The 53,748-nt window shown below is 64.7% G+C and carries 61 protein-coding genes, 2 tRNA genes, 1 other RNA gene and 2 pseudogenes (1 of these 66 only partly in view); 23 read left to right on the forward strand and 43 right to left on the reverse strand.

Annotation, left to right across the window (positions count from 1 at the left end; all coding sequences use genetic code 11):
* Nucleotides 1–94: 94 nt before the first annotated feature.
* Nucleotides 95–1,159: a D-2-hydroxyacid dehydrogenase gene (locus ACVWY0_RS15605; protein ID WP_485837485.1), complete on the reverse strand. Its 1,065-nt coding sequence runs from the start codon at nt 1,157–1,159 to the stop codon at nt 95–97.
* 73 nt (nt 1,160–1,232) lie between these two features.
* Here ACVWY0_RS15605 and ACVWY0_RS15610 point away from each other — a divergent pair, with 73 nt between their 5' ends.
* From ACVWY0_RS15610 to ACVWY0_RS15620, 3 genes are read left to right on the forward strand one after another with little or no spacing between them, the layout of a single operon-like run.
* Nucleotides 1,233–2,177: an NAD(P)-dependent oxidoreductase gene (locus ACVWY0_RS15610; protein ID WP_485837486.1), complete on the forward strand. Its 945-nt coding sequence runs from the start codon at nt 1,233–1,235 to the stop codon at nt 2,175–2,177.
* On the forward strand, nt 2,174–2,944 hold the full coding sequence (locus ACVWY0_RS15615) for an SDR family oxidoreductase (RefSeq protein ID WP_485837487.1): 771 nt from the start codon (nt 2,174–2,176) through the stop codon (nt 2,942–2,944). The genes ACVWY0_RS15610 and ACVWY0_RS15615 overlap by 4 nt, the downstream gene beginning before the upstream one ends.
* Nucleotides 2,944–4,032 carry an L-idonate 5-dehydrogenase gene (locus tag ACVWY0_RS15620; RefSeq protein ID WP_485837488.1) on the forward strand — a complete coding sequence of 363 codons (1,089 nt, stop codon included), beginning with the start codon at nt 2,944–2,946 and terminating at the stop codon, nt 4,030–4,032. The genes ACVWY0_RS15615 and ACVWY0_RS15620 overlap by 1 nt, the downstream gene beginning before the upstream one ends.
* A gap of 42 nt (nt 4,033–4,074) precedes the next feature.
* Here ACVWY0_RS15620 and ACVWY0_RS15625 read toward each other — a convergent pair whose 3' ends face one another.
* The gene (locus tag ACVWY0_RS15625) at nt 4,075–4,803 is read right to left on the reverse strand and encodes a FadR/GntR family transcriptional regulator (RefSeq protein WP_111909578.1); all 729 of its coding nucleotides are present in this window, start codon (nt 4,801–4,803) and stop codon (nt 4,075–4,077) included.
* 172 nt (nt 4,804–4,975) lie between these two features.
* Here ACVWY0_RS15625 and gndA point away from each other — a divergent pair, with 172 nt between their 5' ends.
* Both gndA and ACVWY0_RS15635 read left to right on the forward strand, forming a co-directional pair.
* Nucleotides 4,976–6,412 carry an NADP-dependent phosphogluconate dehydrogenase gene (gene gndA, locus ACVWY0_RS15630; RefSeq protein ID WP_485837489.1) on the forward strand — a complete coding sequence of 479 codons (1,437 nt, stop codon included), beginning with the start codon at nt 4,976–4,978 and terminating at the stop codon, nt 6,410–6,412.
* Nucleotides 6,413–6,533: 121 nt separating this feature from the next.
* A complete protein-coding gene (locus tag ACVWY0_RS15635; protein WP_485837490.1) occupies nt 6,534–7,367 on the forward strand; it encodes an oxidoreductase in 834 nt (277 codons plus the stop codon).
* Between the two features lie 16 nt (nt 7,368–7,383).
* Here the strand turns inward: ACVWY0_RS15635 and epsC are convergent, their stop codons facing one another.
* The 3 genes from epsC to msrA form a co-directional block, all read right to left on the reverse strand.
* Nucleotides 7,384–7,968 carry a serine O-acetyltransferase EpsC gene (gene epsC / locus ACVWY0_RS15640; protein ID WP_485837491.1) on the reverse strand — a complete coding sequence of 195 codons (585 nt, stop codon included), beginning with the start codon at nt 7,966–7,968 and terminating at the stop codon, nt 7,384–7,386.
* 39 nt (nt 7,969–8,007) lie between these two features.
* The gene (gene cysK / locus ACVWY0_RS15645; protein ID WP_485837570.1) at nt 8,008–8,943 is read right to left on the reverse strand and encodes a cysteine synthase A; all 936 of its coding nucleotides are present in this window, start codon (nt 8,941–8,943) and stop codon (nt 8,008–8,010) included.
* 65 nt (nt 8,944–9,008) lie between these two features.
* Nucleotides 9,009–9,533, reverse strand: coding sequence for a peptide-methionine (S)-S-oxide reductase MsrA (msrA, locus tag ACVWY0_RS15650; RefSeq protein WP_252601537.1), 525 nt, complete (start codon nt 9,531–9,533; stop codon nt 9,009–9,011).
* A gap of 99 nt (nt 9,534–9,632) precedes the next feature.
* On the opposite strand from msrA, the gene ACVWY0_RS15655 reads away from it, so the two are divergent.
* Together ACVWY0_RS15655 and ACVWY0_RS15660 are read left to right on the forward strand one after the other, a co-directional pair.
* Nucleotides 9,633–10,556, forward strand: a complete 924-nt coding sequence (locus tag ACVWY0_RS15655; RefSeq protein ID WP_485837492.1) for a Nif3-like dinuclear metal center hexameric protein — start codon at nt 9,633–9,635, stop codon at nt 10,554–10,556.
* A gap of 178 nt (nt 10,557–10,734) precedes the next feature.
* Nucleotides 10,735–11,490, forward strand: a complete 756-nt coding sequence (locus ACVWY0_RS15660; RefSeq protein ID WP_485837493.1) for a zinc ribbon domain-containing protein — start codon at nt 10,735–10,737, stop codon at nt 11,488–11,490.
* Nucleotides 11,491–11,550: 60 nt separating this feature from the next.
* Here ACVWY0_RS15660 and ACVWY0_RS15665 read toward each other — a convergent pair whose 3' ends face one another.
* Entirely contained in the window at nt 11,551–12,315 is a 765-nt protein-coding gene (locus tag ACVWY0_RS15665; RefSeq protein WP_485837494.1) for a YaaA family protein, read from the reverse strand.
* A gap of 56 nt (nt 12,316–12,371) precedes the next feature.
* On the opposite strand from ACVWY0_RS15665, the gene rnpB reads away from it, so the two are divergent.
* The 4 genes from rnpB (at nt 12,372) to ACVWY0_RS15685 (ending at nt 15,708) form a co-directional block, all read left to right on the forward strand.
* An RNA gene (rnpB, locus tag ACVWY0_RS15670) (RNase P RNA component class A) lies at nt 12,372–12,758 on the forward strand.
* 267 nt (nt 12,759–13,025) lie between these two features.
* The gene (locus ACVWY0_RS15675) at nt 13,026–14,504 is read left to right on the forward strand and encodes a glyceraldehyde-3-phosphate dehydrogenase (RefSeq protein ID WP_485837495.1); all 1,479 of its coding nucleotides are present in this window, start codon (nt 13,026–13,028) and stop codon (nt 14,502–14,504) included.
* A 77-nt stretch (nt 14,505–14,581) separates the two neighbouring features.
* Entirely contained in the window at nt 14,582–14,785 is a 204-nt protein-coding gene (locus ACVWY0_RS15680) for a hypothetical protein (RefSeq protein ID WP_056340655.1), read from the forward strand.
* Nucleotides 14,786–14,910: 125 nt separating this feature from the next.
* The gene (locus ACVWY0_RS15685) at nt 14,911–15,708 is read left to right on the forward strand and encodes an HNH endonuclease family protein (protein ID WP_485837496.1); all 798 of its coding nucleotides are present in this window, start codon (nt 14,911–14,913) and stop codon (nt 15,706–15,708) included.
* Between the two features lie 9 nt (nt 15,709–15,717).
* On the opposite strand, the gene def is transcribed toward ACVWY0_RS15685, so the two are convergent.
* The 3 genes from def to orn form a co-directional block, all read right to left on the reverse strand.
* Nucleotides 15,718–16,290, reverse strand: coding sequence for a peptide deformylase (def, locus tag ACVWY0_RS15690; RefSeq protein ID WP_485837497.1), 573 nt, complete (start codon nt 16,288–16,290; stop codon nt 15,718–15,720).
* A gap of 116 nt (nt 16,291–16,406) precedes the next feature.
* Nucleotides 16,407–16,479: transfer RNA gene (locus tag ACVWY0_RS15695), tRNA-His, on the reverse strand.
* Between the two features lie 129 nt (nt 16,480–16,608).
* Nucleotides 16,609–17,241, reverse strand: coding sequence for an oligoribonuclease (gene orn, locus ACVWY0_RS15700; protein ID WP_082575783.1), 633 nt, complete (start codon nt 17,239–17,241; stop codon nt 16,609–16,611).
* Nucleotides 17,242–17,403: 162 nt separating this feature from the next.
* On the opposite strand from orn, the gene mptB reads away from it, so the two are divergent.
* Nucleotides 17,404–18,960: a polyprenol phosphomannose-dependent alpha 1,6 mannosyltransferase MptB gene (gene mptB / locus ACVWY0_RS15705; protein WP_485837498.1), complete on the forward strand. Its 1,557-nt coding sequence runs from the start codon at nt 17,404–17,406 to the stop codon at nt 18,958–18,960.
* A 15-nt stretch (nt 18,961–18,975) separates the two neighbouring features.
* Here mptB and ACVWY0_RS15710 read toward each other — a convergent pair whose 3' ends face one another.
* On the reverse strand, nt 18,976–19,752 hold the full coding sequence (locus ACVWY0_RS15710) for a DNA alkylation repair protein (protein WP_485837571.1): 777 nt from the start codon (nt 19,750–19,752) through the stop codon (nt 18,976–18,978).
* Between the two features lie 139 nt (nt 19,753–19,891).
* On the opposite strand from ACVWY0_RS15710, the gene map reads away from it, so the two are divergent.
* Nucleotides 19,892–20,659: a type I methionyl aminopeptidase gene (map, locus tag ACVWY0_RS15715; RefSeq protein ID WP_485837499.1), complete on the forward strand. Its 768-nt coding sequence runs from the start codon at nt 19,892–19,894 to the stop codon at nt 20,657–20,659.
* Here the strand turns inward: map and ACVWY0_RS15720 are convergent.
* Together ACVWY0_RS15720 and ACVWY0_RS15725 are read right to left on the reverse strand one after the other, a co-directional pair.
* Nucleotides 20,646–21,281: a GNAT family N-acetyltransferase gene (locus ACVWY0_RS15720; RefSeq protein WP_485837500.1), complete on the reverse strand. Its 636-nt coding sequence runs from the start codon at nt 21,279–21,281 to the stop codon at nt 20,646–20,648. The genes map and ACVWY0_RS15720 overlap by 14 nt on opposite strands.
* A gap of 4 nt (nt 21,282–21,285) precedes the next feature.
* Complete coding sequence (locus ACVWY0_RS15725; protein ID WP_485837501.1) at nt 21,286–22,374, reverse strand: LacI family DNA-binding transcriptional regulator; 1,089 nt, start codon at nt 22,372–22,374, stop codon at nt 21,286–21,288.
* 178 nt (nt 22,375–22,552) lie between these two features.
* Here ACVWY0_RS15725 and ACVWY0_RS15730 point away from each other — a divergent pair, with 178 nt between their 5' ends.
* The 5 genes from ACVWY0_RS15730 to ACVWY0_RS15750 all read left to right on the forward strand — a co-directional run bounded on the left by ACVWY0_RS15730 (nt 22,553) and on the right by ACVWY0_RS15750 (nt 27,879).
* Nucleotides 22,553–23,722, forward strand: coding sequence for a Gfo/Idh/MocA family protein (locus ACVWY0_RS15730; protein ID WP_485837502.1), 1,170 nt, complete (start codon nt 22,553–22,555; stop codon nt 23,720–23,722).
* A complete protein-coding gene (locus ACVWY0_RS15735; RefSeq protein ID WP_485837503.1) occupies nt 23,722–24,936 on the forward strand; it encodes a dihydrodipicolinate synthase family protein in 1,215 nt (404 codons plus the stop codon). Before ACVWY0_RS15730 ends, ACVWY0_RS15735 begins: the two co-directional genes overlap by 1 nt.
* Nucleotides 24,933–25,772, forward strand: a complete 840-nt coding sequence (locus tag ACVWY0_RS15740; protein ID WP_485837504.1) for a sugar phosphate isomerase/epimerase family protein — start codon at nt 24,933–24,935, stop codon at nt 25,770–25,772. Before ACVWY0_RS15735 ends, ACVWY0_RS15740 begins: the two co-directional genes overlap by 4 nt.
* A 236-nt stretch (nt 25,773–26,008) precedes the next feature.
* The gene (locus tag ACVWY0_RS15745) at nt 26,009–26,281 is read left to right on the forward strand and encodes a hypothetical protein (protein ID WP_485837505.1); all 273 of its coding nucleotides are present in this window, start codon (nt 26,009–26,011) and stop codon (nt 26,279–26,281) included.
* A 698-nt stretch (nt 26,282–26,979) separates the two neighbouring features.
* On the forward strand, nt 26,980–27,879 hold the full coding sequence (locus ACVWY0_RS15750) for a tyrosine-type recombinase/integrase (protein ID WP_485837506.1): 900 nt from the start codon (nt 26,980–26,982) through the stop codon (nt 27,877–27,879).
* Nucleotides 27,880–28,063: 184 nt separating this feature from the next.
* On the opposite strand, the gene ACVWY0_RS15755 is transcribed toward ACVWY0_RS15750, so the two are convergent.
* Nucleotides 28,064–28,136 (reverse strand) — tRNA-Arg (locus ACVWY0_RS15755).
* Between the two features lie 14 nt (nt 28,137–28,150).
* On the reverse strand, nt 28,151–28,888 hold the full coding sequence (locus ACVWY0_RS15760) for a potassium channel family protein (RefSeq protein WP_485837507.1): 738 nt from the start codon (nt 28,886–28,888) through the stop codon (nt 28,151–28,153).
* A gap of 439 nt (nt 28,889–29,327) precedes the next feature.
* On the opposite strand from ACVWY0_RS15760, the gene ACVWY0_RS15765 reads away from it, so the two are divergent.
* The 5 genes and pseudogenes from ACVWY0_RS15765 to ACVWY0_RS15785 form a co-directional block, all read left to right on the forward strand.
* On the forward strand, nt 29,328–29,465 hold the full coding sequence (locus ACVWY0_RS15765) for a hypothetical protein (RefSeq protein WP_485837508.1): 138 nt from the start codon (nt 29,328–29,330) through the stop codon (nt 29,463–29,465).
* A gap of 108 nt (nt 29,466–29,573) precedes the next feature.
* The gene (locus ACVWY0_RS15770; protein WP_485837509.1) at nt 29,574–29,711 is read left to right on the forward strand and encodes a hypothetical protein; all 138 of its coding nucleotides are present in this window, start codon (nt 29,574–29,576) and stop codon (nt 29,709–29,711) included.
* 155 nt (nt 29,712–29,866) lie between these two features.
* On the forward strand, nt 29,867–30,139 hold the full coding sequence (locus ACVWY0_RS15775; RefSeq protein WP_485837510.1) for a hypothetical protein: 273 nt from the start codon (nt 29,867–29,869) through the stop codon (nt 30,137–30,139).
* Complete coding sequence (locus tag ACVWY0_RS15780; RefSeq protein WP_485837511.1) at nt 30,136–30,300, forward strand: hypothetical protein; 165 nt, start codon at nt 30,136–30,138, stop codon at nt 30,298–30,300. Before ACVWY0_RS15775 ends, ACVWY0_RS15780 begins: the two co-directional genes overlap by 4 nt.
* Before the next feature lie 365 nt (nt 30,301–30,665).
* Nucleotides 30,666–30,884, forward strand: a pseudogene (locus tag ACVWY0_RS15785) (DapH/DapD/GlmU-related protein); the annotation flags it as partial.
* Here ACVWY0_RS15785 and ACVWY0_RS15790 read toward each other — a convergent pair.
* The 29 genes and pseudogenes from ACVWY0_RS15790 to ACVWY0_RS15930 all read right to left on the reverse strand — a co-directional run.
* Entirely contained in the window at nt 30,881–32,152 is a 1,272-nt protein-coding gene (locus ACVWY0_RS15790; protein WP_485837512.1) for a GDSL-type esterase/lipase family protein, read from the reverse strand. The pseudogene ACVWY0_RS15785 and the gene ACVWY0_RS15790 overlap by 4 nt on opposite strands.
* A 183-nt stretch (nt 32,153–32,335) precedes the next feature.
* On the reverse strand, nt 32,336–32,860 hold the full coding sequence (locus ACVWY0_RS15795; RefSeq protein WP_485837513.1) for a hypothetical protein: 525 nt from the start codon (nt 32,858–32,860) through the stop codon (nt 32,336–32,338).
* Nucleotides 32,844–33,149: a hypothetical protein gene (locus tag ACVWY0_RS15800; RefSeq protein ID WP_485837514.1), complete on the reverse strand. Its 306-nt coding sequence runs from the start codon at nt 33,147–33,149 to the stop codon at nt 32,844–32,846. The genes ACVWY0_RS15795 and ACVWY0_RS15800 overlap by 17 nt, the downstream gene beginning before the upstream one ends.
* 34 nt (nt 33,150–33,183) lie before the next feature.
* Nucleotides 33,184–34,146: a LysM peptidoglycan-binding domain-containing protein gene (locus ACVWY0_RS15805; protein ID WP_485837515.1), complete on the reverse strand. Its 963-nt coding sequence runs from the start codon at nt 34,144–34,146 to the stop codon at nt 33,184–33,186.
* Between the two features lie 59 nt (nt 34,147–34,205).
* Nucleotides 34,206–35,078, reverse strand: coding sequence for a hypothetical protein (locus ACVWY0_RS15810; RefSeq protein WP_485837516.1), 873 nt, complete (start codon nt 35,076–35,078; stop codon nt 34,206–34,208).
* Nucleotides 35,075–35,365, reverse strand: a complete 291-nt coding sequence (locus tag ACVWY0_RS15815) for a hypothetical protein (RefSeq protein ID WP_485837517.1) — start codon at nt 35,363–35,365, stop codon at nt 35,075–35,077. Before ACVWY0_RS15815 ends, ACVWY0_RS15810 begins: the two co-directional genes overlap by 4 nt.
* A gap of 33 nt (nt 35,366–35,398) precedes the next feature.
* On the reverse strand, nt 35,399–36,325 hold the full coding sequence (locus ACVWY0_RS15820; RefSeq protein ID WP_485837518.1) for a gp53-like domain-containing protein: 927 nt from the start codon (nt 36,323–36,325) through the stop codon (nt 35,399–35,401).
* 3 nt (nt 36,326–36,328) lie between these two features.
* On the reverse strand, nt 36,329–37,447 hold the full coding sequence (locus tag ACVWY0_RS15825; protein ID WP_485837572.1) for a Gp37-like protein: 1,119 nt from the start codon (nt 37,445–37,447) through the stop codon (nt 36,329–36,331).
* A gap of 2 nt (nt 37,448–37,449) precedes the next feature.
* Nucleotides 37,450–38,370: a phage tail family protein gene (locus ACVWY0_RS15830; protein WP_485837519.1), complete on the reverse strand. Its 921-nt coding sequence runs from the start codon at nt 38,368–38,370 to the stop codon at nt 37,450–37,452.
* The gene (locus tag ACVWY0_RS15835; protein WP_485837520.1) at nt 38,367–41,603 is read right to left on the reverse strand and encodes a phage tail tape measure protein; all 3,237 of its coding nucleotides are present in this window, start codon (nt 41,601–41,603) and stop codon (nt 38,367–38,369) included. The genes ACVWY0_RS15830 and ACVWY0_RS15835 overlap by 4 nt, the downstream gene beginning before the upstream one ends.
* A 23-nt stretch (nt 41,604–41,626) precedes the next feature.
* Entirely contained in the window at nt 41,627–42,025 is a 399-nt protein-coding gene (locus ACVWY0_RS15840; protein ID WP_485837521.1) for a hypothetical protein, read from the reverse strand.
* Between the two features lie 50 nt (nt 42,026–42,075).
* Entirely contained in the window at nt 42,076–42,474 is a 399-nt protein-coding gene (locus ACVWY0_RS15845) for a hypothetical protein (protein ID WP_485837522.1), read from the reverse strand.
* A 35-nt stretch (nt 42,475–42,509) separates the two neighbouring features.
* Complete coding sequence (locus ACVWY0_RS15850; RefSeq protein ID WP_485837523.1) at nt 42,510–42,683, reverse strand: hypothetical protein; 174 nt, start codon at nt 42,681–42,683, stop codon at nt 42,510–42,512.
* A 97-nt stretch (nt 42,684–42,780) separates the two neighbouring features.
* Nucleotides 42,781–43,443: a phage tail tube protein gene (locus ACVWY0_RS15855; RefSeq protein ID WP_485837524.1), complete on the reverse strand. Its 663-nt coding sequence runs from the start codon at nt 43,441–43,443 to the stop codon at nt 42,781–42,783.
* Between the two features lie 23 nt (nt 43,444–43,466).
* Complete coding sequence (locus ACVWY0_RS15860) at nt 43,467–43,844, reverse strand: hypothetical protein (RefSeq protein WP_485837525.1); 378 nt, start codon at nt 43,842–43,844, stop codon at nt 43,467–43,469.
* Entirely contained in the window at nt 43,841–44,116 is a 276-nt protein-coding gene (locus ACVWY0_RS15865) for a hypothetical protein (RefSeq protein WP_485837526.1), read from the reverse strand. The genes ACVWY0_RS15860 and ACVWY0_RS15865 overlap by 4 nt, the downstream gene beginning before the upstream one ends.
* Complete coding sequence (locus ACVWY0_RS15870; protein ID WP_485837527.1) at nt 44,116–44,484, reverse strand: hypothetical protein; 369 nt, start codon at nt 44,482–44,484, stop codon at nt 44,116–44,118. Before ACVWY0_RS15870 ends, ACVWY0_RS15865 begins: the two co-directional genes overlap by 1 nt.
* Nucleotides 44,484–45,002, reverse strand: a complete 519-nt coding sequence (locus ACVWY0_RS15875; protein ID WP_485837528.1) for a hypothetical protein — start codon at nt 45,000–45,002, stop codon at nt 44,484–44,486. Before ACVWY0_RS15875 ends, ACVWY0_RS15870 begins: the two co-directional genes overlap by 1 nt.
* Nucleotides 45,003–45,014: 12 nt before the next feature.
* Nucleotides 45,015–45,299, reverse strand: coding sequence for a hypothetical protein (locus ACVWY0_RS15880; RefSeq protein WP_485837529.1), 285 nt, complete (start codon nt 45,297–45,299; stop codon nt 45,015–45,017).
* Nucleotides 45,300–45,381: 82 nt separating this feature from the next.
* The gene (locus ACVWY0_RS15885; protein WP_485837530.1) at nt 45,382–46,707 is read right to left on the reverse strand and encodes a phage major capsid protein; all 1,326 of its coding nucleotides are present in this window, start codon (nt 46,705–46,707) and stop codon (nt 45,382–45,384) included.
* 65 nt (nt 46,708–46,772) lie between these two features.
* Nucleotides 46,773–47,528, reverse strand: a complete 756-nt coding sequence (locus ACVWY0_RS15890; RefSeq protein WP_485837531.1) for an HK97 family phage prohead protease — start codon at nt 47,526–47,528, stop codon at nt 46,773–46,775.
* Nucleotides 47,529–47,545: 17 nt separating this feature from the next.
* Nucleotides 47,546–49,687: a phage portal protein gene (locus tag ACVWY0_RS15895; protein WP_485837532.1), complete on the reverse strand. Its 2,142-nt coding sequence runs from the start codon at nt 49,685–49,687 to the stop codon at nt 47,546–47,548.
* 14 nt (nt 49,688–49,701) lie between these two features.
* A complete protein-coding gene (locus tag ACVWY0_RS15900; protein ID WP_485837533.1) occupies nt 49,702–49,971 on the reverse strand; it encodes a hypothetical protein in 270 nt (89 codons plus the stop codon).
* Nucleotides 49,972–49,985: 14 nt separating this feature from the next.
* A complete protein-coding gene (locus ACVWY0_RS15905) occupies nt 49,986–51,581 on the reverse strand; it encodes a hypothetical protein (RefSeq protein WP_485837534.1) in 1,596 nt (531 codons plus the stop codon).
* Between the two features lie 3 nt (nt 51,582–51,584).
* Nucleotides 51,585–52,106 carry a transposase gene (locus tag ACVWY0_RS15910; protein ID WP_485837535.1) on the reverse strand — a complete coding sequence of 174 codons (522 nt, stop codon included), beginning with the start codon at nt 52,104–52,106 and terminating at the stop codon, nt 51,585–51,587.
* A 23-nt stretch (nt 52,107–52,129) separates the two neighbouring features.
* Nucleotides 52,130–52,205 (reverse strand): annotated as a pseudogene (locus tag ACVWY0_RS15915).
* Nucleotides 52,206–52,376: 171 nt separating this feature from the next.
* On the reverse strand, nt 52,377–52,712 hold the full coding sequence (locus ACVWY0_RS15920) for a hypothetical protein (protein WP_485837536.1): 336 nt from the start codon (nt 52,710–52,712) through the stop codon (nt 52,377–52,379).
* 133 nt (nt 52,713–52,845) lie between these two features.
* Nucleotides 52,846–53,127, reverse strand: a complete 282-nt coding sequence (locus tag ACVWY0_RS15925; RefSeq protein ID WP_485837537.1) for an HNH endonuclease — start codon at nt 53,125–53,127, stop codon at nt 52,846–52,848.
* 119 nt (nt 53,128–53,246) lie between these two features.
* Nucleotides 53,247–53,748, reverse strand: the 3' portion of a protein-coding gene (locus ACVWY0_RS15930; RefSeq protein ID WP_485837538.1) for a hypothetical protein. Its footprint extends 329 nt past the window's final position; 502 of the gene's 831 nt are visible here — the last part of the coding sequence; its start codon lies beyond the right edge, outside the window; the stop codon is at nt 53,247–53,249.

A 53,748-nucleotide genomic window follows, 5' to 3' on the forward strand; every position in this document is an offset into this window, starting at 1 on the left:
TTCCCCGTAAAGCCGTCTCAACCTCTGCACCAATGGCCATAGCACCACAATAGAACCAAAACGAAGAAACGCTGGCTTATTTACTGACGCGTCCTTAGTAGAAGTGGACCGGGTCCACCAGGTGGGGGAGGTCGCCGCCGTCGAGGAACGTGCGCAGGTTGCTGCTGAAGCGCTCCGCGATCAGGCGGTTCTCCGCGGCACTGAGCGCCGAGGTATGCGGCGACACCATGACCTTGGGGTGGTTCCACAGCGGGCTGTCCTGGGGGAGCGGTTCGACGGCAAAGACATCAAGGCAGGCGTAGGAGACCTGGCCGTTGTCCAGGGCCTCCAGCAGGGCGTCCTCGTCCACCACGGTGCCGCGGCCCACGTTCACAAACACCGTTCCCGGCTTCATTGCGGCAAACACCTCACGGTTGAAGAGCTTCTCCGTGTACGGCGTGCCGGGCAGCGTATTGACGACGGCGTCCGCCGAGGCGAGCAGCCCGGCCAGTCCGTCGTTGCCGGCAACCTGCTCGATTCCTTCGATCGGCTCAACATTCCGCTTGGTGCCGCTGACCGTCATGCCCAGGGCGCGGGCGATCCGGGCGGTCTCCAGACCGATTTCGCCTAGGCCGGTCACTACCAGGGTGGAACCGCTGACCAGACGGGTGGGGGTCCGAAGCTCGGGCCACACCTTGGCGGCCTGGTCCTGGGCCAGCTCGGCGCTGCGCTTGAAGCCGTTGAGGATTCCCAGCGCAGCGAATTCTGCCAGCGGCAGGGCGTGGACGCCGGCGGAGGTGGTCACCTTGAACTTGGGGAGGGTTTCCTGGTCCAGCCCGGACTCCTTGACGGCGCCGCCGGCGCCGGCGGCCATGGCGTGGACCCACTGGAGCCGTGGATTCTCCCGCGCGATGCGGGCCAGGCCCGCGGGGCTCTCATTGGGCAGGCCGTACAGCACCTGCGCCTTGTTGAGCATGGCCCAGTACTGCTCCTCCTGCGCGGGAGCGCGTTTGAAGTCCGGATCCCCGGAGTGGTCGGCCGGAAAACGCTCGGGCGGAAGCAGGTCCGGCTCATAGAGGACGGTTACGGAGGGGTCTACGGCGCGGATGCGGTCCACCAGCTCTGCTTCGAGCGGGACGGCGATCGCGACGGTGGTTAGAGTCGTCATAGTGTTCATCATACTGAATAGCGGCTAGGATATTGGACAGATTTCCCTTCATTAACCACACAACGATGTGAGTCGAGGCCTAGATATGGAAGACAGAACAGCGGGCTTTGTGGGCCTGGGGCTGATGGGGCTGCCCATGGCAGCGAATCTGGTCCGTGCCGGCTGGGCGGTCACCGCCTGGAACAGATCCGAAGGTCCCCTCCAGGAGTTCGTGGCGCAGGGTGGCCACTCCGCGCCCGACGTTGCATCCCTGCGGGACCTGCCAATCATCGCCTTTATGCTCCCGGACCTGTCCTTCATCGAGGAGGCCTCGGCGGGGTTGCTGGCGAGCTGGGATGAGAATCCGCCGCAGGCCGGCACAGCCGTGGTGGTCGCAAGCTCAGTCTCACCGGCGAAGGTCCAGGACTTCGGGCGACGGGTCCACGCGGCAAGCCACGGCCGCGCCACTGTGGTGGACGCCCCGGTCAGCGGCGGGACCAAGGGCGCGACCGACGGGACCCTGGCCATCATGGCCGGCGGTACCGCGGACGACTTCCGGCGGCTCGAGCCCTTCTTCAACGCGATGGGGACCACCGTCAGGCACATGGGCCCACTGGGCGCGGGGTCGCTCGCCAAGGCCTGCAACCAGCTCATTGTTGGAACCACGACGGCGGCGCTCGCCGAAGCGGCCGAGCTCGCCGAGCGCTCCGGGATGGATCCGGCGGCGCTTTTCGACGTCCTGGCCGGCGGCCTTGCGGGCAGCCGTGTGCTGGAGAACGTGGGACCGCGTCTGGCCCGGAAGGACTACACACCAACAGGCCCGGCGAAATTCATGCATAAGGACCTGTCGTTTGTGCTCGAATCAGCCCGGGCGGCCGGCGCTGCCGTGCCGATGGCGGCTGCCGGCGTCGAGCTCTACGCCGAACTCAAGCGCCAGGGCCTTGGCGATCAGGACCTTGCCGTGGTCCGCCAGGCCATTTCGAATCTGAGCGACAACACCAATATCGCGGAACCTCTGGATGCCGCAACGAAAGGGACAGCTGCACCATGAGTGGACTTTTTGATTTGACGGGGCGGGTTGCCCTGGTCACCGGCTCCAGCAGGGGGATTGGTAATGCGTTGGCGCGGGCGTTGGCTGAGGCCGGGGCGACGGTGGTGCTGAACGGTATTAACGCGGAGCGGTTGAAGGCGGCGGAGGCTGCGATGGCCGCGGACTTCGCCCCCGGGCAGGTCCATAGTGTCGCGTTTGATGTCACCAGTGATGCCGAGGCTGCCCGCGGTATTTCGTGGGTGGAGGAGCACGTGGGTCCGCTGCAGATCCTGGTCAACAATGCCGGGATCCAGCACCGGGTGCCGATGCTCGAGCTCGATGTCGCGGACTGGGAGCGGGTGATCAGGACGGATCTGACGAGCGCGTTCCTGGTGGGGCGGGAGGCCGCCCGGCACATGATCCCGCGGGGGCGGGGCAAGATCATCAATATCTGTTCGGTGCAGACGGACCTGGCCCGGCCCACGATCGCCCCGTATGTTGCGGCGAAGGGCGGGCTGCGGAACCTGACCCGGGCGATGACGGCGGAGTGGGCGGGGTCCGGGCTGCAGATCAACGGGATCGCCCCGGGCTACATCCATACCGAGATGACGCAGAACCTGGTGGACGATGAGCAGTTCAACACCTGGATCCTGGGCCGGACCCCGGCGCACCGGTGGGGCACGGTCCAGGATCTCGCCGGACCGGCGGTGTGGCTGGCCTCGGACGGGTCGGACTTTGTGAACGGTCAGACCATCTTTATCGACGGCGGAATGACGGTGGTGGTCTGATGGGCACCTCAGCAGTGGCTCAGGGGACCGAAGCAACTGCCCTGCCTGCGTCGGGTGCGGCGGTGGTGGCGCATGCGGCCGGGGATCTGCGGATCGAGGAGGTCCCGTTGGCGGCACCGGCCCCGGACGAGGCAGTGATCGAGGTCCGTTACGGGGGGATTTGCGGGTCGGACCTGCATTACTGGCTGCACGGCGCGGCGGGCGAATCCACCCTGAAGGCGCCGCTGGTGCTGGAGCATGAGATTTCCGGGACCGTGGTCCTGGCCGCGGCGGACGGGACCGGCCCGGCCGCGGGCACCCCGGTCGCGGTCCATCCCGCCACCCCGGGCCCCGGTGCGGGGGAGGTGCGGTGGCCGGCGGACCGGCCCAACCTCTCCCCGGGCTGCACCTATCTGGGCAGTGCGGCCCGCTTCCCGCACACCGACGGCGCGTTCGCCCGGTACGTGAACCTGCCCGCCCGGATGCTCCGGCCCCTTCCGGCGGGCCTGGATCTGCGGACCGCGGCGCTGATCGAGCCGGCCTCCGTGGCCTGGCACGCCGTCGCCCGTGCCTGGGATGTGGCCGGCAAGAGCGTGCTGGTGATCGGCTGCGGCCCGATCGGCGCCCTGGCCGTCGCGGTCCTCAAACGTGCCGGCGCGGCCCGGATCACCGCCGTCGACGTCCATGCCAAACCGTTGGAGATCGCCACCGCCGTCGGCGCGGATCACACCCTGCAGGCCGGGGACACGGACGCGATCGCCGCGGTGCAGGCCGACGTCGTCATCGAATCCTCCGGCAGCCACCACGGCCTGGCCTCAGCCATTCAGGGCGCGGGGCGCGGCGGGACCGTGGTCATGGTCGGGCTGCTGCCCACCGGGCCCCAGCCTGTCCTGATCTCCCTGGCCATCACCCGGGAACTGGACCTGCGCGGGTCCTTCCGCTTCAACGACGAGATCGACGACGTCATCACCGCCCTCGCCGACGGCACCCTGAACATCGGCCCCGTCATCACCCACGAATACCCCCTCAGCCAAGGCCTGGAAGCCTTCGAAACCGCCAGGAACTCCGCCTTATCAGGAAAAGTCCTCCTCAACTTCCAACCCGAGTAACGCGATCCGCGGACGGGCGGGTTTGGGTGGGTCTGGGCGCGGTCAGTTCCGGCGGACCGGAATGAACACCCGGGGCTGGTCCGTCCAGGTTCCGGACAGCCGGGACGTGGTGCGGCGCATGATCTGCTCGGACGCGTCCCGGGCCGTGGCGGCGTCCCCGGCGGCGACCGCTTCGGCCAGGTCGACGTGCCATTGGAGCGCTCCCTCGTGGGGGTGGTCCGGCATTAGTCCGTGGACCGTGCGCCCCGTCAGGGTCTCCGCCACCTGCCCCATCAGGTTGGCGAACATTTCGTTGCCCGATCCGGAGAGCAGGACCGAGTGAAAAGCAATGTCCAGCTCCAGGAACTTCTGCGCGTCCCCGGTGTGGCCGGCGTCGCGCAGGGCATGGGCAATGTCCACCAGCTCCCGCCGCAGCTGCGCCGGTGCATTGTTCGCGGCCAGCTCGGCCGCGGCGGGCTCGACGGCGGAACGCAGTTCGATCAATGACCGCAGCTGGGCGCCGCGGGCGTCGCTGGACAGCCGCCAGCGGATCACCTGGGGATCGAAGGGGTTCCAGCGGCTCGGCGGCAGGACTCGGATCCCCACCCGCTTGGTGGTTTCCACGAGGCCCAGGGACTGAAGGACCCGCACAGCCTCGCGGACCACGGAGCGCGAAACCTTCAGTTCTTCCTCAAGATGCTCGGCCAGCATGATGTGTCCGGTGGGCAGCTCGCCCGTGATGATCCGGGTGCCAAGGTTCTCAATGGCACGGTGGTGCAGGCTGGTCGACATGGACTCAAGCCTAAGCTGGGATTGAGTGGCACCGTTCCACAAAGTGGGCACCGCTTCCCTCAAGCCGATTGAATATATATGCTTTATTAGGATCCATCGGTTCGTGACAGCGTGCTTCGCAGCGAACGCGGAGCCATCTGCACATCCATTGCACAACGAAATTGGAGTTTTGATGTCTGCACACATCGGTGTCACCGGCCTTGCGGTGATGGGCGCCAACCTGGCCCGCAACCTGGCCCGCAACGGCTTCACCGTTGCCCTGCACAACAGGTCTGTCGAAAAGACTGACGCGCTGCTCGAAAAGCACGGCACGGACGGCGACTTCGTCCGCACCGAAACGCTGCAGGAACTTGTTGACTCCCTGGAGAAGCCCCGCCGTGTCCTGATCATGGTCAAGGCCGGCAAGCCGGTTGACTCGGTCATCGAGCAGCTTGAGCCCCTGCTGGAAGCCGGCGACATCATCATCGACGCCGGAAACTCCCACTACGAGGACACCCGCCGCCGCGAAGCCGCGCTGGCGAAGAAGGACCTGCACTTCGTCGGCATCGGCGTCTCCGGCGGTGAGGAAGGTGCCCTGAACGGCCCGTCCATCATGCCCGGTGGTTCCAAGGAGTCCTACGACGCCCTCGGCCCGCTGCTGGAAAAGATCGCCGCGCACGTCGACGGCAAGCCCTGCTGCGCCTGGATCGGCACCGACGGCGCCGGCCACTTCGTCAAGATGGTCCACAACGGCATCGAATACGCCGACATGCAGGTCATCGGCGAAGCCTTCGACCTCCTCCGCTCCGGCGCCGGCATCGAGCCGGCTGACCAGGCCAAGATCTTCGAAGAATGGAACAAGGGCGAGCTCGCCTCCTTCCTGATCGAAATCTCCGCCGAGGTCCTGGGCCACGTTGACACCCGCACCGGCAAGCCGTTCGTCGATGTTGTGGTGGATGCCGCAGGCCAGAAGGGCACCGGACGCTGGACCGTCATCTCCGCACTGGAGCTTGGCTCCCCGACGTCGGGCATCGCCGAGTCCGTCTTCGCCCGCGCCCTGTCATCACAGGCCGAGCAGCGCAAGATCGCCCAGGAGCTCCTCGCCGGCGAGGAAATCGCCGTCGACGTTCCGGACACCTTTGTGGAGGACGTCCGCCAGGCACTGTACGCGTCCAAGCTGGTTTCCTACGCCCAGGGCCTGGACATGCTGACCTCCGCAGCCAAGGAATACGGCTGGGACCTCAAGCTGGACGAGATCGCTTCGCTGTGGCGCGGCGGCTGCATCATCCGTGCCGAGCTGCTCAAGGAAATCACCAAGGCCTACGCCGCCGACGACAAGCCGGCCAACCTGCTGTTCGCCCCGGCGTTCACCAAGGCCATCGCCGAGGTCCTGCCGGCATGGCGCCGCGTGGTCTCCACCGCCGTCCAGCTCGGCATCCCCGTGCCGGTCTTCTCCTCTTCACTGGCCTACTACGACGGCCTGCGCCGCAAGCGCCTGCCGGCCGCAGTGATCCAGGGCCAGCGTGACCTCTTCGGCGCGCACACCTACGGCCGCGTCGACGCCGAGGGCACGTTCCACACCCTGTGGGGCGAGGACAAGTCCGAAATCGAAGCAGTGGACACGCACTAATCACCACGCTCTGATTGCATCAAGCTGCAAACCCTGCGGCCGGCACTTCCCGGATATTCTGGGAGCTGCCGGCCGTTGGCGTTTCCGGCAGTTGTGGTGTCCGTCCATCCAAGGAGTCAGAATGCCCAATCCAGTCGCATTAGTTACGGGAGCCTCCACGGGTATCGGCTTCGAGGCGGCGAAGAAGCTCAGCAGCCACGGCTTCATCGTCTATGCCGGCGCCCGCCGGGTGGACAGAATGGAGCCGCTGAAAGCGCTTGGCATCCAGGTCCTGGCGCTGGACGTGACGGACGACGATTCGATGCGTGCCGCCGTCGGCCGTGTCCTGGAAGAGCGCGGGCGGATAGACGTCCTGGTGAACAACGCGGGCTACGGGTCCTACGGGGCGCTGGAAGACGTGGACCTGGCCGAAGGCCGGCGCCAATTCGATGTGAACGTCTTTGGCCTTGCCAGGATGGCCCAGCTGGTCCTGCCGGCCATGCGGAGCGCTGGGCGGGGCAGGATCATCAACATCTCGTCCATCGGCGGAAAATTCTACGAGCCCCTCGGTGCCTGGTACCACGCCACGAAGTTCGCCGTTGAGGGCATGAGTGATTCACTGCGGCTGGAACTCAAGCCGCACGGCATCGAGGTAGCCATCATTGAACCGGCAGGCACGCTGAGCGAATGGGGCAGGATTTCCGCGGACGGGCTGCTTGCCAGCAGCGGTGAGGGGCCGTATGCTGCCCAGGCCCGGCAGATGGCGGACGTCCTGGCCACGACCGATAGGCCCGAAACGTCAACGCCCCCGGCGGTGATTGCGGCGGCTGTACTGCACGCGGCCACGGCTGCGCGTCCCCGGACCCGGTATCCGGTGGGCAGGGGAGCGGCAGCCATTCTGGGCCTTCGGCGGGTCCTGCCGGACCGGATCTATGATGCGGTGGTCATGGCAGTGCTCAAGCGTGTTGCCGGGTAGAGGCTGCAGCGAACGATCAGATCCGGTATTCGATGTCGTACTCGGCCGGATCCACTGCGGGCTTTGTTTCGCGCTGGGCATCCCGGTGGCGCCACTTGGCGGGCACTCCGGTCACAATCGATTCCGGCGGCGCGTCCTTGACCACCACGGCGTTGGCGCCCACGGCGCTGTCCCGGCCGATGGTAATGGGTCCCAGGATCTTGGCTCCGGCACCGATGGTGACCCGGTCCTCAATGGTGGGGTGGCGCTTGATCTTGGCCAGGGAGCGGCCGCCCAGCGTGACGCCGTGGTAGATCATCACGTCTTCGCCGATTTCGGCGGTCTCGCCGATGACCACACCCATGCCGTGGTCGATGAAGAAGCGCCGGCCGATCGTGGCGCCGGGATGGATCTCGATTCCGGTCAGGAAGCGGCCCAGCTGCGACACCAGCCGCGCCGGGAACCGCAGCCCCGGGGTTTGCCACATACGGTGCGTCAGCCGGTGGATCCAGATGGCGTGCAGCCCCGAATAGGCGAAAAAGTTCTCAAAAGAACCTCGAGCCGCCGGGTCGTGTGACCGGGCGGCGTCGAGGTCTTCCTTCAGTCTTGCGAAAAAGCCCACAAAGTTCTTTCTACAGGAAACGGGGCGACAACGGACTGATCAGCCGCGGATGTCGTCATAGAGCACGGTGGAGATGTAACGCTCACCGAAGTCGCAGACAACCGCCACGATCAGCTTGCCGGCATTCTCCGGACGCTTGGCAAGTTCCAGGGCACCCCAGACGATGGCCCCGGAAGAGATGCCGCCGAGGATGCCTTCCTTGACGCCGAGTTCACGGGCGACGCGGACGGAATCCTCCAGGGTGGCGTCCAGGACTTCGTCGTAGACGTTGGTGTCCAGGATTTCCGGGATGAAGTTCGCACCGATGCCCTGGATCTTGTGCGGCCCGGGAGCACCGCCGTTCAGGATGGCGGAGTCCTTGGGTTCGATGGCCACAATCTGTACCTCAGGATTGCGTTCCTTCAGGACCTGGCCGACGCCGGTGACGGTTCCGCCGGTGCCGATGCCGGCGACGAAGATGTCCACCTTGCCGTCGGTGTCGGACCAGATTTCCTCGGCGGTGGTGGTGCGGTGGATCTCAGGGTTGGCCTCGTTGGCGAACTGCTGGGCCCAGACGGAGTTCTCCGTGTTGGCGACGATTTCCTGGGCCTTTTCCACGGCGCCGCGCATGCCCTCGGAACCCGGGGTCAGCACAATTTCAGCACCGAACGCCCGCAGCATAACGCGGCGTTCGGTGGACATGGTCTCGGGCATGGTCAGGATGACCTTGTAGCCGCGGGCAGCGCCCACCATGGCCAGGGCGATGCCGGTGTTGCCGGAGGTGCCTTCAACGATGGTGCCGCCGGGCTTGAGGGCGCCGGACTTCTCGGCGGCGTCAACGATGGCCACGCCGATGCGGTCCTTGACGCTGTTTGCCGGGTTGTAGAACTCCAGCTTGACGGCCACAGTGGCGCCCAGGCCCTCGGTGAGCCGGTTCAGGCGGACCAGCGGAGTGCCGCCGACCAACTGCGTTACATCGTCATAGATCCGTGCCATGTAGATATGCCTATCTCTCAAGAGTGAATGCTGAGGTCAGCCTAACGATGGCTGAGCGGCCGCTGCTAAGCATTAAGCCATGCAGAGTAATATTTCCTGGCCTTGGCGAGCTTGGGATTGATGATCACCTGGCAGTAGCCCTGCTCGGGATACTTGGCGTAGTAGTCCTGATGGACCTCCTCCGCGGCATGGAACCGCGGCAGCCGGCTGACCTCGGTCACAATCGGGTGCGACCACAGCGCCTGGTTCCGTTCGATGGCTTCTTCGAAGAGAATCTTCTCCTCGGTGGTCTCATAGAACATGGACGAGCGGTACTGGGTGCCGACGTCGTACCCCTGGCGGTTGAGCGTGGTGGGGTCGTGCAGGGCAAAGAACATGTCCAGGATGACCTCGGCCGGAATGACGGCCTCGTCAAAGGTGACGGCCACAACTTCGGCATGGCCGGTGGTCCCGCCGCAGACGGAGTAGTAGTCGGGGTACGGGTCATGGCCGCCCGTATAGCCGGAAACCACCGAGCTGACGCCTTTGGTTATCTGGTAAACGGCGTCAAGGCACCAGAAGCAGCCTCCACCAAGAACAAAAGTTTTCATGACCTCTTCAATGGTTGAGTGCCCCGGATGATTCCCTGACCACCTTACGAGACTGTGACACATGCGGGCCAGATGGCTCCATGGGGTAAAAATGAGACTATGGAACCTGTGAACACCGGCGTTACAGATGCGGACAAGCACGACGACGGCACCCTTACCGGGGAGGACGCTGCAGCGGCTGGTCCGGCTGCTCCCACGCTGGGCCAGGTGCTGCTGGCGGTAGAGGAACTCTGGCCCGAGTCCTTGGCCGAAAACTGGGACGAAGTAGGGCTCGTGGCCGGCCACCCGTCAGCGCCCGTTAGCAGGGTGATGTTCGCCGTTGATCCCACGCTCACGGTGATCGAGGAAGCCGTGGAATGGGGTGCCGAGCTCCTGATCACCCACCACCCCTTGCTCCTCAAAGGCGTCACGTCGGTGGCCGCCACCACCGCCAAAGGGCAGGCCATCCACCGGCTCATCGAGTCTGGCACCGCGCTCCTGACCGTCCACACCAACGGTGATTCCGCCGTCGGGGGCGTTTCCGACGTCCTGGCTGACGCGCTGGGACTCGAAGGCGTTGTCCCGCTGACGGTGGCCGCGAACGGACTGCCCGAGGAGGGCATAGGACGCGTTGGCGACCTGGCTGATGTAATGAGCCTGGGCGATTTCGCTGCCCGGGTGTTCGGCATCCTGCCGTCGGTGGCCGGGGGAGTCCGCGTGTCCGGGGATAAGGACGGGCTGGTGCGGCGTATTGCGGTTTGCGGCGGGGCGGGGGATTCCCTGTTCAACGAGGTGCGGGCCAACAACGCCGATGTCTATGTCACTGCCGACCTCCGGCACCATCCGGCGTCCGAAGCCCGCGAAGCGGCAGTGAACGGCCGGCCGTACCTGATTGACGTTTCGCACTTCGCCAGCGAATGGCTGTGGCTGCCCGCCGCGGCGTCGGCACTGGGCAATGTGCTCGCCGATCAGGGCCACGACGTCGAGATCCAGGTAAGCACCACCAACAGCGATCCGTGGGACTTCATTCTGACTCCGGGCTAAGCCTGGCGTGCGAAGTCCGTCGCCGGGCCCACACCGGCGAGGGACCCACACCGAGCGCAGCGAGGTTTGGGAGCCGGTGGGGACGTAGCGAGGCAGGGGAGCAGGCCAGGCGCTAGAGTCTATACAGCGCCGATACGGTGCCCGGCTTCGGCCGGATTGGATTTAGCGGAGGTAAATAGTGGCCAAGGCAGCACCGGCGGAACAGTTGAAGTTGCTCGAACTGCAGGGGCTGGACGCAAAGCTCAAGTCCCTGTCCAACCGCCGCCGCGCCCTGGAAACCGATCCCCGGATCGAGGACCTGCAATCTGCCCTGTCCGTCGCCAACGGTGAACTCGGCTCCGCCAAGATGGCCGTCCATGACGCCGAATCCGAGCTGAAGCGCGCCGAGGCCGACGTCGAACAGGTCGCCTCCCGCATCGAACGCGACGAAGCCCGGCTCAACAGCGGAACGGGGCTGTCAAAGGACCTCGTGGCCCTGCAGAAGGACATCGCGTCACTGAACAGGCGCCGCTCCGACCTTGAGGACGTGGAGCTGGAAGTTCTGGAACGCCTGGATTCCCTGCGCGAACGTCAGGCTGCCCAGCAGCTGATCGTGGACAACGTCCAGGGCTCGTTCGGCGGCATCCGCGCCGAACTCGATGAAGCCCTGGCCGAAGTGGCCGCTGAAGCGACCGTTGTCCGCGGCAAGCGCGCCGAATTCGCTGCAGGACTCGACGCCGGGATGCTGGCTGTCTACGAAAAGACGCTGGCAAAGCGGGGAGTGGGCGCCGCCCGGTTGTTCCACGGAACCTCTGAAGCCTCCGGCATGAAGTTGAGCCCCGGAGACCTCGCAGAGATCAAGGCCGCCGCCGAAGACGACATTGTGTTCTGCCCGGACTCCGGCGCCATCCTGGTGCGCTCCGCCGAGTGGAACACCCCCGCCCCAACTGCCTAGCAGACCATGTAAGTAGCGCTAACTGTCGTTTTGAACGTTCAAAACGACAGTTAGCGCTACCTAGTTGGGAAGGATGATGTTCAGCGCGTGCGGTTTCCGCGCTGAACCGTCAACCAACTCCGCGTCCCATTTTTCGCGAGTGGCCTTCAGCAGCTGTACCGGGGTCTGCGGGGCGTTGCCGCGGCGGGCCAGCAGGTGCCGTGCCAGCTCGCCGCGCGTGTGTTTCGCGAAGTGGCTGACCACCTTGCGTACACCGCTGACCTCGGTGAATACGTTGACGGCCACCGTCTGAGCCGGCGGCGGTGCCCATGCCGCGGCATACGTGCTGGAGCGGCAGTCCACGAGCAGATGCCCGGACACGGACTCCGCGAGGGCTTCCGAAAGCTGCGGCTTCCAGAACGAGGCGAGCCGGCCGACGTCGGGCAGTGCCGTTCCCATCGACAGCCGGTAGGCGGGCACACTGTCGGCGAAGCGGATGGCACCCCACAGTGCCGAGATCACCAGCACCGAAACATCGGCCTTCCGGCGCTGCGCAGGCGTCAAGGTTTTGTAGCCGAGGGCGTCGTACAGAACGCCCGAATAGATCTGGTGCGCAGGAGCCGCCGGTTCGGCGTGGAGCCGGGTGTTGCGTTCGACGTCGTCCTGCAGCGAGGCGCCGACCCCCAGCAGCGCGAGGGCATCCTCATGCGCACTCACCGTCCCCAGCGCTTCCAGGACCTTGGCCCGGTAGGAGTTGAGTTCGGGAAAACTCAGTGACGGCCAGTCGACGGCGGACCCGCGGACTGCGGGGGTCTTGCCTTCGGAGGGGGGAAGCAGAATCAGCACCGTACGATCCTACCGGCGACGGAGGGGCCTCCTTCCGGCGGTAGACTGGCTGCGGATGGGTTGACCAGGCGGCCGCGCGTCACGCAAGTGGCTCGAGGAACGTCCGGGCTCCGCAGGGCAGGGTGGTGGGTAACGCCCACTCGGGGTAACCCGCAGGCCAGTGCCACAGAGAACAGACCGCCTGCGTCTTCCGGCAACGGAAGCTCAGCAGGTAAGGGTGAAACGGTGGTGTAAGAGACCACCAGCTTCCCGGGTGACCGGGAAGGCTAGGTAAACCCCACCCGGAGCAAGGCCAGACAGGACACGTTTGAGGGCTGCCCGCCCGAGTGTCCGGGTAGGCCGCTGGAGGGCGTCGGCAACGGCGTCCGTAGATGGATGGCCGCTACTCCCGCGCTGGTAACGGCACGGGAGCACAGAACCCGGCGTATCGGTCAACCCATCCAACCACCACCCCGGGCACCGACCCGCCCCGCATGTGAGTGATTTCACGCCGGTTGCGGCGGTCCGTGGTGTCGCTCCAGCCTAGAATAGAGAGCGAACGTAGAAGTTCTGCCGCCGGGTCTGCGTTCGCAGCCGGTGGCTTTTCTTTACGCTTCTCCACGGCACCCGGGATGGACCGCATCCTGCCGGTGCTAGAGCCCCTGGACAACATCAGGTGGCCGCCAACCGCGTACGACGACGTATGCGGCTGAACCGAGGAAGGTAGTTCTGTGAGCCAGACGTCAGATTCTTGTCTTGATACGTGGATGGGCCGGGAGGCTCTCGCCGAGGCCATGATTCCGGTGATTGGCCGGCTGTACCGCGAAAACAACGTGGTGACCAGCATTCACGGCCGCAGCCTGATCAACAAGTCCACCATGAACATCCTCAAGGCGCACCGTTTCGCCCGCCGCATGAGCAACACCGAGCTCCTGCTCGAAGAGACCGCACCGCTGCTGAACATCCTGGCTCAGCTGGAACTTGGTGCGGCGGCCATCGACGTCGCCCGCCTGGCAGAGAAGTTCAAGGCAGAAGGCGACGGCGCCACCCTGGAAGAGTTCCTCCGCGCCGAGCTTGCCGAGGTAGTCGGCAAGCGTGGCGGCGATGACCGCACCAGCACCGACGTCGTGCTGTACGGCTTTGGCCGGATCGGCCGGCTGCTGGCGCGCCTGCTCATCGAAAAGGCAGGCGGCGGCCACGGCCTGCGCCTGCGCGCCATCGTGGTGCGCCGCGGCTCGGACAAGGACCTCACCAAGCGCGCCAGCCTTCTGCGCCGCGACTCGGTCCACGGCTCCTTCGAGGGAACCATCCGTGTGGACGAAGCCGCCAACACCATCACCGCGAACGGTGTCCAGGTCCAGGTCATCTACTCGGAGAACCCCGCCACGATCGACTACACCGCCTACGGCATCCACAACGCCCTGGTGGTGGACAACACGGGCCGCTGGCGCGACGCTGAGGGCCTGTCGCAGCACCTGCAGAGCAAGGGCGTTGCCCGTGTCCTCCTGACAGCGCCGGGCAAGGGCGAACTGAAGAACATTGTGCACGGCATCAACCACGGCACCATCGAGGACTCGGACCAGATTGTGTCCGCAGCCTCCTGCACCACCAACGCCATCACGCCGGTCCTGAAGGCCATCAACGACAAGTTCGGTGTGATCCACGGCCACGTGGAGACGGTCCACTCCTTCACCAACGACCAGAACCTGATCGATAACTTCCACAAGGGCGACCGCCGGGGCCGCTCCGCCGCGCTGAACATGGTCATCACGGAAACCGGAGCGGCCACCGCTGTGGCGAAGGCGCTTCCCGAGCTGCTGGGCAAGCTCACGGGAAGTTCCATCCGGGTCCCCACGCCGGACGTCTCGCTGGCGATCCTGAACCTGAGCCTGGAGAACGGAACCACCAAGGATGAGGTGAACGATTACCTGCGCCAGATGTCCCTGCATTCGGACCTGCGCAAGCAGATTGATTACATCGATTCACCCGAGGTTGTTTCCACGGACTTCGTTGGCTCGCGCCGTGCCGGCATCGTGGACGGTCTCGCCACGATCTCCAATGACAAGAACGTCATCCTCTACGTCTGGTACGACAACGAGTTCGGCTACAGCTGCCAGGTAGTCCGGGTCATGGAAGAGATGGCCGGCGTCAACCCGCCGTCCTTCCCCGCCAAGGAAGCCGCTGCTGCCTTGGCCGCAATCGCCGTCTAGGCCGTTTGCGGGCTGGCTGCCCTACATTCCCGGCTGATTCGCTGGAATCAGCCGGGAATCGGGACCACACTGGTGGCATGGATAACGAAACTCTCCACGAGACCACCCTTGAACACGCCCTCGACGTCGCCAAAGCCAACCACAAAGAAGCCATCAGGCTCCTGGAGCAGGCCCGCGCGTCCCGGGCTTCCGGCGACGTCGGCGACGACCGCGTGCGCCAGCTCGAAGGGCTCCTCCAGGTTGCCGAAGAAGACCTGCGCCGCGTAGCCCGGGAGCAGTAGCCGGCCATAGCAGTAGGCGGATCACCCGGGCCACTCGTCCTCCCCATTGTGGATAACCGCATGGGTGTCAGTGGGGTGGCCTAGGCTCTTCTGGTGCATTACATTTCCGGAAGAGCCGGTTGCCCATGACCGTCAGCTGGCGTGCCTACCGCCGTGCCCGCCGCCGCTCGAGGCAGGCCTGGGCTCTGCTGGCGGTGCTGACCCTGTCTGCAGTGGGCTCCGCGGGGTGGTTTTTCACCGCGGGCCAGTTCGCTGCGGCAGAACCGGCAATCGCCGGGCCCCGCGAGGCGCCTGTTTTCGACGGGACCTGGATGAAGCCCGTGATCCCGGTGCACGCTGTACCGCAGGGGAGTGCCCTGACCGCCCTCGAGCGGCTTTCCGTCAAGGGACGGGCTCCCAAGGACAATTACCAGCGGGAGGCCTTCGGGCAGGCCTGGCTGGACGTGGACCGGAACGGCTGCGACACCCGCAATGACATCCTCCGCAGGGACCTCACCGCTGTGGGCTTCACGGAGGGTTCCAAATGCAAGGTAGTGTCAGGGTCCATCCATGAGCCGTACACGGGCAAAGCCATGGAGTTCCGGCGTGGCCCGGAAAGCAGCAAGGAAATCCAGATCGATCACGTCGTGGCGCTCAGTGACGCGTGGCAGAAAGGCGCACAGGGACTGACCCCGCAGCAGCGCCAGAGCCTGGCCAACGATCCGATAAACCTCATCGCCGCGGACGGTCCTGCAAATCAGCAGAAGAGCGCAAGCGACGCCGCCACCTGGCTGCCGAAGAACAAGAACATCCGCTGCCATTACGTGGCCCGCCAGATCTCGGTGAAGGCATCCTATGGACTGTGGGTCACGCAGCCGGAGAAGGATGCGATGAAGCGCGTCCTGGACTCCTGCCCGGACCAGCCAACCATTACCGCGAGGTAATGCGTCGGCTCAGTGGCCGAACGGGTCCGGATCCACGCCGGGCGTCCAGGTCAGGCCGGGCACACCCCAGCCGCTCTTCTTGGCCAATTTCATGGCCTTCCGTGCATAGCGGTCAATCAGCCGGTTGACGTAGAGCTTTCCGTCGAGGTGGTCGTATTCATGCTGGATGACCCGTGCGAACCATCCGGTCGCTTCGAACTCCACCGGCTGCCCATGGCCGTCAAATCCTTCCACCCGCGCCCACTCCGCACGCTTGAGCGGGTATGCGCCGCCGGGGAAGGAGAGGCAGCCCTCTTCCTCTTCCTCGGGGTCCGGCAGCGCGCCAGAGATCTTGGACAGGGTCAGTACCGGGTTTACCAGGACCCCGATGGGCGGAGCGCCGTCGTCATTGGCGTACTTGTACACAAAGATTCTTTTGCCCACACCAACCTGCGGCGCCGCCAGGCCCACGCCGTTGGCGGCGTCGTTGGTTTCAAACATGTCCGCGATCAGGGTGCGCAGTTCGTCGTCGAAAACCTCCACCTCGGCGGCGCGGCGGTGCAGCACCGGTTCACCCCAGACGGTAATTGGCAGAACTGTCATGTCAGGCGGCCCTTCGTGCGTGCGGCGTGGCGCCGGCGGTTATGCAAAAAAATGGAGGCCGTACCGGATATCCGGTACGGCCTCCAAATGGACGGCTTTTACTGCCGCCCTATGAGGGTGAGCTACGGGGGTTGAACCCGCGACCTCCTGGACCACAACCAGGCGCTCTGCCAACTGAGCTAAGCCCACCATGTGCCCCACAGATTTCCCGGTGGTCCGGTGCTCTGGAAAGGCAACTCAAATAGCTTACCTGCTGTTTGAGGGTGCTTGCGCCACTTTTGCGGTTTTTGCGAAAATTTCCGCCAAACGTGGCGCAAATTACTCTTTCGGAATACCTGCTGTGCCCGGCGAGGCAGTGATGCGCTGGGCGACTTCGCGGGCCGTGGCGCTGTCAGGCCCCGGAGCCGGAACAAAAACCGCCTCGCGGTAGTAGCGGAGCTCGTCGATGGAATCCTGGATGTCACCCAGGGCGCGGTGGCCGCCCTTCTTGGCGGGGGACTGGAAGTAAGCCCGGGCGAACCAGCGGCGGGAGAGTTCCTTAATGGTGCTCACGTCGATCACGCGGTAATGCAGGTGCTCCACAACGGCCGGCATGTCGCGGGATAGGAAGACGCGGTCGGTCCCCACGGAGTTGCCGCCCAGCGGTGCCTTGCGCGGGTCCGGCACCCACTTTTCGATGTATTCCATCACGGCGGCTTCGGCCTCGGCCATGGTCTTGCCGTGCGGCAGCTCCTTGAGCAGCCCGGACCGGGTATGCATGTCCCTGACGAAGTCGTTCATCTGGGCGAGGGCAGCATCCTCGGGCTTGATCACCACGTCCACACCGTCGCCGAGAATGTTGAGCTCTGAGTCCGTCACCAGCGCCGCCACCTCGATCAGGGCGTCGTTCTTGATGTCCAGGCCGGTCATTTCGCAGTCGATCCAGACGATGCGTTCGTTAGATATAGGCACCGGACCAGCCTACCGTTTAGCTCCGGCGCAACCGTCCGATGCTAGGATTTCGGGTACACGGGGGCGAGGATTTTGCCGCTGTGCTGTGCCTGCGCGACCCGGGCGGCCACTGCCGCCCGCGGGGTTGAAGCGCCGAGTGTAAAGAGATTGGACGATCCTGAGATGACGGCGCCTGTGCCTGCAACGGGGGAGATGGCCACCAGCGTGATCCCGGAGCCCGCTGCGGCAGACGTGGATAACGCCAGGTCCTCCATCCTTGCCGGCTTTGTCGGCTCGGTCCTGATGGTGTTCGGATCCCTCGGCGTCGGCTGGCTGGCCCCCGTTTCGGAACTCCGCAGGGTACCGATCTTTATCTGGATGCGGACGGAGGCCATCGGCGTTGCCCTGGCCATCGTGCTGGTTGCGGTGGGCGGCATGCTCCTGGTCCGCTCCTGGCTGAGGCTTGGCCAGCGGGTCCGCGTATGGGGGCCGGCGGCGCGAAAGGCAACGCTGCAGGCCATCGCAGCATGGGGCCTGCCGTTGATGTTCACCGTCCCGCTCTTCAGCCGCGACGTGTATGCCTACATTGGTCAGGGCAGGCTGATGGTGGAGGGGTTCAACCCCTACGAGAACGGCATCTCGGCGCTGTCCAACTATTTCCAGCTTGGCGCCGACAAACAGTGGACTGAAGCTCCCGTGCCGTACGGCCAGCTGTTTCTGTGGATCGAGCAGTTTGTGGTCTGGTCCACCAACGTCCAGCCCGAGGCCAGCGTGATGCTTTTCAGGCTCGTTGCGCTGTTTGGTGTGGTCCTCTGCGTCATCTACGTGCCCAAGTTGGCCGAGCTTCACGGCGTCAATCCGCACCGCGCCTTGTGGCTCACCGCGGCCAACCCCCTGTTCCTCACCAACTTCATCGCCAGCGTCCACAACGATGCCCTCATGATCGGGTTGGCCCTTGCCGGACTGTACTACGCGGCCACCAGGCGCGTGGTGCTGGGCATAGTCCTCGTTACCCTTTCCATCGCCGTCAAGCCCATCACCATCGTTTTCCTGCCGTTCATCGGCCTGATCTGGGCAGGCAAGAACGCCGGCTGGCCGCGGAAATTCCTGTTCTGGGGACTGACCGGAGGGCTGAGCCTGACCATTCTGTACGGCCTGAGCCTCGTCAACGGGTTCGGCTTCGGCTGGATCAATGGGCTGTCCGCCCCTGGCAGCCTCTTCATTTGGTACGCGCCGGTGGGCTTGGTGGGGCTGGTGGTCGCTTCCGTTTCGAACGCCTTCGGCCTCGACGGGTGGACGCTCGCCGACTGGGTGTTCGACGCCGGCAAAATACTTGCCGTAGGCATCGTCGCCTTCCAGATATTCAGGGGTGAGCATGAGCGGCTGATCCGCCGCCTCACCTTGGGCTTTGCGGCCATCGTGGTGCTGGCGCCGATGATCCAGGCCTGGTACGTGGTGTGGCTCATCCCGCTGTTCGCGGTGACAGGCATCCGCAATGACTGGCAGGTCAAGGCCCTGTATTTCATCGTGTCGTTCTTCATGATCTACGCCATTTCTGACCAGCTGGAGGTATTTCCCTACCTCCAGACCGAAGACCTGGGACTTGCCCTGGTCCTGGCCCGCATCGCGGCAGCGATTACCGGCCTGCTTTTTGCCATGTACCTGATCTTCATGGATCCAGACACCAAAAGGCTTTTCCGGAAGTCGGCCGAACCGGTGACCGAACGCCCCGTTATCTAGTCTCCGCAGGCGCGGTTATCCGGCGCCGGTGATTCCCGCCGTCGTGCCCTGTTCCAGATGCCGCAAGGCTTCCTTCCGGGACAGCGGACTCAACCGCGTGCCCTTTTCCACTACGAAATCGTGTACCCACTCCGGGTCCGTTTTGGCGTACTCACGAAGCGCCCAGCCAATGGCCTTCCGGATGAAAAACTCCGGGTCCGCCAGGTTCGGCTCAATGACAGCCCGCAGCAGGTCCTGATCCGTGCTGGCCTTGGCCTTCAACTGCGAGGTGATGGCCGACCGCCTGATCCAGAAATCCTGGTCCGTGCTCCAGGCCAGCAGGAGTTCGGTCATCATGGGCCGGTGGGCCTGAAGAAGCCCGCCGATACGATGCGACACCCCGTCCACGAAATCCCACCACGCGCCGGTGCGGATGATCTCCTCATAGACAGGGAGCATCAGCTGGTCACGGGCCACCAACCGGAGGCTTGTCAGGTCAATGGCTGCATAGCGTTCCTCGCGTACTGTGGAGCCGCGCCAGAGTACAAGCACCGTGGCCCGCAACTGGCCCGCCGACGTAACGGGATGGACGGAAGCAGCGGCCAGCGCCAGCCGCCTGACTTCCGGGACCCTGACGCCCAGTGACGGCAGAGTGGACTTCATATACGCCTGCGCGCCAGTGGCCCGCACCGGGTCCGTCCGCTCCCGCAGCGCCGCGCGCACGGCATCCAGCAACTCGCGGTTCGGAGTCTCCGTGGCCGGAGCTTCCGTGACCGGTGCGTCCGTGTCCAGCGATTCGTCATTCGGCGGCATTCGGTCCATGGTGCAACTTTAGCGAGGTGCCGGCGGCTGGATGTCGGCCGGTCCATCCTCAGCGGGACGGCTCTAGAGTGGGACCAGACAAACTGCACGTTCCCGTGAACCGTGCCACCCGACGTCGGAGGTTCCCTGCATGTCCATGATCAAGACTCCCGAGCAGATTGCCCTCATGCGCGAAGCCGGGCGGGTGGTGGCCAATACGCTGGCGGCGGTGCGTGAGGCCGCCGGAGTGGGTGTCACCCTGCGTGACCTCGATGCGCTGGCCGCCGAGACGATTGCCGCCGCGGGAGCCACACCGGCCTTCCTGGATTACCACCCGCGCTGGGCCGCAGTTCCGTTTCCCGGCGTGATCTGCACAAGTGTGAACGACGCCGTGGTCCACGGAATCCCCGACGGCTACAAACTCCAGGACGGTGACCTGCTCAGCGTGGATTGCGGGGCATTCCTGGAGGGCTGGTGCGGCGATGCGGCCGTCAGTTTCATTGTGGGAACACCCGATCCTGTGGACCAGGCCCTCATTGATGCCACGGATGCTGCCTTGGCCCGTGGGATCGAGGCAGCCCGGATCGGCAACAAAATGGGCGATCTTGCCTACGCGATCGGCGGCGCCGCGCTGCGGGCGGGCTACGGTCTGCTGGCTGACCACGGCGGCCACGGGATCGGCCGCACCATGCACGCCGAACCGCCGGTGCCCAACGACGGCAGGCCGGGACGGGGGATCAAGCTCACCGAGGGGCTGGTCATCGCCATCGAGCCCATGCTGATCCTGGGCCGCAAGGACGACTACTACCAGGACGACGACGGATGGACGCTGCGTTCCGCCAACGGCCGCCGGGCTGCCCACAGCGAACACACAGTGGCCATCACTGCCGATGGCCCGCTGATCCTTACGCTCCCTTAAGTCCGGTGAGGCTCAGGCGCACCACGGCCCGCCCTGGGACGGCGCTGCTGACCACGGTGAACCCGGCGCGCAGGAAGAGGTTCAGCGTGCCGTGGTAAAGGTCTGCGGGTCCCGCTTTGGGCCGCTGCTCGCGGTCCACCGGGTAGCCTTCCACAACGTCGGCACCATTGAGCCGGGCATGCTCGACGGCGGCGCGCAGCAGCGCGGCTGCCACACCGCTCCGGCGGTGGCCGGCGGCGACCACGAAGCAGGTCACTGACCACACCCCGCCGGACGCATCCGGTGATGCTGTTTCGGAATCGGGCGGCCCTGGTTCCTCAGCCAGCCGCAGCATGCGGGAGCGAAGCACTCGGGGATAACAGGTCCGTGGCTCCACGGCACACCAACCCACGGGCTGACCGTCGACGAAGGCGAGGACGCCGGGGGCGGGGGAGCCGCCGTCGAACTTTTCCTTCAACTGTGCCTTGCGGGCGGCCGGCTCCAGCGCGGAGTACTCCGGACCGGTGAGGGCAAAGAAGCGGCACCAGCAGCGGGACGGTTCGCCGGGGCGGCTGAACAAGCGCTCGACGCCGTTCCACTGCGCCGCGGCCGTCGTCAGGCCGGGGACGGGCCCGTCAGCCATCTGGTCAGGCCACCGACTCGGCGCTGCTCGGGTGTGCCACTTCGGTGCTGCGCCGGAGTATGACCTGGCCGGTTATCGGGGGCGATCCGGCATCGTCGGCGGACGGGCCGGCTGCCCTGCTGGCGGCTTGCCGTCCGATCTCCTCCAGGGGAAGGTGCACCGTGGAGAGGGCCGGCCGGAAATCGCGCAGAGTCTTAATATCGTCGAAACCGGCAACGGCGGCGTCGCGCGGGATCCGCAGTCCCTGGGAGCGCAGCGCGGCGGCGGCCCCGATGGCCATAACATCGTTGACGGCAAAGATGCAGAGCCGTTTTGTCTCGGTCCCGGGTTGGGACGCTGTGATCCGTGCAGCAAGGGCGAGGCCGGCCTCGAAGCCGCCCGCACGGGTGAAGTCCGTGCGGATGACGTCCGCGGCCGGCAGGCCGGTGCTGGCAAGGCCGCGCTGGAACCCACGGATCCGGTCGTCGGAGGTGAACAGCCCTTCCGGGCCGCCGACGACGACGAAGTCTTCTTCCCGCGACGCGGCCAGCTCAGTTGCGAGCTGCGCGGCCAGCTCCTCATTGGGCACACTCACCACGTGGTAGCCGTCCGCTGCCGCGGCCCCCACAATCCCGTGGCCGATCACGCCCACGTGGCCGCCGTTGCGGCAGTATCGGTCCAGTTCCGCAGCGAGTTCGGTGTTGCCTTCCAGGTCCTCGGTGCGGGAGGTCCGTGATCCTGCGATCACGATGGAATCGGCGCGGCGTGCGGCGAAGGCAGCCACGGCCTCCTTCTCACTGTCCGGAGCGCCCTCGGTGGTGGCCAGCAGCACCATCTTGTGCTGTTCCCTCGCGGCATCCTGGACGCCGCGGGCGATGGCTGCGAAGTACGGATCGGCAATGTCATGCACGATCAGCCCGATCAGCCCGGAGCTGGACTTGGCCAGCCCCTGCGCCTGGGCGTTGGGAATGTAGCCGAGGGATTCGGCGGCCTGGCGCACCCGGTCCGCAATATCCTTGCCGGGTATCCGGGCGGAGCCGTTCAGCACGCGGGAGGCGGTGGCCGGCGACACGCCCGCCAGCCGGGCCACCTCGGTGAGGGTACTTGCAGCCACAACTTCTCCCGTTCGTACAGACTCTAAGCGCCGTTAGCGCCGCTTTCAGTATGGCAGTTTGAGGATGCTTTGGGAAAGCGCTTGCCAACCTGAATGGGCGCGGTGCATGATGGATGCAGTGGGAATGCGCTTTCCCAATATTGCTTGAGTAACACTGCTCACTCACCGTGGAGGACACATGGGCTTCGAAACAAAGACGATCCGTATCGCCATGAACGGCATTACCGGCCGGATGGGTTACCGCCAGCACCTGCTGCGTTCCATCCTTCCCATCCGCGACGCCGGGGGCTTCACGCTGGAGGACGGCACCAAGGTTCAGGTGGAGCCGATCCTGGTGGGCCGCAACGAGGCTAAGATCCGTGAGCTGGCAGAGCTCCACAAGGTGGCCGAATGGACCACGGACCTGGATTCCGTGATCAACGATCCTTCGGTTGATATCATCTTTGATGCCTCCATGACCAGCCTCCGTGCCGCCACCCTGAAGAAGGCCATGCTTGCCGGCAAGCACATCTTCACCGAGAAGCCCACGGCGGAATCCCTCGAAGAAGCCATCGAGCTGGCCCGCATCGGCAAGGAAGCCGGCGTCACCGCCGGTGTTGTTCACGACAAGCTCTACCTTCCAGGCCTGGTCAAGCTCCGCCGCCTGGTGGACGAAGGCTTCTTCGGCCGCATCCACTCCATCCGCGGCGAATTCGGCTACTGGGTTTTCGAAGGCGACGTCCAGGCAGCGCAGCGCCCGTCCTGGAACTACCGCAAGGAAGACGGCGGCGGCATGACCACGGACATGTTCTGCCACTGGAACTACGTCCTCGAAGGCATCATCGGCAAGGTCAAGAGCGTCAACGCCAAGACCGCCACGCACATCCCGGCCCGCTGGGACGAAGCAGGCAAGGAGTACAAGGCCACGGCCGACGACGCTTCCTACGGCATCTTTGAACTCGAAACGCCGGCGGGCGAGCCGGTCATCGGCCAGATCAACTCCTCCTGGGCTGTCCGCGTCTACCGCGACGAGCTTGTGGAATTCCAGATCGACGGCACGCACGGTTCGGCCGTTGCCGGACTCAACAAGTGCGTAGCCCAGCAGCGTGCCCACACCCCCAAGCCCATCTGGAACCCGGACCTGCCCGTCACGGAATCCTTCCGCAGCCAGTGGCAGGAAGTCCCTGCCACCGCCGAGCTGGATAACGGCTTCAAGCTGCAGTGGGAAGAGTTCCTGCGCGATGTCGTGGCCGGCCGCGAGCACCGCTTCGGCCTGCTGTCCGCCGCCCGCGGCGTCCAGCTCGCCGAGCTTGGCCTGCAGTCCAACGACGAACGCCGCACCATCGACATCCCGGAGATCACGCTCTGATGACTTCCCTGATCCTTCCCACCCACGACGGCGGCACCCGCGAGTACCGCCTCCAAGGCGGCGTGTCGTGGGCCCGCCCCGCCGCCCCGCTCACGTCGCGCCGCGCGTACGCTGCAGCGCACGTCATTCCCGAGGTCCTGGCGGACAACAGGCCCGGTGCCCCGGCCAGCCTCGACTGGGACGCCACCATGGCGTACCGGCACGAACTCTGGTCCTACGGCCTGGGTGTTGCGGACGCCATGGACACGGCCCAGCGCGGCATGGGCCTGGACTGGGCCGCAACCCAGCAGCTCATCAAGCGCACCGGTGTGGAGGCCGCTTCGGTGGTCGCTGCCGGTGGCCCCGCTACCGCCGGGAAGACTGTGCGCGACCTCGTCTCGTGCGGCGCCGGCACCGACCAGTTGGACCTCGCCGCATTGCCCACCGGCAACGCGGGTCTTACCGCCGTCCTTGACGCCTACCGCGAGCAGATCGCCGTCGTCAGTGAAGCCGGACCCAAGATCATCCTGATGGCTTCCAGGGCGCTGGCCCGCGTGGCCAACGGTCCGGACGACTACCTGCACGTCTACTCGACGCTGCTGCAGGAAGTGGACCAGCCCGTCATCCTGCACTGGCTCGGGACCATGTTCGATCCCGCGCTGGCCGGATACTGGGGTTCGGACGACGTCGCTGCCGCGACCGAGACGTTCCTCTCCCTCATCCGTGACAACGCGGACAAGGTGGACGGCGTCAAGGTATCGCTACTGGACGCTTCGCATGAGGTAGCCCTGCGCGCTGCCCTTCCGGAAGGCGTCCGCCTCTACACCGGCGACGACTTCAACTACCCGGAACTGATCGACGGCGACGGCAGCCACCACTCGGACGCGCTGCTGGGCATCTTCGCTGCGATCTACCCTGCGGCATCGGTTGCGCTGCAGAAGTACGACGCCGGCAAGGCTGAGGAAGCGCGCGCCATCCTGGACTCCACCCGCGAGCTCGGCAAGCACATCTTCAGCGCCCCCACGTTCTACTACAAGACCGGGATCGCCTTTATGTCCTGGCTCAACGGCAGGCAGCCCGGCTTCCAGATGGTGGGCGGCCTGCACTCCGGCCGCTCCGTCTGCCACCTGGCCAAGACCTTCGAACTGGCCGACCAGGCAGGGCTGCTGAAGGACCCGGCGCTCGCCGCGTTCCGAATGTCCGACTACCTGCGCATCAACGGAGTGGGAGTATGAGGGACTTTTCACGGCTTTCCCGGAACAGTGCCACCACGAAGAATCTGACGCTTGCCGAAGTGGTCGATGGCTGTGTCCGCGCCGGGATCCCCGCGATCGCCCCGTGGCGCGACCGGGTTGAGGAAGCGGGGCTGGACAAGGCCGCGAAGCTGATCAAGGACGAGGGCCTCCGGGTCTCCTCCCTGTGCCGCGGCGGGTTCCTGACTGCGGCTGACGCTGAGGGCCAGGCCGCCGCACTGGCGGACAACCGGGCGGCCGTCGTCGAAGCCGCTGCGTTGGACACCAGGGAACTCTTCCTGGTGGTCGGCGGACTGGCGCCGGGGGAGAAGGACGTGGTGGCAGCCCGCCAGCGCGTTGCCGACCGCCTCGCCGATCTTGTCCCGTTCGCTTCGGAGAACGGCATCCGGCTGGTGCTGGAGCCGCTGCACCCCATGTACGCAGCGGACCGTGCCGTCGTTTCGACCCTGGGCCAGGCCCTGGATCTTGCAACCCCGTTTGATGCTCAGGCGGTGGGCGTCGCCGTCGACACCTTCCATGTCTGGTGGGACCCGGAACTGAAGGCACAGATCGAACGCGCCGGCTGGGAAGGGCGCATCGCCTCCTACCAGGTGTGTGACTTCAACATGCCCATCGCAGCCGATCCGCTGCTGTCCCGGGGCTTTATGGGCGACGGCGTGATCGACTTCGCCACCATCAGCACCTGGGTCAGGGACGCCGGGTACACCGGGGACATCGAGGTTGAAATCTTCAACCAGGAGATCTGGGACGCCGACGGAGATGCTGTCATGGAGACCGTCAAGGCGCGTTACGCGGAACTCGTCCTGCCATACGCCTGATTCATACCGCAGGTTCGTAACACTCACACAACAAAGAACACCCCCGGTCCGAAGACCGGGGGTGTTCTTCGCTGACCGGCTCATCCGTCAAGGACGTGCCGACTCGTCACGTTGTGCCCCAGGAGGGAATCGAACCCCCGACCGGCGGATTACAAGGTTGGCGTTTCGGCAGATGTTTTGCAGTTCACCCCCCGTCATAAGCAGTACACCGAAGAGATCCCGCTGGAGATCGCCGCGTGAGCCCGCTCCGCGCCGTCCAGCCACCAATCCCAGAACCAGACAGCGAAGCCCTCAGCAGCTTCCGTGAGTGGCGCGTGGCCGTCGATGCCGCCGCCGCCCTCCGGGACGCCATGAAGGGCCGCCGCGTCCGATTCGTTGGCATGTTCCGCAACGCCTCCGTCCAACCGGAAGGGCGTATCAAAGACGTTACGTCCGCCGGCTTCAAGATCGAGTGGGACGGCGGAACTCAATCCCAGTGGATCGACCCCGACAGCGTGGTCTTCATCTAACCGCGAACTTAAAAATGAATGCCGGCCGGATGCGTCAACATCCGGGCCGGCAGGCAATCAGTCCCCGGCTACGGACCCTGATCGCGGAACCAGTCTAACCACTGCACCCTGCACCAGTCCATAGCTTGTGACGCCTTCATACCGAGGCGGTACGGCTACCCCGCCTGGTGCTTTTGTCGCGCCGCAAAACACGCTAAGCCTTCAATCACGGGCTGCTTACTGGGTTAGAGCCAGTTCCAATGTCGCGTGTGCAGGCAGGGTGTTCACCCGGAGGAGCAATCCCGTGGAATCGAAGAAGTGCCAGCGCCTACAGTGGGCCCAGCCGGGCCGCCAGATCTGCACACATACCGCCCTCCAGCCCCCAGGCAGGAGGATGCCGCCACTGCCCAGGAGTAATGCCCCGGGCCAGATGCGAAACGACCGACGACCGACGTGACCGACGCGGTGTCCAAGTAACAGCTTCTGTCCTTCAGTCCGTAATCCCACCAGCACACCTCGTGTTTTTGGACCGGACCAGAAGGGCAGAAGTCTCTCCTCCCAAGCTTCCCTCTGTTCCCTCTGCGGTGGTGGCAGAACAAAAGAAAAGGACCTGCAACGCAGGTCCTTGAAGCTAAAACCTTCCAGAATATCGGCCAGTAATCAAGCCCAATTCGGTGTACAAAAGTACCGGAATCACACACTAAAGCAGGGGGCAACCAATGGAGACAACCGACACGCTGAACTACTGGACGGCCTGCATGAAAGCAGCAGACCTCACGGAAAAGACCATCCGCGAGCGCCTCATCTTCATCCGCCAGCTGGCCCGCGATATCGACAGCCTGGAGACCGTGACCAGGAAGGAGCTCATCATGTGGACCGCCAAACGGAACTGGTCCAACTCCACCCGGGTCCATCGCCGGTCGGGCCTGCATACGTTCTTCGCCTGGATGCAGGACGAAGGCCTTCGCCTGGACAATCCCGCGTACCGGCTGCCGAGAGTGGCCACCAGGAAACGCGAGCCGAACCCCTTCAGCATCGACGAGATCAACGCGCTGCTTCAGTCCGGGATCTACCGGCGGACCAGGGTCATGGTCGCCCTGCATTATTACCTCGGGTTACGGGTCTCCGAGATTGCGGCCGTGAACGGCGATGACATCGACTGGGAAGCCCGCACCCTCAAGACCATAGGCAAGGGCCGCAAGGAAGCCACGCTGCCCGTCCCAGCCGCCGTCTGGCCACTGTTCCACCAGATGCCCCGGACCGGATATTGGTTCCCGAACCGGACAGCCAACAAACTGCACGCTGCGGGGGAAGGGCACATCATGGGCAACTCTGTCTCCGGCCTGATCGGCGAAGCGATCAAACGCATCGGCCTCAAGCACCGGCCCCACGACCTCCGCGCTTCCCTGGCCACCGAGATGCACGAAGCCGGCGTCAGTGACTTCATCGTCCAGCGCAGCATGCGGCACTCCAACATGGACACCACCACAAAGTACCTGCTGCTCCGCCCCGAAGGCATCCGTCACGGTTTCGACGCACTGCCATCCATCACCATGCCCGAACGCTCCGGCCGGCGACGTGTCCAGCCCCTGGCCGACGGCGGGCGCATGGCCGCCTAACCAGCAAACCGTCACAATCAAACCCCAGCACGTAATCTGCTAGGCCTAGCACGCCTGTCAATATCTATACTGCAACCTAGCAAAAGCCGAAACCGGGGACGCCGCGGATAAGCCCCACCGCCACACCGATTCCAGGGCCAACGACAAAAGGCCGGACACCATGGGGGATGGTGTCCGGCCTGCGTGCCCCAGAAGGGAATCGAACCCCCGACCCGAGGATTAGAAAGCCTCTGCTCTATCCACTGAGCTACTGGGGCGGGCGCAATCCAGTCTAGCGCCGCTCTGACTCGCCCGACAAAAACCCCGGCTGCGCCTCCAACAGTTGTTTCAGCTCGGCTATGTCGCTGCGTAGTTCGTTGATGTGCTCTTCTGTCGCGGATGCTGCTTCCTGATCGTCGGCGCTGATCTTTTGGATCAACCATGACGCCAGTGTGGCGGTGATAATGCCCAGCAGGGCTATGCCGCACGTCATGAGGCCGATTGCGATGAACCGGCCCGTCGTGGTGGTCGGGTAAAGATCTCCGTAACCGACTGTGGTGATAGTCGTGACAGCCCACCACAGCCCGTCGCCGATGTCGGTGATGTTCGCTTCCGGGTTCTCCCGCTCCGCGTCCAGGGCGGCCAGACCAGCGATCAGGACAAGCATGCCAGCCGCTCCAACGACGTAGGCAACAACTTTCCCGCGCAGCCTTGCGCCGGCGAACCTTTGAAGAACGCTGATTAGGGTGATGAGCCGGAGGAGACGCAGGGGCCGGAGGGCGGGGAGCACGACGACAAAGAGGTCGGGTAGGTGGTGCAGGAACCAATGGGGCTTGTTGGTGGCCAAGACGAGGCTGACGACGTAATCGACGGCGAAGAGCGCCCAGGTGATGGTGATGATGTTCTGGGTGATCTCGTCTTCGGGATGTTGGAGATTGCCTATGACTTGCCACCCGTAGGCGACGAGGAAGAGCAGGGCTGCTGCAGTGAGGGGCCATTCCGTGAGGCGCCGCCATCGTTCCAGCTTCATGCCCGCAAACCAACGATGGTGAGAACGGCTCCCCCAAGTTGGAGGGTTGTCCCGATGACCACCAAGGCAGCGACACCTCGCTGGTCCTTTAGCAGTTGCGGAAGGACCTGGGACCGCTGCACGCCCGGATAGAGCATCCCGTCATCCACGTATTTTGGATTGTTCGGGCTGAATCCAACGAGTAGCCACACAGCCCCCACTGCGCTTACCGCACATCCTGCCACGGCCAACCATAACCCGATGATTTCCACTGCTACCCCCATCACCAAAGGTGAGGGGCTAATCCCCTCACCACGAGACCAAACCTTACATGCGGACTACCGGGGTAACGACGAAATGTCCCGCCCTCCGGAGAGAGCGGGACATAGTTGGGTTACTCGCTAGGATTCGAGGTGTCCAAACCAGCGCAAAACGGGCGCATGAAATAGGGGGTAACCAAATGACTCAAGAGTCGACGGAATCACTGCAGGCCCAGATTAAAGTCCTTGAGGACCGGGTCAAGGTGCTGGAGGAAGCGGTCAAGCCAGCGAACCTCTTGGCTGCAATCCAGAAGCGGCAGCAGAGCCTGGCAGTCTGATTTACGGAGGGGCGGTCCTGAGCGGTGCAGCGGATCCGCGGCACTGATCAGGACGGCCTTTTCCGGAGGGGCACTTAACCGGATTTATCTGGCCCCTATACTTGGCGCATGGGGATCATTAGAGACTTCTTTGCCAGCTTCCGTCAGACCAACTGCGACGGGTGCGGCAAGCCGCTGACCGAGTGCGCCCGGTCGTGCCGAGCCGCTGCTGCCGTTGATGCCGAATGGCAGGCATCCATCAAGTAGCAGCGGCCCACGGTCATGCCTTGCGGTACGCGAGTGCGGACCCAAGCAACCGAACATCCCCGGCGCTGGTATCCGTGCCGTGCTGTGCTGTGCGTGTCACGGTTATCTGCACGATCCGCGCTTCCGGTATTTATCCGACCCCTAAGATAAGGGTCATGACTATTGACGTAGCGCGCCACGAGAGCAAGCCGCAGCCTCCAGCTGCATCGAAGCGGCTCACATGGAAGCACCTCACCGCGCTGGCCGGGTTCGGCTTCGTCACATGCATTTTTGTCATCACCCAAACGGTGGGCAGCGGTATGGGCAGGGAGTTCTGGGCCGTCATGGCCGTACTGGGCGTTAACTGGCTGGTGTTCGGGGCAACGTTTTGGCTGTCCCGGAGCAAGCCGCGCCGCCGTAAGGAATCGTCCCCTAAACTGACGGCATGAATATCACCGCGCTTGCCGCCGTCGCATTGTCCCTCGGAGCCACCATTGAAGACGCCTGGTCCATGGCCGAAGCAGCCGCGACTCAGCCTGACGAGAAGTCCGCCTACCTGCATGTCGCAAAAGCGGCTGGCGGCAGCACAGTTAAGAGCATGGGCCTGTGAGCCTGAAGGACCTCGTCAAGGCTTCCCCTTACGCGCCCAAGATGCGCCAGGCGCTGTCGGGCGCCCAGTTCCTTTTCTCTGACACCCTCGGCAGCCTGCCAATCCGGGCTGTGCGGAATGCGCTGGCCAAGAAGGTCCTTGGCATTACGTTGGCGGACTCGGCGCAGCTCTACCGCTGGCGTGAAATCCGGGCGGGCCGGAATATCAGCATCGGAGACAATACTGTTGTCGGCCTCTGGTCCTCTCTCGATGGCCGCAGCGGCATCACTATCGGTGACCATGTGAACATTTCCAGCGAGGTCGCTATCTGGACTTTGCAGCATGATCACCGCGACCCGGAGTTCGGTAACGTCGGCGCGCCTGTGGTTGTTGGCGACCGTGCATGGCTCAGCTTCCGTTCCACGATCCTGCCCGGCGTGACCATCGGTGAAGGAGCGGTCGTTGCCGCCGGTTCGGTCGTCACCAAGGACGTTGCTCCGTACATGATCGTCGGCGGCATCCCCGCCAAGGTCATCGGCCAGCGCAACCAGGAACTGACCTATGACTGGAGCGCCGCTAAGAGCGGCGCCCCCTGGTTCATCTAGAGCGTCACGCCGAGTGGTGCGGCCAATGTTCCCATGCGCTGGTAGCCGGATCGGAGCGGATGCACGCCGTCACCTGACATGGTGCGCGGGTCCGGCTTGGATGAGCCGATGCCGAACGCCATGGCAAGGTCGAAGTCCAGGCATCCGAGCACGTCACCGGGGACCTGGCGCAACCAGTCATTGATACCCTGCCGGCTCATCTCCAGACCGCTGATGACCTGATCCCCGGACTTGTGCGCGATGGCCGTGGCGGGGAGCGGGATGGTGTACGGTCCGGCGCCAGTTGGCACGCCGTTGGTGGTGAGCCTTTCCAGTGTCCGGCCCCAACCCATCTGGATTGGCGTTCCGCTGGGGATGCTGATGCTTGATGTGATTGACGTTGCACCGACGTTGGCGTCGGCAGTCAGCGTCCCTGCCAGCGCGGCACCGTCCGTGCGTGGTATCAACGTAGACACGAATATCCGCTTGATGCCCATGCTCTTGATGAGTTGGAAAAGCGCCACATAGGCGGCGATGTTGCCGGTGTACGGTCCACCCGTGTTGTTAGTGCCCAGGGCGATAACGGCGAAGTCGGGGACGGTGGTGGCTAGGTCTGCCCGCGCCCATGGCCGTTTAGCCGCAGAATCGAACGACGCGAGGTTCGCGGAAGCGGTGCCCAGGTTGATGGTGGCATAATTCCCCTGCATCCCCGCCGCGCCCGGCCACGCCTCATGCATGAGGGAGGCCTTATGGGTTCCGCCATAGTCCCCGTCGCTGGTGCCTTCAGTGACGGAGTCGCCAGCGAACACGCCGATGGGGGTGGTGCCGACAAACTCATACTCAACGCGCACATCAAAGTACGCCCCACCCTTCGGGGCGAAGTATCCCGCCACGCCGCTAATGGCTGTATCGCCAGCATGGGATGACCCTGACGTTGCCACGCCTGCGACCTGGCAACCTGACCCGGTTGCAACGCCGGTACCCGTAGCGGGAGTGGTGAACCCCCACGAGAGGACCAAGGGGGTCTTGGCTGCGAGCGGTGTACTCACCCAGGGGCTGACGTAGTCGGTGCCGTCAGTGGGCACCGAGAACGCGCCGACAACCTGTGTGGGTGCTGCGGCGAAGTCGCCGTTCCAGCGGTTCGTTGTGCCGGTCGTAGGGATGGCGGCGGGGGCGCCGTAGTAGATGCCTGTACCGCTGACCGGGGTTGTCAGAGCGGTGTTGGTGAGGACGTTCCAGTTGGCGATCTTGACCCTCCAACGGGTGACCGGCACGGGGAGCATGATCATTGTCCGCTGGCACCAGTCAAGTGCGGACGCGGCCGCCGTTGTGGTCGTTGAGCCTAATGGAGCAGTTACCCGGCGCGTCAGAGGGTTGGCAGCGCCCGCAACAAAGCTCATGCCCTGAGGCACAGGTGCGACAGCGAAGCTATCGAGCCTGTGGCCCATCGAATCTTTCATGTACACCATTGTTTAGACCTCCGCAATAATGTCGGCGATTTCCCACGTAGACGTGTCCACCTTGATGGTCACTCGGCGGGCTGAAATAGGGGCTCCGGCTAAGTCAACGAACCGGACATAAGTGGCAGTAAGTGCCACCTGCGTGGCGGTTCCGGGCGTCTTGATCAGAGTCTCGACAGCGGTGTCCGCGGGTGCACCGACGAGGGCTGCAGATGCCGCTGCTTCCGACGCTGATGCTTCCGCTGCGGCGCGGGCCGCGAGCGCTTCGTTCTTCATCCCGTCATAGGAGGTGAAGAATCCGGAGAACCCGCCACCGGACCAGGCGACCCGGTCAAGGGTCGCGTGCATGAACGCGCTGCCGAACCCGTTCCCGTTCACCGGAACAGGGTTCGCGAGCGCTAGGCCGGCCGGGGTGGTCAGCGTCAACGGGGTATTGGCGGCGTCGCCGGGGGCGAAAATGAGTACCGTCGCGTTCCTTGCGACGTTGGACGGGTTGGCCTCGTCAACGGCGAAGATCTGGTCAAATGTGTAGCTCACGTGCTTCTCCCTCTTTCTGGATGTTCTTCGGTGTCACCTTGAGGCGGAGGAGGTAGGAGCCCAGCGCCGTCAGGAGCGACTTGGTGACCAGGATCAGGAACGCGATCCAGAACGCCTCAGTCGTCACCTCGTGGGTGCTGAGCAGGTTGGCGATTCCTCCGCCGATCAGGACGAGGGCGTCGAGGATGAATCCGGTGTACAGGGTGCGCCATGCCCTGGTGAGCGCGTCGATATGCAGCGCCCACCACGGCGTCTCGTTGGCAGCTGGCAGGGCTTCGTGGTCGCCCATGGTAGTGGTCCTCTCTCTGCTGGTGAACTGGGTGCTAGACGAGGTTGAGGACCTGGCCGGGGTGGATGAGGTCCGGGTCGATGCCGGGGTTGGCGCGGATGATCTGGACCAGCGGCACGCCGAACTGTGCCGCGATCCCGGAGAGGGTGTCACCGGGATCGACGATGCACTGGGTGACCGGCGGTGCGACGTCGGGCGCGGACGGGAGGTTCAGGACCTGCCCGACTTCGATGGCATCCGGGTTGGCCAGCTGCGGGTTGACCGCGATCAGCGCGCCCAGGTCCACCCCGAACTGTGCCGCGATCCCGGAGAGGGTGTCGCCCGGGTCAACGATGCACTCTGCATAGCCCGAGGGGCGCTCCACGGCGGCCGGTGCGGACGCCGGCGCGGACTGCGGTGTGACCGTTTCAGCCGGGGCTTCCCCGCCGGTGAGGACGGCGTTGATGGAAGCGCGGAGGCCGTCCATGTCGCCGGGCCAGCCTGCGGGGTCGATCTTGCCTTCAGAGGAGTATTCCTTGTGGCTGATCTGCAGGCGGGCGCCTTCCGGGAGATGGGAGAGATAGGCGCGTTCAAGGGCGGCGCCGAGGTGGGGTGCGATACGGATCTGGTCTTCGGTCCAGTCCCACGGCGCGACGCCGGAGGATTCCATCTCGATGCCAATGAGGTAGTAGTTGCCCATGTCTACTGGCACGCCAGCAGCGGACCCGGCTCCGGCGTGGTTTGAGAGGCCGGCGGCGGTGAGGTAGACGGTTCCGGAGCGGCCGAACACGATCTGGCAGAGGGGACCTGCGACGTCGGCGCGCCCGTAGGTGCAGATGTTCAGCGATGGCGCGTCCATGGTGGCGAGGGAGTTTCGGCTGGCCACGGTGTGGTGCCAGACGATGCCTCGGATTTCGGCGAGGTCCCGGCCGAGGTAGCCGCGGTTCTGCCATCCGTCAACTTCCACGACGGTTAGGCCTGCGTCGCGGAGGACGTTTGCGAGATTGGAGAGGATCATGACGGGCCCCTTTCGGGCATAAAAAAGGCCCCAACATGGGGGCCTATCGATGGATTTGTTTAGAGGGTCAGGCTCGGAGGTAATGCAGGTGGTCCGGGGATCGCGTCAGCGCGGCAGCGTCCGGCGTCAGTGTCCACCGCCCCATCGGTGTAGGTGATCTGCCACAGACCGTTGTCCTGGCAGTAGGAATCAGCAATGCCGCGGCCCGGTTGTCCCGGCTTTCCCTCGGGCCCAGGGACGGTTGAGTCCGCGCCGGCCGGTCCGCGGCATGCATCGTTTGCGCAGACCTGCTGCACCGCGGCGAGGACCATCTCTGTGGACGGGCCGGGGCCCGGTGAGCCGATGCAGGCGCCGGTGGAGCAGTAGTCGGTCACAGCGGCCAGAACAGTCTCGTATTCGGGCGCCAGCGGCTTTGCGTCTTTGCCGTTTTCCCCGGCTGGTCCGACGCAGCGTCCGTCCGAGCAGAAGCGAACGAACGCTGCGGCGATGTCATCGGCTGTAGGCTCGGCGCCGTCGGCGCCCCGGCAGTTGTTTCCTTCCTCGCAGTAGGCGCGGAATGCCTGCACAAGATCGGCGCGGGACGGTCCAAGGATGACCGGTGGCTCTGCGGGCTGGGCGATGGGTTCCTGCGCTGCCGTGGCCAGCTTCTCGCAGAGCTGCGCGTCAAAGATCTCCGTCTCATTGGTTCCGCACAAGGCCCGCTGCGCTTCCTTGGCGATCTCTTTCTTTTCTGCCTGCTCGGTGACGACCTGCGCGCCGGAAACATCCGCCTGGTGAAGGGCGATGTTCAGCAGCGGAACGATGACGGCGACGGCCACGAGCAGCAACATGGCAAGGACGAAGAGTCCCCACTTCTGGCGCCGGTCGTTCCGGCGCCTGCGGTTGACCTCGTCCTCCAAGATCCCCATCTGGTTCTCAAGTTCAGTACTCACTGATCATCTCTCTCATCCGGTAACGGTGACCACTCTGCGGGTTCAGGCTCAATGTCATTGCGTAGCAACTGATCCCGCCAGGCGTTGCCGTCACGCGTGCGAATGGCGAGCGCCCGGTGCGCTTTGCGGAGCTCGGCCTTCAGGTGCTCAAGCATGATGGCCTCCCCGGTTTCGCGCTTCTTGTCTGCCCGCCGGATGAGGAATGCCAGACCCCCGCCGAGTGCGCCGAGCAGCGCCACAACCGAACCGATAAATCCCGTTGTGGCGGTGATGAATCCAGCATCCACACGTCTAGTCCTCCCTCATGGGCTGGCCGGCGGTTACCACCCAATTGCTATCCAGTCGACACGGTGCCGCTGACTTGCAAGCTGCCCAGTGGGGACCGCTACCGTGTAAACCACATCGTCCTTCGTCCCGGTGTTCCACGGCAGCCCGGTGACGCTCAATGTGATGGTGCCCCTGTTGACTGCCCGGTCCACGGATTGGTCACCGTTGGTCAGTACGACCGACAGGAGACCATTTGGGAAGGGCTTGGGAAAGGTAAGCCGCGCATACCCCGAGCCGTCGCTATCGTTGACCTGGCTCCCTGCCTGAACCAAGAACTGTGTGCCGGCGTCCGGGGTACTCGCCAGAGCCCCCCCATAACCGAATAACGGGATCTTGCCGATCTCGGATGCCTTTACCCACTCCTGGATCCCGTTCGCACCCACCTGCGAACGCCAGACGGTCCCGTTGACGCAAACCTCAGTGCCAGCCCTGTCCAGATAGGTCCTGGCCAGTTCATCCTTGGCGAACAACCCTCCGTTGGAAGCCCAACAGCGCAGATCAACCCGCTGCCCCAACAGTGTCCCGTTGACCTCCTGCAGGTAGAGCGGCTGGTCATCCAGGATCCCCGGCCGGCGGTTCCAGTTCGTCGCCGCGGTCCCGACCGGCGGGTAACCCTTCGCTGGACCTCCCTGCACAATGGTGATGGAGCTGGCGCCGCCCGGGGGCTGCCAGTCTCGCTGGAGCACCACCAGGTCCCAGCGTGTACCCGAGGCCGCGGCGAACTGGATATTCGGGATGGCCGTGGCGACGTCCCTGGTTCCCGGGCCAAGCGCGACGCCGTCGCTGATGGCGACGATACGGTCACCCGCCTGGGTAGTCGCCTTGAAATCATCAGGGCCCACCACGGAATAGCGGTGCAGAATCTCGGCGAACTGCACCTCGTCGACGGTGCCGTCATATCCTGCGGTAATGAAGCCCATGGGTTATCTCACTTTCAGGTTGGTTAATCCCCGCCACAGGGTTTTGATGGCGCCCGCGATCTTCGCGTCCGAGGAATTCTCGGTCTTCCCGACGACAGGCTGCACTTTAAGGCCGCCGGCGCGGGTCCATGTGATCGTTGCCGTACGGATCATGTCGGCGATTTCCAGGGCGCCGGCACGGATGGTGACCTGGTCACCGACGATGACGGTCCCGTACCGGAAATAGGGTGTCTCTGACAGTTCCAACTCGAGGCCGCTCTTGGGTTTCCCCTCGAACAGGGTCTCGCTGTTGGACTGGTCCAGTTCCGCATCGGTATCGCCGTTGCGGGCGTCCGTGAACACTTCGATCTGCCGCCCGTATGCGGCGGCGAGCGCGGCGTCTGAGGCTGTGCGGAAGTTCCGCAGCGTCCCCTCTCCTGACCCGCCTCCCACGACGTGCGTGGCGGCTGGGTTGGACCGGTTCCACTTCCAGGACCGCAACGTGCCGGCTGCTTCGCTGATGACCTTGGAGTAGACGCGCGGTTCGTAGACGTCCAGGACCAGACCCGCTCCGGATTGATAGACCCGGACACCAAGGCCCGCTTGCTCCACGGCTGGGTAGAGGCGTTCGGCGAGCGCGTGCATCCTGATCTTCACGCCGCCTGGGATGACGGCGCCACGGTTCAGGTTCGGCGTGACGGTCAGGGGGTGGCCGAAGCGGGTGATTGCCTGCTCCTGGACCATGGTCTTGACGATGGTTTCCGCGTTTCCGGTGTAGGTGCGGTATTCGGCGGTGCCCTGGGCGCTGATCGCCGCTGTTGGCACTTGCCAACCGAGGGTCTCCCAGAGGAGACTCAGGTCGTCGGTGACCGTCACGGTGACGGTGCTTTGACCCTCCGGACCCTGCCCCTGCACGTCGGTGACAGGGCCGGTGATAAGGGGCAGGTCAAGGCCCGGATATTCGATGACGAGACGGGCGCCCTCGGTGAGGATGTCCGACGCCCGATTATGGTCCGAGGGGAAGGTCACGTCAGCCTTGCCGACGATGTTGTAGCCGACCGTGACCGTGACTGACTCTGGGTTGCCGAGCCAGCCCTTCCGAAGGAAGTTCTTGTCGTAGACGGTGATCCGCAGGCCGTCCATGGTCACCACGCCCGGTAGTAGCGCGGCGTGATGGTGGCCTCAACGGATCCGGTACCCGCCATAGTCAGGGACAGCGGCAGCTCCACGCCGGCGGGGATCGGCGCGAAATCCGCGACGCCCAACTGGTCGGTTACGTCCACGCCGTTCAGCCAGGCTGACTGGACGGTCGGGTCCGTGTCGATCACCAGGATGTCCCCGCCGGCGAGCGCGACGTTCCACTGGATGGTTGATCCGTCCACGCCCACGGTGACGGATGTCAGAGGTCCCCTGACCGTCCACACCGGCCATGCCTCAAGGTCGCCCTCGTTGGTCATTTTCGCGGTGGACAGTTGCGATCCGCTGCTGATGTGGAACACCGGAGCCTTGGAGGCGCCGCCGTAGAAATCAGTGGCGGTGGACTGTGCCCAGGTTCGTCGTACCGGCTCACCCGTCCAGAACGGGTTATCGGCGATAAGACTCACGCCGTAGACGGCCCAGCCCCTGAACAAAGGGTCGCGGTCGAACGAATGGCGGCCGTCATCGACGAACCTGCAGGACAACGAGCGGGTCCCGCCCCGGGGTGTGGTGACAGACCAGGTACCGTGCTTGCCCGGCTGCAAGGACCGCCAGAACGCCCGGTCCAGGTCCAGCCACTCATCCGTTCCCGCGTCGGAATAGAGGTAGACAGGCCAGAACACGGGCCGTGGGTCCACGACGTGGCCCCGGTAAGACTGGCCATGCACGGCCGGCGACTCGCCTATCCATACCTGATGGGTGGGCATGCCCAGCCCCTCGATGCCCTTGCCGGTGAGGAAGACGCCGGCATCGGGTTTTGACAGTTCCCACCCGCTGCCGTCCCACCCGGTCCAGACCATCACCCCTCTGGCCCACGGCGAGGCGGGCGCCTGCGGCGCGGTGAGTGTGGTGCCATAAGCAAAGTTCACTGAAACACCACCCCTCCCATGCCGGCCATTGTCTGCGTCCTTCGCTTCTGCGCTTCAATCTCCTGGGCTACCTGGTGCGGGTCCCACCCGACGTTGCCCTTGAAGATCACGTCGCCGCCCGTCTGCTGTCCGCCGTCTGTGGCGAGCCGGTGGATATCGGCCCACTGCTGCGGGTTCAGGATCGCTTCGGGCTTGCGGGTCCGGTTGATGACCTGGGACAGGCCCGGGGGTAGGACGCCGCCCTGATCATGCAGGTAGGGCAGCCCGGTGGAACCGAGACCGGAGTCCTTCCCTCCGTTGCCGGTGATGAAGCCCACGGCCCCGTCCAGGAGCTTCTTGCCCACGCCGATGGCCAGGTCAGCCATGAACCCGGCGCCCGGGAACGCTTCCTTGAACTTGCCCATCAGCCCGTCGATGATCCCGGCAATGGGGTTCCAACCCTTGCCCGCCTCGCCCCCGCCATCAAGGTACGGGGCCGGGTTGACGTAGTTCGGCCAGCCACCGTTCATCACCATGTAGTGCAGGTGCGGCCCGGTGCTGTTGCCGGTTGACCCGACTTGGCCGATCGTTGTCCCTGCCCGGACCATGTCGCCCAGCTTCACCGCGAAGGATGAGAGGTGCGCGTACCAGGTCTGGAGCCCGTTGGGGTGGTCGATGTGGATCTCGTTGCCGCCGCCGTAGGAGGACCGGCCAGCGGAGGACACACGGCCCGGCCCTGCGGCTCCGATCGGCGTACCGGTCGGTGCCGCGAAGTCGATGCCGTTGTGGCTTCCGCTGAACGGCTGGGACACCGTACTGGCCCGCAGCGGGTGCACGAGCCCGCCCCTCGCGTAGCCGGCGAGCGCCCGTGCCATCGCGTAGAGGTTCCCGACACCGGCACGGCGGGTCTGTTCCTTCGTGAACACGAACTCGCCCGCGTGCACGACACCTGCCGGCTGGTACTTCCCGCCGTCGCCGGTGTACCCGCCGCCGGCGAACCCGGCAGGCAGCGCCAGCCGCGGGATCTTGCCCAGACCAAGGAACCCGCCGATGTTGTTCAGCCCGTTGATCAGCCCGTCATTGATGACCGTGTCGACAACGAACCGGACCGGTGCCTTGGCGATGTCCTGGAGCTTCTCCCACGCCGTCTTGATGAAGCCGACGCCCTTCTCGAACGCCGCCGGAACATCCTTAGTGATGAAGTTCCCGAGCGCATCGAATACCGGCTTGACGTTCTTCTCCCACATCTGGCGGGTGAAGGAGCTGATCGTGTCCCAGTTGGCGATTACGATCGCGACCAGACCGATCACCGCAGCGATCACCCAGCCGATCGGGCCCAGCGCGATGAACCACGCCGCGGCCATCCGGCCAGCCTGAAGGAGCGACTGGACACCCATCATCACCCAGCCGCCGACAACCTGGCCGGCGCTGATCAGGAAGCTGACCGTGCCGGACGCGGCCGACGCGACGACACTGCCCGTCCATACTGCCGCCGTCTTGATGCCAGAGGCGACAGCAGCAGCGGACATGACACCCCACGCCACGGCAACGCGCGCGGACTGAACACCATAAGCGATAGCGCCCTTGATGGCCTCCAGCGTGTAGAGGCCCCATACGTAGACAGTCTGAGCGCCCGAAACGAGCGCCGCGGCGCCCATCGCAACCCAGCTGCCGATAATCATGAAGGACTGCGCAAGGTAGACGATGCCCGTCTTGATCGCCCCGCCCTGGGCCATGGTCCACGCGATCACTTGCTGGGCGCCCGAGATGAGCGCGGTCACGCCCAGGCGGACAAGCGCGGGCAGGAGCAGCACAGTGATGCCGGTAGCTACGTTGATCAGCATGTCTTTGTTGTCCAGCAGCCATGTCGACAAGTTCCCAAGCGCCGGAATCAGGTCGGTCACGAGGAAGCTGCCAGCGTTCTGCATGGCTGTGAGGGAGCCTCCGCCGAGCTCGCCACCGAAGCCTTTGAGCCCCGGCACGAGGGTGTCGCGCACAAAGTTGCCGACGCGTTCGATGGACGGGCCGAAGGTCTCAGCGAGGAGCCCACCAAAGTCCCGCACGGCAGGGATCGCCGTGTTCTGGACGTAGTCGAACGCCTGCCGGCCCCAGTACGCGAGCTGCTCCATCATTCCCGGGATACCCGATGACGTAATGTCGCCGTCGTTCGCCGCCCAAGCCGCACCAAATGCGGTGACGCCTGCCGTGACTTCGCCCATGATGGTCCCGAGGGCGCCAAACACGCGGGCGCCCATGGGTTCCAGCCAGACCAGGACTTTGTTCTTGAACATCATCCACTGCTCGGCGAAGTCCATGGTCTCGGACCCGACACCTAGAATGCTGTCCTCGGTCTGGCCTGCGACCTTGGACATGTCTTCAAGGTTCAGGGCGCCAGACTTCAACGCACCGATGAACTGCGTCGCTCCCCTGGTGCCGAATACTTTCGATGCCAGGTTCAGCGCGCCGGCCTCGTCCCCTTTGGCAACAAAGCCGGAGATCTCGCCCTGCACCCGCTTGAACGCTTCTGCAGGCTTCTCGCCCTCTTTAGCCAGGGTCACGAGGCCCTTGGACATGGACGCCATGATCGCGGAGCTGTTCAGCCCGGCCTTGTCGAAGGACCCCACCATCGCCGTTGTCTCCTCGAACGAGAAGCCGAGGGTCTGCATGGCCGGGGCGTTCCGGGCCGCCGCGTCCGCGAGTTCATTCATGCCCAGACCGGTGGCCTGGGACACCTGGAAGAGGTGGTCCAAAGCCCCCGACACGTCCTCGCCCTCAATTTTGAAGGCATTGAACGCGGCCGAGGTCTTGTTGACGTCCACTTCTTCGCCGAGGACCCGGCCGGCTTCGAGGTACTGGCTCGCTACCTTCTCCAGAGTTTCCCCCGAGAGGCCCATACGGGTGTTTACGTCGGCGACGACGGTGCCGATTTTGGCGAAGTCGGCGGGGACTTTCGTGCCTACGTTCTTCGCCGCGCTCACCAGGCCATCAAGTGCTTCACCTGTGGCGCCAGTCCCGGTCCGGATGGTGTCCGCTACTTCATCGAACACTTCCCCGACTTTGTACAGGGCCATCCCTGCCGCTGCAGCGCCGGCCCCGACGACGGCGACGCCGCCGACCAGGGCTGTCCCGAAGCGCTGACCGATGCCCTTGCCGGCCTTGTCAGCTTCGGAGCCCGCCCCCTTGACGAGGGCGGGCCCGAAGCCCTTCATGGACGGGAGTACCGGGAGCCAAACAGCGTCCTGTGCCTGTGCCAAAATGGGCCTCCCGTTTTCAATTTTTAGGTAGTTGAAGCCCTTTGCTGGGCGGCTTCAACCTCTGCGATAAGTGAACCGATGCGCTGCTCGCTGCGGCGCTTCTGAGCCCGGGAGAACGCCGTCTCCGGCCGCTTGACCGGGCGCACACGCGGGGCCTTGCCGCCCGCAACCTGGATGGACACTGCAATCAATTCGCTGATCCGGTCCACGAGGACATCCAGGCGGGCAGCCTCGGGACTGTACTCGGACACCCGCGGGCCGCTGTCACCCTTAGTGGGCTGGTCCACGAGCATCTCCGCGAGCTCGTCATCGTTGGCCATCGCCTCCGTGGTCCGGGACGACGACGGAAGCTGCCGAACCAGGTTCGCCAGCTTCCGCCATGAATGCCGGCCACGGAAGAAATCAAGCAGATCAAGCCCCATCTGGTGCAGGTCGTACTCAATCTCGTCCCCGTACCTGTCAACGACCCTGACTAGGTACGGGAAACGGCTTCCCCCTCCGGGCGGTATCCCTGCTTCAGCATGATCCGGATCTTGCGGGGATCCCGTTCGGTGACCTTCCCCCCGCCCGGGCCGACCAGGGTGATGTCTTCGGAGAGGTCGAAGAACAGCATCATGTCCGTGATGAGGTTCTCCATCGCGGAGTGCCCGGCCTTGGCGAGCAGCTGCTCCACCCTGGACCACTGATCACCGCAGAGGGTGATCAGCATGGCCTCGATGTCGTTGGACCGGTACGCGCGCGCCCACTGGATCAGTGACGCGCCCGTGGGCGCTTCGATGACGAGGGTCTCATCGTCAGATACCGGGAGCTGGAAAGCCTCATGCCGGGCTTCCTCGACGTACTGATCCCAGCGCTTGAACTGCTGTGTCATGGTGGTGGGCCTTTCGGTTGTTATGTGGATTCGTGCTACTTGGTGGTGGTCTTGGGCGCGGCCGCGTCGGCCTTGTCGGCCTCCGGGTCCTCTTCGACTTTCGGGGTCCAGCCACGGGCGCGGAGGTTGGTCGCCTGGGCAGCGTCCTCCGGAGTCCATTCGCGGTTGCCTTCGGGGGACACAAGGACATCGAGCTTCTGCTTAGCCATGGCTGGCACCTTTCAAAAGGGGTTGAGTGGTTCGGTGGTGGGCCTACGGTGAAGGTGGCCCCGGCTGGCCCACCAAGGAGCCGGGGCCACCAGTTAGTTAGACCGGTACGGGGAAGCCCATATCGGCGTGCTTCAGACCCGGGCCGCCCCAGATCTCACGGAAGCTGGTACCGAACGCGCTGTCGGTGTAGGCCGTGAACGTGGCGGGGTACTTGACCTCGTCCCCTTCGGACCATGCCTGCTCGCCGTTCTCGGTGATCTGGGCGTTCGGCAGCCATCGGGCCACATAGATGGCGTCGGGTCCGTCGCCGTCCTTGCCAAGGGCGAGCACACGGTACTTCCGCTGGGCCGGGCGGGATGCCTTGTCGAAGTAGAAGCTGCCGCCGTTGAGGGCGGTGTCCGTCGTGACGGCGGAAAGGTCCAGACCGTGGAAGAGTTCCATGGTGGTTTTCTTGGATTCCTGCATGGTGAACGACAGGCCGGTCACGTCCGAGAGGATGTCGCGGCGGACAGGCTCGGCGTAACCGTAGGACGTGACGTCGCTGGACTCCTGATCGCGGGTCCAGGTCGCGCCGTCATCCTTGGTTGTCATGCCGACCGGCAGGTAGCCGGCGGGGATTGTCAGGCCTGCGGTGTTCCCGCCCCAGACCTTGGTGATCGCGGTGTCCGCGTCGGCCACCGGCTTGATGAAGATCGCCATTTCGAGGATCTTCCGGATGTTTGAGCCTTTGTGGCCCTTGGCTTCGGTGAAAGTTGCCACGTCGGCAACCCCCTTTCAGATAGTCAGTACAGTTGGCGAAATTCGAGCCGGTAAGAGGCCACGAATCGGTTCGTTGCAGGGTTGCGGTAGTCAACCCAGGAAGGGGCGACTACGGTGCGGACCTTGTCCACGAGCACGCCCTCGACCTTGCGGCCGGCGAGTGCGTGGAACCATTGGCGAACGTCCTCGGCGAGGTCGGCCGCAGTGCCGTAGACGTTGGAGAAGCACTCCACGTCGACGGCGGGGGAATCGGTAATCATGTCGTCGCTGCCCGGGCCGCGGGCCATACGAACGAACTTCGCGAGGGTCTCGACGTCGTCCGGGACTTTCGTTCCGGTCTGGACCCCGCTCTCGGCCCGGTGGGCAGCGGTCAAGACCTTTTCGATGTTGGGCCAACTCATCCGCCCTCACCGGCCCGCCCGAGGATCCGGTGCCGCTTGTGCAGTGCGGTGCCGAACTCCTGCCCCGGGTTATCGGTGATGACGTTCACGAACGGGCGCCCACCGGGGCGGAGGCCCGACGTCGTGCTGACGGTCATCTCCACCTCTTCCTGCTTCGCCAGACCCTCAGCCCGGGCTCTCACCCGGTCCGCCACAACCTGAAGCTGCTCGATCACGCCGGGCTGTTGCGCTGCCTGCTGGATCAACTCGTAGCTGATTTCGACCTCAGCCATTACCCGGTCACCCGTTCGACCGCTGCTTTGATGAAGCCGGGCACCAAGAACCCTGCCGGCTGCCGGCCGGGCTGGCCAACGACCTGGTAATCCTCGCCGCCGACCAGCTGGCCGGCGGCGTCCACCGTGCCGAACAGCACGACCGCGTCAGCACCGGACAGTGGCGCGTCCAAGGGCAGGCTCACCCAATAGCCATAAACCTGCTGTTCCCGGGCTGCAGTGTCCTCCCCGGAAGACCGGGGCTCGTACCAGCCGTAGTGCACAGCCACGGTGGCCGGCCCGGTCTTCTGGTTGCCGTATTCATCGAACTGTCCCGGCAGTGGGGCGCCGCGCAAGCGCAGACCCACCGGCTCAGTCATGAGATTCATCAGGCACCACCGCTCAACCGGTAGGCATTCAGAACCCTCGACGTCACGGGGTCCTCGCCGCCTTCAAGGGAAACCGACCGCCCCGCCAGAGCCTCGGATTTGATGCGGCCGGCCGAGCGTGCCGCGGCCCGTTCCGCCACAACAGCGAACAAGGACCGCGGGCAAACCCGGTAACCGTGGACGAAGGTCACTTCCACGTACGGAGGGAACCCTGCGGCGCGCTCCAGGATGCCGCTCTCCAGCCAGTCCACGCCGTCAACCGGGCGTCCTTCACGGTCAGTGATGGACGTGACGGTGATCAGCCGCAGCGTGGGCAGAAGGATCACGGAACCGGTCCCGCGGAACTTCATCGTGGTAGCGACCTCAGGTGCGATGTGCCACCCGCATTCGTCCCGGATGGAGTCCCCAGCCGAAGCAACAACGGGGTCCGTGAACGGACCGCCGTTGAACCCGGCAAGATCGCTCACGGTCGCCAACTGCTGCAGCGGGTAGGACGGAGTGGCGTAAGCGACCATCATGGGAAGGCTCCTCTACTTGTTGCCTGCGGGTCGGGCCTGCTTGTTCTGCGGGGTCTGTGCTTCCTTCGCGGCAGCATCAGCAGCAGCCTTATCCGCTGCTTCCTTCGCGGCAGCATCAGCAGCAGCCTTATCCGCTGCTTCCTTCGCGGCAGCCTCGGCAGCTTGGGCTGCCTGCTGGGCGACGGCTTCGGTGTCCTCGCCGAGTAGTCCGCGGGTCTTCGCGTCTTCGTCGGACAGCAGCAGCGTTGTGGTGTAGCCGGTTTCGGTGGTGATGTCGTACTTCTTCAGTTCAGACATGGAACTACCTTCCTCAAGGTGTTGCGGGCGTCGGCCCCGATATGGGGGTCAGGGGCCGACGCCCGTGTTGGTTGTCCGTTGGTTAGGCGACGGCGGTCGAAACGAACGCGGTCGGACGGGTCACGCCGAACGCGACGCGTTCCTCGGCGAGGATCGCGACCAGGTTGCGGATGAAGAAGTCCGCGTGGGAGTCCGTGATGCTGACCGTGGTCTGCTCGCGGTCCCACAGGACGGCCTTGGAGAAGTCGCCCACCAGTCCGGTGCCGGCGGCCACGCCTTCGGTTTCGAGGATCGGTGTTCCCCAGAGGGTGCGGGGGCCCATGGCGAACGGGCCGCCGCTGATGAACTTGCCCGTGGTACCTGACTCACGCGCCAGGTCCACCCTTTCGACGTCCACCGGGTTCAGGGCGATCGCGTTCGGTACCACGCGGCCCACCGTGCGGGCCTTGGTCAGCGCCTTGCGGGTGGAGACGAAGATGTCCGTGTCGAACGCCTGGGTCTGGATGCCCGACGTCGACAGGATGCCGGTCAGGTTCTCGCCCGTGCCGTTGCCGGTGAGGATCTGGTTTTCCTCGGTCTCGGCGATGTCCTTACGGAGCTCATCGTTGATGAGTCCTTCGAGCTGGGCGGCGTCGGCCAGGGCACGCTTAGTAGCGGGCACCCACTCGGCGATGGTCTTGACGTTGGCCGTTTTCTTCTCGAAAGCCCAGGAGCCTTCGGGCTTGTACCCGCCACCTGCGGCATTCGTGAACGTAACGGCGCCCGTTGTGGTGTTCGCCGTCGCGGTCGGTGCCGCCGTGCTGGTGGCTTCCGCGACGGGTGCGGCCGCGTTGGTGTGGGACACCTGGCGGACGTACTCGACGGTGTCTGATCCGGTGCGGCGGACGGAGATGAAGTCACGGATGGTCAGCGGACGCCGGCCCAGCATCTCGATGATGCCGGTCTGTTCGGGCGTGACGAACGCGCCTGCGGACGTGGTGCTGCCACCGACGAACAGGCTCTTGACGGAGACCGGGTCGGTGGAGAACTTTGCCCGCTCCGGCACGCCGGACTCACGGCCCGCGAACGGGGCCATGGCGGACTTGAACTGCTGGGAGTTCACAACCTCCAACCCGAGGTTCTTCACGCGCTGGAGGGAGCCTGCGGCGTCCTTCTGCGCGTCGACGTCGTCAGCAGCAGGGCCGCCGATTTCGTCGGCCAGTGCCTTGGCCCCGGCGAGGATCTCCTCGTCGGCCTTGGCGGTCTTGATCTGCTCCAGCAGATCCCGCCCCTTGGCCATCGCCGCGGTGTAGTCGGAACGCTCGTCGTCGGTCAGGGACCGGCCCTCGGCGTCGGCTTTGGCAGCGATGTCCGTAGCGGACTTGGCAGCCGCCCGAGCTGCGTCCTGCAGCATTTTCAGCTTGCTCATGATCAAACCTTTCGTGGCATGAAAAAAGCCCCGGACTTCCCAGGGCTTCGGTGTGTTTCGGGTGGTTAGACGCTGACTTCGATTTCGAGGTCAAGCGCTTCTGCCAGAGTCCGTGCGGACGGTACAGCTACCGGCTTCGACTTGGCCCGGCCGGGCTCCTCGTCGTTGCCCGCAGGTTTCCCGCTGGCCTTCTCCTGGTCATTGATTGCCTCGGCTGCGTCGATGACGACGCCGATGGCATCCTGCGCGGAACGCAGGGAATCTATATGCTTCTGAGCCAGCACCCGGCCGGCTTTGAACTCGCCGGCGACCGCGTCAGCCAGGGCCTTCACCGCGACGACGGACGTGTCCTGGTTCGCGCCGATCGGCACGAACGAGAACTCGTAGACCTTCAGCCGTTGCAGCTCGTTGGCTTTCCGGCCGTCCTCCAGCGTCACCGACTTTTCGTCGAGGGTGTCGTACGCGAACGAGAGCTGGTTCAGCCGGCGGCCCTTGACCAGCCGGTACACCTGCGGGCCTTTGGGGGACTCCAGGTCAAACTCGCCCTTTACCCACCAGCCGTGGTCGTCCTCGCCCATGTCCAGGGCGCCGGCGACGAAGTAGTCAGGGTCGTCCATGCGGTGCCCGTACAGGCCCGGCAGGACGTTCCCCGATTCCTTCCATTCCGCGATGTCTTCCAGGAACGCGCCCTTGGCAACGATGTCGCCGTAGGAGTCTGGCTCCTTGATGAACGTGGAGGGGTAGACGATGAACTGGCCCTCTTCGAGCCCGTCATCGGGTCCGGCCTTCACCCGGCCGATGGGCACACTTTTGACGTGCATGATGTTCCTTCCATTGGTCAGGTGATGATGACGACGGAGCATTGACAGTTGGCGACTTCGTCCACGTCGCCGTCGAAAGATCCCGGCCACTTCATGCCGTTGCTGAAATCGTCTTCGATGGGGACTTCCTCACCGTTGACAGCGGAATGGGATGACCGGGGGTTGCCGGAGTTGACCTGCCAGCGCTTCCGCGCCTGCGGTTTCGTCTGCCGTGCAGCTTCGACTAGGCCAAAGCCCACGAACGTAGCCGCAGCCGTCATGCCCGATTGCTCGGCACGTGACTCCTCGGCGATGTCGAAGACGTGCGCCATGGCGTCCGGGTCATCGTCATCCATAGCGGACTCGAGGGCGGATTCCGTGGCTGCGTTGACCTGGCCGGCGATGCGCTGGGCCACCTTCTTCAGGAAAGCCTTGGTGCGCTCCGTACTGTACTCCGAAGGGTCAACGCCCATGCCGTCCAGCGCGGACAGTGCCGCAGCCTTACTGACGCCCAGTGAGGCGGCGAGAATGTCACCGGCGAGTTCACGGTCCCACCGGCCCGCGTCCCACCATTCAGCCGCTTTCGCGCCGGCCGCCGACAGCACCACTTGGCGCTGCCTGGCGAAGAACTTGGCGAACAGTGCAGCCATCGCCTTCTGGTGTTCCTCCGGGATCTCCTCCGGAGTCGGCGCCTTGATCTCGTACTCGGTCGGGGACTTGCTCGCCTTGCGGCGGCGGACGGCCGCTAACGCCTTGAGTGCCTCCTCGATTTCCAGATCCGGGTTCTCCGGTTCAACCGGTTTCTGCACAGTGACGGGCAAGAGCCCGAGGTGCTCAACCGGGTCGAGGCCGACAGCTTGGAGTGCCGCCGCCGGCGAGAAGCCGGAGCGGATCAGGGCAGAGACCGCGTTCACGAGCACGGCGATTTCTTCGACCGTGAAGCCGGAGCCTGACGGTGTTCCCTCTTCCAGGATCTCGCCGTCGACGGTCGAGCCGATGCTCACGTTGAGCGGGATGATCAGGTCGTCGCCGCCCTCGATGCTTGGCCGGTTCAGGATGGCGCGTGCCTCGTTGCGGGTGAGGTACGGGCCGCCCGTTGCGGACTGCAGCTGGTCGGCCTGGTCCTCGAACGATCCGCGCATCTTCTCCTCAAGGTTGAACTCAAGGTACAGGCGGTCGGTTCCCTCGAAGTCGGGGAACAGTTGCAGCATGAGTTCCTGCTGGATTCGCTGAAGCCACGGGCCCAGCGTGTCCTGGTACAGGTGCTTGTGCTGTTCCTTGATGTTGGAGAACGTCGCGTGGTCCAACAGCCCGATCATGGGCGGCGGGATGAAGTACGCCGACGCGACCTCTTCGCGGGTAAGCTTCCGGGACTCGATGTACTGGAGATCGCGGGACGTCTGCGTGGCCGCCACAAACTTCATGCCGTCCTCAAGGATGGGGGTGCCGTAGGCGTCCGTTCCCCCGCCGCCGCCATACTGCGACCGCCAGCCTGCACGGAAGCGATCCCGTGCCGGCTGTGACCAGGCGGGTGCGTCCTTCGGGCGCTCCAGATAACCGTTCACCCGGGCGCCGTTCCGGAATGCCTGCGTCCGCTGCCGCGCCGCCTCGTACTCCTCAGCCAAGACAGAGCGCAGGGACTCGATCGGGGACACCCCGCCGATGTTTCCATCGGGGGAGTACCCGAGAACGTGGAACGTGTCTTCAGCCGGGATGATCTTCTTGCCCTTGGTGCCCTTGACTTCGAACGCTTCCGGGTACATCCAGTCTCCGCCGACCGGTGAGAACATCGTTGGCGGGATGCGGATCAGGCCTCGCGTCGTGCCGTCAGCGAGCTTGGCCTTCACCGCGAGGTAGCGCTCGAAGATTGCGACGTCACGAACAAGGGTGTCAAAGAACGAATACCGGGTGACCCTAGGGTGAGGCCGGGACATCATCCGGGCCAGCGGGTGGTCCGTGATCCTTTGCCGGTCGGTGTCGCCAACACGCTCGTACAGGTGGATCCCGAGGCTTCCGATATTGCGGCCCAGGAAGTTGACCACCGTCTGGACGCTCCCGTGGGATTCCCAGATTTTCGCGTATGCCGCGTTGTAGTCAGCAGTGACGGCAAGGCTGGTGCGGATGTCCACGTTCTGGCGGGACAGGTCGGCCAGTTGGCCTTGAGAGACGACGAACGCCACAGGTCACCGCCCCTCTAAAGTATCTGGATGAAGTCAACGGTTTGACGCTCAACCACGGCTTGCCCGTCAATGAGGACGGGATTCTCGGAGCCCTCATGCAGCCGGGCCTCGGCAATAAACAGCAGCGACCCTGCCTGCCTGACCAGCAGGCCTTCAATGGCCTGACCGGACCGGAGGTTCACCACGACTCTGCGGGCCTTCACAAGGCGCCACGGGCGGGTAACTGTCCACCATCCGGCTACTGCCCCCAAGGGGAAAAGCAGCGTGAGTGCAATCCACTCCATGGATGCCACCTTTCCTATACGACCATCAGGTCTTCGTCTTCGTATGCGCTTGTTTCCGGCTCTGCTGAGCCGTGGACCAGGAAGCAGCCGGCGGCGCCGGTCACTGCCACGAGCGGGCCGGCGTCGTTGGGTGACTTGGCACGGTCCCAGAAGAACGCGTCCCCGGACGGTTTGGCGACAGCGGTTGCTGCTGCGATGTTCAGGAGAGGCTGGCCTCGGTGGCGGATCAGGGGCTGGACGTCTTCGGGCGGGATGGGCTTGCCGTCGTCGTCTTCTTCGATTCCCCGGACCCTGTCGTAGAACATGCCCGTCCAGCGTGAGAGGTCAGCGCCGGCCCATGGGATGACGTTCAGTTCGTCCACGGCTTCGAGCTCGGCCAGCAGCGAGGACACCGGGGCACCGTTCGCCTGGAGGGTCACGCCGATCATCTCCGGGTTGTCCTTCGGGGCAACCGTCTGCCCCTCGGGAACGGTGAGGAACCAGTCCTTGACCCACGCCGTGCCTGCACGCGAGGCGACTACGGCGACAGTTAGGATCCCGTCAGGCCCGAAACCGGCGATGCCGATATGGGCTGTCGTCCGGTCGTGGGACACATCCACGCAGAACGCGAACCTGCCCTCGATCCGGGATGCCTTGTCCGTGCCCTTCTCCCACCGCCCTGGCGGGAAAGGCCCGTCCGCCGTTGTGTCCAGCCACTGGCAGAACACTTCCGTGCGGACGATACCTTCCGGCTCGCCCTTCACCGCGGCCGCGATCGACTTCTCAGTGATCGTGTGGCCAAGGGACGGGTTCGCCTGAGCCCACCCTTGCCGGTCCCAGACCGACATGCCCGGTGCCATCGACCACTCGAACAGTCCCAGAGAGTCGCCGTCGCTCTCGTCGTCCTCATCCAGAGCCGGCATGACGGCATCTTCCAGACCATCCGGGTTTCCCAAGGCCATGTGCGCCATGTTGCGGAGAAACCGAAGCACGATCGAGGAAGCATCCCCGGCGTTCGACACTGCCCAGACCTGGGCGAACAGGCGGGCCATGGTCGTCTTGGAGATCGCCGCCCAGGCATCCCAGCTGGAATGCTCGCGCAACTCGTCAAGGATCACGAAGTCAGCAGAGAGCCCTCGGCCGCCGCGGCGGTTTGCCGCCTGGACCTTGTACCGTTCCCCGCTGGTCAGCTCCAGCGCCTTCTTGCCGTTGGTCTTGTCTATCCGCTCGATCTCCGCGTGGAGATCCGGGACACCCTCCGCGAGTTCGACAGCGCCGCGCCATACTTCCTCCGCGATGTCCAGATTCTGGGCCGTGCCGATAGTCAGCTTCGCGGCGTCCATGTACATCCGCCAGAGAGCGAGCACCTGCATCAGTGTTGACTTGCCGTTCTGCCGGGCAACCAGCAGCACAACCGTGCGGAAGCGGAACGATCCATCCTCGTTCAACTCAAGGGCATGGATCAGCAGCCACTTCTGCCATGGGAACAACTGGATATCGAGGACGTCCTGGGCAAAGTCGATGCACTCAAAGCCCTTGGACGTCTCCCGCGTCAGCTCCCTGCGCTCGGGCGTGTAGATTCGTGGTGTCTCGCAGCCGTACAGTTTGGCCCTGCCAGCTGTCTGCACCATGGGTTACCCGGTCTCCCGTCCTCCGCGCAATAGCTCCAGCCGGCTCTTCTTCTTCTCGGCCGGCTTGCCGGCCCCGGCACGCTGCATCGGTGTCCCGCCCAGCTCCCGGAGCATGTTGAAAAGGTGAGGCCCGAGGTACATCACCGAGACCGCTTCACGGCCGCCGGCCTTCGCCACCTCGGTAATCATGTGGGCGTAGCGCTCGGCGAGCGCAATCAGGCCCTTGTCCTGGTCGAGGGTTTCCATCTTTGCGATGGCCTCGCGGACTTCCTCGAGCAGTGACGGTCCGTCGAAAGCAGCGAAGGCGATCGGGTCCGGCGGGGGAGCGGTCTTGAAGTTCACCTGCCTGGGCGCCCGGGGGTCTTCGCCCGCTTCCTCGCGTGCGTCGAATACCCAGCGTCCGAGCGTCTGCTCTGGAATGTCCAACTCACGGCCGACGTCGGCGATAGCCCTGCCGGTGTTGAGGACCAACATGGCGGCTTCCTGTTTGTATTCCGCGGAGTAGCTGCGGCGTTTGCGTGCCATGGTCACCTCCGCTTTTGTTTCATTGGTGGGCTGGCGTGGAATCGAACCACGCGGCTTCCGGGCGACTTGACCGGTACTGCTACCACTGAGTTACAGCCCTGCGGCCTCCGGACTTTCACCGGTATGCAGGCGCCCGAGGGCTCTTCTCGCTCCCACCGTTCATGTCCGGCGGGCTATTCAGTTATGGGGACTTGTGCCAGTGACCGTTGCAACGCTGGACCCCGGTACGGTGCACCATGCCGGGGCCTCCCGCCGTTGCGCGGGTAAATCTCAGTAGCCGGTCAGAACGCCCTCCGGGCTGGTGACCAGGCACGGAACAATATCCTCAAGGAACTTCCGGTCGATTCCCACCGGGACGAAGACGCGGTCCAGCGAAAGGCCTCTGGCGCTTTGCCTGGTGGATATGAACCGGATGATGCCGCCGCCGTTGAGTTCGATGAACTGCCGGCCGTTCTCGCGGGACAGCCTGGCAACGTTCTCGCCCTGCAGTGCTGCTTCGACTTCGCGGGCCAGCTGCTGCGCTCTCTGGATGTTCTCAGCGAAGATGGCGACGGCGCTACCCTCGGCAGCGGCAAGAATGGCCGTTTGGATGTGCTCGCGGTGCATACTCGCTCGCTCCTCTGTGGTTCGGGAATTCATAAGGGGGGTGGGGGGTACGGGGAGGGGGAGGGCACTACCGGGCGAAGTAGACCAGGCCGAAAACACCCAGCGATTCTGACCCCCCTACCCGGCAGGGCAGTTACCAAACCCCGGCGGTATCACCAAGGTCAGGCTGTGAATCCCTGTCCCCGCGGGACTTGTTGCACCCGAGGTGCGCGCTGCGCAGGTTCTCCGGTTCCTCAGCCAGATGAGGATGAGTCGAACGATGCTTGAAGTGATCCACACTGAACGAATCAGGGTCCGGCGCCTTCGCCGCGTAGTTGATCGGCTGCGTGCAGATCCAGCAGGGCAAGCGCTTGGCCCGCTGGTTTGACTTGAGCGTCCGCCACCTGCCGCCTGACCGGCCGGCATTCTTACTCACACCGCTCTCGCCTCCCGCTGCCTGGACACATGGGAAGAGCCTCGCCGGCTAACCGGCGAGGCCCTGCGTTTGTGGCTGGGTGCGAAACACCAGCTCACCCCATAATTTAGACCACTAAGTCAAGCACCCTCTGCATTCGCCACGCGTCGGCGCGTCGCATACTTCTTCTTGAGCGTGTCCATTGCCCTGCTCGGGCGGGGCGCACGGCGCCCAGCCGTGGCGAACCACTGATCCGCCGGCACGCGGTGGGTGACGTCCAGGCTGCACCGGATGACGATCCGGCCATCGCCCTGGGTCCAGCCCATGACCTTGCCCGGGCAGGGGACCCGGACACCCTGGGCGTTGAGCATGTGTTGGTGGCAGTCGCCGTCGATGTCTACTTCCACTGGTGGGGACTGGTAGGCGGCATCCTTCATCTTCTGCACCACGCGGGCCAGATCCAGTCCGACCAGCCCAAGGTGATCGGCTGACGGGTGGGTTGCCAGATAGTCGACGTGCCATCGGGCCAGCCAGTCAGCGAGGACGCCTGTGCCGTGATCCTTCGGCAAGCGCTGGTCCGGGCGGTCCTGCACCAGTTGGCCGACTGCCAACCAGATGGACCGCCGCGCGTCGCGCATGATG

This window comes from Arthrobacter sp. UYNi723 (genome assembly GCF_054057635.1).

What these genes read in the sequence shown, in the direction of transcription:
- ACVWY0_RS15605 (WP_485837485.1), bottom strand. Translation starts at nt 1,159, where the DNA reads ATGATGAACACTATGACGACTCTAACCACCGTCGCGATCGCCGTCCCG.
- ACVWY0_RS15610 (WP_485837486.1), top strand. Translation starts at nt 1,233, where the DNA reads ATGGAAGACAGAACAGCGGGCTTTGTGGGCCTGGGGCTGATGGGGCTG.
- ACVWY0_RS15615 (WP_485837487.1), top strand. Translation starts at nt 2,174, where the DNA reads ATGAGTGGACTTTTTGATTTGACGGGGCGGGTTGCCCTGGTCACCGGC.
- ACVWY0_RS15620 (WP_485837488.1), top strand. Translation starts at nt 2,944, where the DNA reads ATGGGCACCTCAGCAGTGGCTCAGGGGACCGAAGCAACTGCCCTGCCT.
- ACVWY0_RS15625 (WP_111909578.1), bottom strand. Translation starts at nt 4,803, where the DNA reads ATGTCGACCAGCCTGCACCACCGTGCCATTGAGAACCTTGGCACCCGG.
- gndA (WP_485837489.1), top strand. Translation starts at nt 4,976, where the DNA reads ATGTCTGCACACATCGGTGTCACCGGCCTTGCGGTGATGGGCGCCAAC.
- ACVWY0_RS15635 (WP_485837490.1), top strand. Translation starts at nt 6,534, where the DNA reads ATGCCCAATCCAGTCGCATTAGTTACGGGAGCCTCCACGGGTATCGGC.
- cysK (WP_485837570.1), bottom strand. Translation starts at nt 8,943, where the DNA reads ATGGCACGGATCTATGACGATGTAACGCAGTTGGTCGGCGGCACTCCG.
- msrA (WP_252601537.1), bottom strand. Translation starts at nt 9,533, where the DNA reads ATGAAAACTTTTGTTCTTGGTGGAGGCTGCTTCTGGTGCCTTGACGCC.
- ACVWY0_RS15655 (WP_485837492.1), top strand. Translation starts at nt 9,633, where the DNA reads ATGGAACCTGTGAACACCGGCGTTACAGATGCGGACAAGCACGACGAC.
- ACVWY0_RS15680 (WP_056340655.1), top strand. Translation starts at nt 14,582, where the DNA reads ATGGATAACGAAACTCTCCACGAGACCACCCTTGAACACGCCCTCGAC.
- ACVWY0_RS15685 (WP_485837496.1), top strand. Translation starts at nt 14,911, where the DNA reads ATGACCGTCAGCTGGCGTGCCTACCGCCGTGCCCGCCGCCGCTCGAGG.
- def (WP_485837497.1), bottom strand. Translation starts at nt 16,290, where the DNA reads ATGACAGTTCTGCCAATTACCGTCTGGGGTGAACCGGTGCTGCACCGC.
- mptB (WP_485837498.1), top strand. Translation starts at nt 17,404, where the DNA reads ATGACGGCGCCTGTGCCTGCAACGGGGGAGATGGCCACCAGCGTGATC.
- ACVWY0_RS15710 (WP_485837571.1), bottom strand. Translation starts at nt 19,752, where the DNA reads ATGCCGCCGAATGACGAATCGCTGGACACGGACGCACCGGTCACGGAA.
- map (WP_485837499.1), top strand. Translation starts at nt 19,892, where the DNA reads ATGTCCATGATCAAGACTCCCGAGCAGATTGCCCTCATGCGCGAAGCC.
- ACVWY0_RS15720 (WP_485837500.1), bottom strand. Translation starts at nt 21,281, where the DNA reads ATGGCTGACGGGCCCGTCCCCGGCCTGACGACGGCCGCGGCGCAGTGG.
- ACVWY0_RS15730 (WP_485837502.1), top strand. Translation starts at nt 22,553, where the DNA reads ATGGGCTTCGAAACAAAGACGATCCGTATCGCCATGAACGGCATTACC.
- ACVWY0_RS15735 (WP_485837503.1), top strand. Translation starts at nt 23,722, where the DNA reads ATGACTTCCCTGATCCTTCCCACCCACGACGGCGGCACCCGCGAGTAC.
- ACVWY0_RS15740 (WP_485837504.1), top strand. Translation starts at nt 24,933, where the DNA reads ATGAGGGACTTTTCACGGCTTTCCCGGAACAGTGCCACCACGAAGAAT.
- ACVWY0_RS15750 (WP_485837506.1), top strand. Translation starts at nt 26,980, where the DNA reads ATGGAGACAACCGACACGCTGAACTACTGGACGGCCTGCATGAAAGCA.
- ACVWY0_RS15760 (WP_485837507.1), bottom strand. Translation starts at nt 28,888, where the DNA reads ATGAAGCTGGAACGATGGCGGCGCCTCACGGAATGGCCCCTCACTGCA.
- ACVWY0_RS15765 (WP_485837508.1), top strand. Translation starts at nt 29,328, where the DNA reads ATGACTCAAGAGTCGACGGAATCACTGCAGGCCCAGATTAAAGTCCTT.
- ACVWY0_RS15770 (WP_485837509.1), top strand. Translation starts at nt 29,574, where the DNA reads ATGGGGATCATTAGAGACTTCTTTGCCAGCTTCCGTCAGACCAACTGC.
- ACVWY0_RS15775 (WP_485837510.1), top strand. Translation starts at nt 29,867, where the DNA reads ATGACTATTGACGTAGCGCGCCACGAGAGCAAGCCGCAGCCTCCAGCT.
- ACVWY0_RS15780 (WP_485837511.1), top strand. Translation starts at nt 30,136, where the DNA reads ATGAATATCACCGCGCTTGCCGCCGTCGCATTGTCCCTCGGAGCCACC.
- ACVWY0_RS15790 (WP_485837512.1), bottom strand. Translation starts at nt 32,152, where the DNA reads ATGATCATGCTCCCCGTGCCGGTCACCCGTTGGAGGGTCAAGATCGCC.
- ACVWY0_RS15800 (WP_485837514.1), bottom strand. Translation starts at nt 33,149, where the DNA reads ATGGGCGACCACGAAGCCCTGCCAGCTGCCAACGAGACGCCGTGGTGG.
- ACVWY0_RS15805 (WP_485837515.1), bottom strand. Translation starts at nt 34,146, where the DNA reads ATGATCCTCTCCAATCTCGCAAACGTCCTCCGCGACGCAGGCCTAACC.
- ACVWY0_RS15820 (WP_485837518.1), bottom strand. Translation starts at nt 36,325, where the DNA reads ATGGGCTTCATTACCGCAGGATATGACGGCACCGTCGACGAGGTGCAG.
- ACVWY0_RS15825 (WP_485837572.1), bottom strand. Translation starts at nt 37,447, where the DNA reads ATGGACGGCCTGCGGATCACCGTCTACGACAAGAACTTCCTTCGGAAG.
- ACVWY0_RS15840 (WP_485837521.1), bottom strand. Translation starts at nt 42,025, where the DNA reads ATGGGGCTTGATCTGCTTGATTTCTTCCGTGGCCGGCATTCATGGCGG.
- ACVWY0_RS15845 (WP_485837522.1), bottom strand. Translation starts at nt 42,474, where the DNA reads ATGACACAGCAGTTCAAGCGCTGGGATCAGTACGTCGAGGAAGCCCGG.
- ACVWY0_RS15850 (WP_485837523.1), bottom strand. Translation starts at nt 42,683, where the DNA reads ATGGCTAAGCAGAAGCTCGATGTCCTTGTGTCCCCCGAAGGCAACCGC.
- ACVWY0_RS15860 (WP_485837525.1), bottom strand. Translation starts at nt 43,844, where the DNA reads ATGAGTTGGCCCAACATCGAAAAGGTCTTGACCGCTGCCCACCGGGCC.
- ACVWY0_RS15865 (WP_485837526.1), bottom strand. Translation starts at nt 44,116, where the DNA reads ATGGCTGAGGTCGAAATCAGCTACGAGTTGATCCAGCAGGCAGCGCAA.
- ACVWY0_RS15870 (WP_485837527.1), bottom strand. Translation starts at nt 44,484, where the DNA reads ATGAATCTCATGACTGAGCCGGTGGGTCTGCGCTTGCGCGGCGCCCCA.
- ACVWY0_RS15875 (WP_485837528.1), bottom strand. Translation starts at nt 45,002, where the DNA reads ATGATGGTCGCTTACGCCACTCCGTCCTACCCGCTGCAGCAGTTGGCG.
- ACVWY0_RS15880 (WP_485837529.1), bottom strand. Translation starts at nt 45,299, where the DNA reads ATGTCTGAACTGAAGAAGTACGACATCACCACCGAAACCGGCTACACC.
- ACVWY0_RS15885 (WP_485837530.1), bottom strand. Translation starts at nt 46,707, where the DNA reads ATGAGCAAGCTGAAAATGCTGCAGGACGCAGCTCGGGCGGCTGCCAAG.
- ACVWY0_RS15890 (WP_485837531.1), bottom strand. Translation starts at nt 47,528, where the DNA reads ATGCACGTCAAAAGTGTGCCCATCGGCCGGGTGAAGGCCGGACCCGAT.
- ACVWY0_RS15900 (WP_485837533.1), bottom strand. Translation starts at nt 49,971, where the DNA reads ATGGAGTGGATTGCACTCACGCTGCTTTTCCCCTTGGGGGCAGTAGCC.
- ACVWY0_RS15905 (WP_485837534.1), bottom strand. Translation starts at nt 51,581, where the DNA reads ATGGTGCAGACAGCTGGCAGGGCCAAACTGTACGGCTGCGAGACACCA.
- ACVWY0_RS15910 (WP_485837535.1), bottom strand. Translation starts at nt 52,106, where the DNA reads ATGGCACGCAAACGCCGCAGCTACTCCGCGGAATACAAACAGGAAGCC.
- ACVWY0_RS15920 (WP_485837536.1), bottom strand. Translation starts at nt 52,712, where the DNA reads ATGCACCGCGAGCACATCCAAACGGCCATTCTTGCCGCTGCCGAGGGT.